Below are 56,882 nucleotides of genomic sequence, written 5' to 3'. Positions count from 1 at the left end.
AAATAATGACAAATATATATAGAAGTTGTAAACTGAAGAAGTATTCATTTTTGAACCGGAAAGAGACAGGGGGGCTAAGCATGACGGCGATTCACCGAATGGAGATTCCTGTACCATTTGCAGTGGAAACTGTGAATGTGTTTTTAGTTGAGGGGGAGACATTAACATTAATTGATACAGGGACGAATACAGAAGAGGCAAGGAATGCGTTAGAAAGTCAATTAGGTGCATTAGGACATACGATAGAAGATATTGAAACAGTAGTCATTACGCATCATCATGCAGATCATTGTGGACTTTTAAATATATTTTCTGAGAAGACGAATATTATTGGACATCCTTGGAATGAGCCTTGGATCACACAAAATCCAGAATTTTTAAAGCGGTATCATGAATTTTTTAGAGAGACGGCCTTACAGTTTGGTGTGCCAGCAGCATTTTTGAAAGACGAGTCGTTATTGACGACGAGGACACTTAAATATTCTTGTAATAGATCGTTAACGCATACTGTGAGAGAAGGAGATCGTATTGATTCTTTGCCTGGATTTATAGTACTTGAAACACCAGGTCATGCTTCTACTCATATTTCTTTATATAGAGAATCTGATGGAATATTAATTGGTGGAGATGCTCTCATCAGTCATATTTCTTCGAATCCAATACTAGAACCACCATATGAAGGGCAAACAGAACGGGCACGCCCATTACTACAATATAATCAAACATTACAGCGTTTAAGCGAAATGAATATTTCACGCATTTTATCAGGGCATGGGGAAGATGTTCTAAATGTGAAACAACTTATTGAAACGAGATTACAAAAGCAAGAAACACGTGCTTTTAAAGTGCTTGAGTTATTAAAGGAAAAACCAATGACAGCATTTGAAGTATGTGTAAAACTATTTCCGGTATTATATAAAGAACAATTACCACTTACTATTTCAGAAACGGTTGGACAATTGGACTATTTAGCATATAATCAACAAGTGATGATTGATAAATCATCGCAACAATTGATTTATTATGCAAAGTAGGTGACAGCAATGACAGGACGTTTACAAAATAAAGTAATCGTCATTACAGGTGCTTCTAGTGGGATTGGTGAGCAAGTTGCAATGCAAGTTGCAGCACAGGGAGCGACTCCCGTATTAATGGCTCGAACAGAAGAGAAACTACAAGCGTTAGTAGACAAAATTAAAGAAACTTATAATACGCCTTGCTATTATTATGTATTAGATGTAAGTGAAGAGATGGAAGTACAGTCTGTTTTTTCAAAGGTATTACAAGAAGTGGGACGTATTGATATATTAGTAAACAATGCGGGATTTGGTATTTTTAAAACGTTTGAAGATGCGTCAATGGATGAAGTGAAAGATATGTTCCAAGTAAATGTATTTGGATTAGTAGCATGTACGAAAGCGGTACTACCTTATATGGTAAACAAGAACGAAGGACATATTATTAATATTGCTTCCCTTGCCGGAAAAATTGCAACTCCGAAATCAAGTGCGTATGCAGCAACGAAACATGCTGTATTAGGATTTACGAATAGTTTACGCATGGAATTAGCGAATACAGATATTTATGTTACAGCAATTAATCCAGGTCCGATAGATACAAACTTTTTTGAAATAGCGGATCAATCTGGTACCTATGTAAAGAATATGGGACATTACATGTTAAAACCAACATACGTAGCAGAACAAATCGTAAAGTCGATGCACACGAAAAAACGTGAAGTAAACTTACCGAAGTGGATGGGAATTGGCCCGAAACTTTATGCTTTATTTCCAGGTTTATTTGAACGTGTAGCAGGTAAATCATTAAGTAAAAAATAGGAGATTTCCACATGGAAATCTCCTATTTTTTATTGTTTTCCAGTCACATAATCATAAACAATATCCTCAATCTCCTCGTATAAATCAATTTCAATATTTGAATGAGTCATCGTTTGAATATGTTTCACTAGCATTTCCTGATCTTCTTTTGATATTGGACTGCATTGATATTGCTGAAAACTTTTTATAATCATTTTCTCAATTAATTTTTCGTTCATATTTTTTCCCGCCTGTATGTACGTATGTATTGTTTTATTGTACTTGAAGTGAAATAAAAAAACTACCATGCACTATTTTTGTATAAAAATTCGGTTGTGTGTAATATTTTTCTAGTAAAATTAAGTTTTTTTACTTTTAAAAATTTATAAATATTTAATTGACTCTATAAATATACAATATTATAATCATACTTAATTTAAAGAATCGATTTGAGGAGGAACTTATGAAAGTCGCAATTATTGGAGCCACTGGATATGGGGGCATTGAGTTAATTCGTTTATTAGAACAACATCCATATTTTTCTATAGCATCTCTTCATTCTTTTTCACAAGTTGGTGAGTGTATAACAAATGTATATCCGCATCTTCGAAATGTCCTCGTTCATACGTTACAAGAAATTGATGTGGAGACAATAGGGAAAGAAGCAGAAATCGTATTTCTAGCAACACCAGCAGGAGTATCGGCGGAGTTAACTCCCAAGTTATTAGCAGAAGGTTTAAAAGTAATTGACCTATCTGGAGACTTTCGTATGATAGATCCTTCGTCATATGAACTGTGGTATAAAAGGCCAGCAGCGAAAGAAGAAATTCTTAGAAAAGCAGTGTATGGGTTAAGTGAATGGAAAAGGACTAAGATTCAAAAGGCAAATTTAATTGCAAACCCAGGATGTTTTGCTACAGCCACATTGCTAGCGATAGCACCGTTAGTACGTAGTAGCAGGATTGAAGAAGATTCGATTATTATTGACGCGAAATCAGGGGTATCAGGAGCAGGTAAAACACCAACAACAATGACTCATTTTCCTGAGCTATACGATAACTTACACATCTATAAAGTAAACCAGCATCAGCACGTTCCAGAGATTGAGCAAATGCTTACAGAATGGAATAGTGAATTACAGCCAATTACATTTAGCACACATTTAATACCGATATCACGAGGAATCATGATTACACTTTATGCAAAAGTAAAACAAAAGATGGAAATAAAGCAACTTCAAAAATTGTATGAAGAAACGTATGAACAATCGCCTTTCATCCGAATTTGTACGCAAGGGAAATTTCCAAGTCCAAAAGAAGTGAGAGGCTCAAATTATTGTGATATTGGCATAGCTTACGATGAAAGAACAGAAAGAGTTACGGTCGTTTCTGTTATAGACAATATGATGAAAGGCGCGGCTGGGCAAGCGATTCAAAATGCAAACATAATAGCGGGACTAGAAGAGACAACAGGTTTACAACATATGCCGCTTTATCTATAAGGGGGACATGATGATTAAAGTAGCGTCTATTACAAAATTAGAAAATGGTTCAATTGTAACGCCGAAAGGCTTTTCGGCAATTGGTACTGCAAATGGTCTGAAAAAGGAGAAAAAGGATTTAGGGGCAATCGTTTGTGACGTACCAGCATCATGTGCCGCTGTGTATACAACGAATCAAATACAAGCAGCCCCTTTGCAAGTAACGAAGGATAGTATAACGGCAGAAGGGAAGTTACAAGCAATTATCGTTAATAGTGGAAATGCAAATGCTTGTACTGGAATGAAAGGATTACAAGACGCATACGAGATGCGCACATTAGGGGCGGAACATTTTGGATTGAAAGAAAATTACGTTGCAGTAGCTTCAACAGGTGTAATTGGTGTTCCGCTGCCGATGGATATAATCCGAAAGGGAGTTGCAACTCTTATACCGACGAAGGAAGAAAGTGAAGCATATTCTTTTTCTGAAGCAATTTTAACGACGGATCTCATAACGAAAGAAACTTGCTATGAAATGATTATTGATGGGAAGAAAGTGACGATTGCGGGTGTTGCAAAAGGTTCAGGGATGATTCATCCGAATATGGCAACGATGCTTAGTTTTATTACGACAGATGCTCATATAGAGCATGACGTATTGCAAACGGCATTATCCCAAATTACGAATCATACATTTAATCAAATTACGGTAGATGGAGATACTTCTACGAATGATATGGTCATCGTTATGGCAAGTGGATTATCAGAAACAAGGCCGATAAATATGGAACATACAGATTGGGAAACTTTCGTATGTGCTTTACAGAAGGTATGTGAAGATTTAGCAAAAAAAATTGCGCAAGATGGTGAAGGCGCTACGAAGTTAATAGAAGTAAATGTGCTAGGAGCTCAAACGAATGAAGAGGCAAAAAAAATTGCAAAGCAAATAGTCGGTTCGAGTCTTGTGAAAACAGCAATACATGGTGAAGACCCAAACTGGGGACGAATTATTAGCAGTATTGGACAAAGTGAAGTAGCTATTAGTCCGAATACAATTGACATTACTCTTCAATCTATATTGGTATTAAAAAATAGTGAGCCTCAAACATTTTCTGAAGAAGAAATGAAAGAGAGATTACAAGTAGATGAAATAGTCATTAATGTGTACTTACACTTAGGAGAAGAGACAGGATCAGCTTGGGGCTGTGACTTAAGCTATGAATATGTGAAAATAAACGCTTGTTATCGTACATAAGGAGAGAGAAGATGAGCGAATATATTGTAGTGAAATGCGGCGGTAGTATGTTGAATCAATTAAAAGCTGTGTTTTTTGAATGTATAAAGAAATTGCAACAGAAGTATAAAGTAGTGATTGTTCATGGTGGTGGGCCAGAAATTGATGCCAAATTAAAAGATTGTAACATCAACGTAGAAAAAAGAGATGGATTACGCGTAACACCAAAAGAAGTTATGGATGTTGTTCAAATGGTGCTATGCGGAAGTACGAATAAAAAACTCGTAATGAATTTACAAAAGCATAATTTACTTGCGGTAGGTTGTTCAGGATGTGACGGCAATTTACTTCAAGTTCAACCTGTCAGTGAAGAGATAGGATATGTGGGGGAAGTAAGTTATGTAGAAACAGCCTTATTAAAAGGATTAATGAATATGGAGTATATTCCTGTTATTGCTCCAATCGGGGTAAATGGTAATGAAGTTTATAACATAAATGCGGACAATGCTGCAGCTGGGATTGCGGCTGCGTTAGGGGCAAAAGAGCTTATTTTTATTACGGATGTAGATGGAATATTACATGAAGGGAATTTGGTAAAGGAAACAGATGAATCTGAAATTGCTACTTTTATAGAAACAGGTGTTATTACAGGTGGGATGATTCCGAAAGTACAGGCAGCACTAGCATCATTAAAAATGGGAGTGCAAAAGATAAGTATTGTGAATGGTACAAAAGATTTTACTGAGGTTACGGGAGAGTGTATTGGAACGACGGTAACGAAAGGTGTGAGTATTGCATGACCAGTCATCTTTTTCAAACGTATGGCAGAAGAACTATTGAGTTTGTAAAGGGAACTGGAACGAAAGTTATTGATAATAACGGTAAGGAATATTTAGATTTCACATCAGGAATTGGCGTATGTAATTTAGGACATTGTCACCCTACTGTTCTCAAAGGTGTACAAGAGCAACTTGATGATATATGGCATATATCTAACCTGTTTACAAACAGCTTGCAAGAAGAAGTTGCGTCATTATTAACAGAAAATAGAGAATTAGATTATGTGTTTTTCTGTAATAGTGGGGCAGAGGCAAATGAAGCGGCTTTAAAGTTAGCACGTAAGCATACTGGAAAATCTCTCGTCGTAACATGCCAGCAGTCTTTTCACGGTAGAACATTTGGAACGATGAGTGCAACGGGCCAAGATAAGGTAAAAGAAGGATTTGGTCCATTACTTCCATCTTTTTTACATATCCCTTTTAACGATATTAAAGCATTAGAGGAAGTAATGAATGAAGAAGTTGCGGCGGTAATGGTAGAAGTTGTTCAAGGAGAGGGAGGAGTAATACCTGCTGATCTATCTTTTTTGAAAGAGATTGAAACATTATGTAATAAGTTCGGTTCCTTATTTATTATAGACGAAGTACAAACGGGGATAGGAAGAACTGGAACACTATTCGCTTATGAACAAGTGGGAATAGAGCCTGATATCGTTACCGTTGCAAAGGCGCTTGGGAATGGGATTCCTGTCGGAGCGATGATTGGCCGGAAAGAGCTCGGAGCGTCGTTTACTGCAGGATCACACGGTTCAACTTTTGGCGGGAATTACATCGCGATGGCTGCAGCGAAAGAAGTATTGCAAGTAAGTGAAAAACCATCGTTTTTAAAAGAAGTACAAGAAAAAGGCGAGTACGTATTAGAGAAGTTGCAAGAGGAATTACAGCATGTCGAATGTATTCAAAATATACGTGGTAAGGGGCTTATGATTGGGATTGAGTGTAAGCATGAAGTTGCAAGTTTTATAGAACAACTAGAAAACGAAGGACTTCTCGTATTACAAGCAGGTCCTAATGTGATAAGACTATTACCGCCACTCATTGTCACGAATGAAGAGTTAGAACAGGCAGTATATATAATAAAAAAAGTAGTTTGTACAAAAAACGTATCAATCATATAAGGGGGAAGTTTCATGTCAACTGTACAAGTACCGAAATTAAATACGAAAGATCTTTTAACACTAGAAGAATTAACGAAAGAAGAAATTATTTCTTTAATTGAGTTCGCTATATATTTAAAAAAGAATAAGCAAGAGCCTTTATTACAAGGCAAAATATTAGGGCTTATTTTTGATAAGCATTCAACTCGTACTCGTGTATCTTTTGAAGCAGGAATGGTACAGCTCGGGGGACATGGTATGTTTTTAAGTGGGAAAGAGATGCAAATGGGAAGAGGAGAAAGCGTTTCAGATACTGCGAAAGTATTATCGCAGTATATTGACGGGATCATGATACGTACATTCTCACACGCGGATGTAGAAGAGCTTGCAAAAGAATCGAGTATTCCTGTTATTAACGGTTTAACGGATGATCATCATCCTTGTCAAGCATTGGCAGACCTTATGACGATATACGAAGAAACAAATACATTTAAAGGAATAAAATTGGCTTACGTAGGTGACGGAAATAATGTATGTCATTCATTGTTGCTAGCGAGTGCAAAAGTCGGAATGCATATGACTGTGGCAACGCCTGTAGGGTATGAACCGAATGAAGAGATTGTAAAAAAAGCGTTAGCAATTGCCAAGGAAACAGGAGCTGAAATTGAAGTTTTGCATGATCCTGAATTAGCGGTGAATGAAGCAGATTTCATTTATACTGACGTTTGGATGAGCATGGGGCAAGAGGGCGAAGAAGAGAAGTATACTTTATTTCAACCTTACCAAATCAATAACGAACTTGTTAAGCATGCGAAGCAAACATATCGTTTCTTACACTGTTTACCTGCCCATCGTGAAGAAGAAGTAACAGGAGAAATTATAGATGGACCGCAGTCTATCGTCTTTGAGCAAGCTGGTAATCGATTGCATGCTCAAAAAGCGTTATTAGTGAGTTTATTTAAAAATGTAGAAGAGCCTTCCTAAAAGGGAGGTTTTTTTATATTAAAATGTCGGATGTATATTTGGTTAACCATTTCGATATCATTTATAATAAAAGAGAAAACTAAATTTGTTTTTCAGAGTGTGTAAGGACATACTACATATAAAAATATAGTTAAAGAGATGATGAGGGTGAAAACAACTAAGAAAACATATTCGTTTTTCCAGCGGATGTGGAGAATATTAAAGTTTCAATATTATAAGTTGCTTCGATCGCCAGAAGGCGCAAAGAAAGTATCGTTAGGGTTTGCTATAGGATTCGGCTTAGAAATGTTAGTCATTTATACGGCATCGCTCGTATATGTAATATTTTATCCAATCGTCAGGTTAGCAAAGGGATCTTTTCCTGCGGCAGTTATTGGCAATATTATTGGGAAAATATCGTTTCTCCCAGTATTTTTATTTCCGCTTGCGTATGCGTTAGGAAAAATGATTTATCCATTTCATGTACAGAAAATTCATCATGAACCATTTACGATATCGGACTTGTTTTCAAGTCACATTTTTACGATATTAAAGAGCTTATTACAAAGTGAAGTGTATGTATTAATTGGAATGACGATTTTAGGAGTTGTGTTTGGTCTCATTTCATATTTCGTTGTGCATTATTTATACGAAAAGAACCGTAAGTTACGTTTGAAGAAACGGAAGAAACGAGTGAGAGAACCACTTGTACAATTATAAACAATGTCACATTCATTTTCTCCTTTGAATATGTTTAAGAAAAAGGAGGAGAGGATAATGTATTATTATTACGTACCTCAAGTATATCCATATGTAAATTATTATCCGGTTTATGATACGAGTAGACAATACGAATTATATCGGCAACAACAATTACAGCAATTATCACAAATACCACAATTACCAACACAACAGCCTACACAGGAAAAAAAACCATATTTAACAACATGGCCATATTCCAATGTATACTATGGTAACTATTACGAATCATAAAGCTGCTTCTATTTAGAAGCAGCTTTATACGTTTGTTTTCAAAATTAAATTTTGAATGGTTTGAAGAGAATGAATGAGCTTTTCGCGCTCTTCCTCAGATAATGTTTGGAAATTTTCTTTTAGTTTGTCTAAAATGAATTGCTGATACTGATTTACTAATAATTTCCCTTCAGCTGTTAGGGAAATTAAAATGACCCGTCGATCTTTTTCGCTATAATGACGCTCTATTAGTTCTTCTTGAATAAGTTTGTTTAATAGAGGTGTCATGTTAGGCCGTGAAATCGCTAGCCGCTTGCCGATTTCGGAAACTGCTAATGTGCCGTTTTCATGCAAAAGCAGTAATACTTGTGTATGTGATGGCGGCATATGTCTTTGAGAAGAAAATTCTCCAGGAAGCATAAATTTGCGATAAAAAAGAGGCACTAGCGAAAGAAGATGATCAACAATACGTTCCCACTCGCGTGATTCCATATAAAGGCCCCCTTCCACTATCATTGTAACAAAAAAGACATGTTATAAAAATAGAATTGTTTCATGGTCGCTTTAATATTTGTAGGATAACACTTGCTTTGTAAATGTATTGGCAATAATTGCATAGCCGTTATCATTTGGGTGTACTTGGTCAAATAATAACTCTTTTTTATCATTCGATATTAATTTGCGAATTGGTAAAACGATAGATGGTTGATTTGCTTTGGAAATGGAATAAACAGATTCATTCCAGCCATCTAAAAACATATCTGCATAACTTGCGATGGAGTCATCGAGTTGTAACGGGTTATAGAGTTCTGAGAGAATGAGTAAAGCGTCCGGATTTTGATCTCGAACTGTCTTTACAATACTTTTTATATCCGCTTCAAAATGGGCTTTTTCTTTATTTAACATTTTTATACCATCTATAACACCAACATCACGATTTAAACGAAATAAATTATTTCCTCCAATATTAATTGTAATTATATTTGCTGCTCTAATTTTTTCCTTTACATCTTCTGATTGAACTTTTTTAGCGAGACGATCTGTTGTAAGACCGTTTACCCCAAGGTTTTCTACTGTAATTGGTTTATGAATTTGTGCTTCTATTTGCTTAGAAGCTAATTCAGCAAATCCACCTTGTGTCGATCCATATCCTTTAGCGAGTGAATCACCTAATACAAGATGATAAAAAGATTCGTTTGTTTGCTTATCAATCCAATTTGGGGCAGATGTTTTTTTTGTTTTTTCTTCAGTTTCATTTTGTTTTGTCTCGTCGTTCTTTTCAAAATAAGAATAAGAAATGATCAGAAGGAGGAGACAAACAATTGTTAAGATGACTTTTTTCATAAATTCATCCTCCTTGTAATTGGTAATTGTATCATATTCAGCAGTATTAGCAATGTAAGGGCATATTATATGTTTATGAAAAGTTTATAATAACTTTACAGAAAATTTGTTGAAGTTTGTCAAAAAATATTGACGATAGGAAAGAACTTTATATATGATAATGTCAGATAAGGTGAAACTTTAATGAGTGGGAGCTTTATTTCCTATTAATTAATAGCCTTCATCAATCGGGCGTTTAAGGGGACTACTCGTTAGCGCAGGGTGAAATGAAAATTGTGTCTCTAATAGAAGAAAAAAGGTATGTGGTTAGAGACAGATAGGGATTCATTTCATTATTTCTGGTAATTGTATAAGGGGGATTTTTTGTGAAAAAGTCAAAAAAAATGCTAGCTGGAGCAACTCTTGCGATTGGTGTTATAGCACCGCAAGTAATGCCAGCAACAGCTCATGCAGATGAGAACACTGGGGAGAGTACAGTTAAATTACGAATTCTAGAAACATCAGATATTCACGTTAACTTAATGAATTACGATTATTATCAAACGAAAACAGATAATAAAGTAGGTCTCGTACAAACGGCAACACTCGTTAATAAAGCACGTGAAGAAGCGAAAAACTCTGTCCTATTTGATGATGGAGATGCATTACAAGGGACACCGCTTGGAGATTATGTAGCGAATAAAATAAAAAATCAGGAGAATTCTGTTGATTCTAACTATGTCCATCCATTATATCGTGTAATGAATTTAATGAAGTATGACGTCATCTCTCTTGGGAATCATGAATTTAACTACGGTTTAGATTATTTAAAGGAAGTGACTAGTAAAACAAAAATTCCGGTTATTAACTCGAATGTCTACATAGATGACCATGATGGTAATGATGAGAATGACGAGCATTACTTTGATAGACCATATCATATTTTAGAGAAAGAAGTAGTGGATGAAGCAGGCAAAAAACAAATAGTGAAAATTGGTGTAATGGGATTTGTTCCACCACAAATTATGAATTGGGATAAAGCGAATTTAGAAGGACAAGTTAAAGCGAAAGATATAGTTGAAACAGCGAAGAAAATGGTACCAAAAATGAAAGCAGAAGGTGCAGATGTTATCGTTGCACTAGCTCATTCCGGTGTTGATAAAAGTGGATACAACGTTGGTATGGAAAACGCGTCGTATTATTTAACAGAGGTTCCTGACGTAGATGCAGTATTAATGGGACATTCACATACTGAAGTGCAGGATATATTTAATGGTGTTCCAGTTGTAATGCCGGGTGTTTTTGGTAGTAACTTAGGTATTATTGATATGCAATTGAAAAAGGTAAACGGAAAATGGGAAGTGCAAAAAGGTCAGTCTAAGCCGCAACTTCGTCCGATTGCTGATAGTAAAGGTAATCCATTAGTAGAATCTGATCAAAAATTAGTTAATGAAATTAAAGATGAACATGAAAAGACAATCGAATATGTAAATACACATGTAGGTGAAACGAAAGCACCAATTAATAGTTATTTTTCATTAGTACAAGATGATCCTTCCGTACAAATTGTGACAAATGCGCAAAAATGGTACGTAGAACAAGAACTTAAAAAACCAGAGTACGAAAAGATTAAAGATATTCCGGTTTTATCTGCAGGCGCACCATTTAAAGCAGGTGGCCGAAACGGTGCTACATATTATACGGATATTCCAGCTGGAACGTTAGCAATTAAAAACGTTGCAGATTTATACGTGTATCCAAATACGTTATATGCTGTAAAAGTAAATGGGGCACAAGTGAAAGAATGGCTTGAAATGTCTGCAGGTCAGTTTAATACAATTGATCCAAAGAAAACAGAAGAACAGCCATTAGTAAATATAGGCTATCCTACATATAACTTCGATATTTTAGATGGCTTAAAATACGAAATTGATGTAACACAACCGGCGAAATACGATAAAGATGGAAAAGTTGTAAATGCAAATACGAATCGTATTGTAAATATGACATATGAAGGTAAGCCAGTAGCTGATGATCAAGAGTTCATCGTCGCTACAAATAACTATCGTGGAAGTAGTCAAACGTTCCCAGGTGTAAGTAAAGGGGAGGTTGTATACCAATCACAAGATGAAACACGTCAAATCATTGTGAAGTATATGCAAAAAATAAAAAATATTGATCCAGCAGCTGATCAAAATTGGACGTTTAAACCGATTGTTGCAGATAAATTACATACAACATTTGATTCTTCACCAAATGCACAAAAGTATATAAAGAAAGATGGGAACATATCATATGTTGGACCATCTGAAAATGAATTTGCTAAATATGCAATTGATATAACGAAGAAAAATGATGATAAAGAAACTGGTGAAGGAAATCCAACGACACCGCCAACAGGTGGGGGAGAAAATCCAACAACACCGCCAACAGGTAATGGAGAAAACCCAACACCACCAACAGAAGAAGGTAATAATGGTAATGAACCAAAACAAGATGGAAACAATACTGGATCTGGACAAACTACAACAGATGATCAAAATACAAAAGAAACAACAACAACTGTAAGTGAAAATAAAGAAGCTGAAAAAGATGAACGTGATTTACCGAAAACAGGTGCAAGTATTGCTTCTACAATTGGAGCGGGTCTTGCGTTTGTTGGAGCGGGATTACTTATGTTATTTAGAAGAAAGAAAGCGAATAGATAGTCGAGAAATATAAAAAGGATTACCCATTTGGTAATCCTTTTTATTATATTATGAAACTGGTACTGCTTTTTCTTTTTTCCATGAAAGGCCGAATCCAGTAAAGCCGACGATAATGGTTACGACTGGACATGCTAAACAGAAGATTGCGTATGGCAGGTAATCGAATGTTGGAACGCTAAGAACGTTTGTTAAGAATACGCCACTTACACCCCATGGTACGAGTGGATTAATTACTGTACCAGCATCTTCTAATACTCGTGATAAATTACGACGTTCTAAACCGACTTCATCGTATTTATTAGCAAATGCTTGTCCTGTTAAAACGATGGATAAGTACTGCTCACCGAGTAAGAAGTTTACACCAATTGCAGTTGAAGCAGTAGAAATAATTAAGCGCGTACTAGTTTTTACGAAGCTAGAGATAATATTCATCAGCTGCGCTATAATACCCATTCCTTGTAATAATCCTCCCATACAAAGAGCTAGGAAAATAAGAGCAATTGACATCATCATACTTTGCAGGCCACCGCGAGATAATAAGCTATCAATATCTTTGATACCAGTTTTAGAAACGTAACCGTCTTGCATAATTTTTATTAAATCAGCTAAAGAAGTGCTAGGTTTAAAAATAAAGAGAATAATAATCCCTACCACAATTCCTGCAAGTAATGTTGGAACTGCGGGTACCTTTTTAAATGCGAATAGGAACAGTAATAAAATAGGAATCAGTGTAACAATAGAAATCGTTGCATTTTTTTCTAATGTGTTAATAAATGCTGAGAAATCAACGTTTCCACCAGATCCGCTTCCTAAAATGAAAAATGCGATAAAAGCAATAATGAAAGCTGGCACTGTTGTCCAAAGCATGTTACGAATATGTTCAAATAAATCTACACCCGTTACAGCAGGCGCTAAGTTTGTTGTATCAGATAAAGGAGACATTTTATCTCCGAAGAATGCCCCAGAAATAATTGCCCCAGCAATAAGAGCTGGATCGTATCCAAGGGCAGTACCCATTCCCATAAAGGCAAGTCCTACAGTTGCAGCAGTTGTAAATGCACTACCGATACTCGTTCCAACAATTGCACAAACAACAAAAACAGTTGGAACGAAAATTTTTGGAGATACAAGTTGGAAGCCGTATACCATTAAAGTTGGAATAGTTCCAGCTGCGATCCAAATGCTAATTAATACGCCTACAAGTAAGAAAATAAATATAGATGGAATACCAGCTGAAATACTACTTATCATTCCTTTTTCCATAGTAGACCAATCAATTTTTTTCATAAATCCAAACGCTAATAAAAGAACGATGCCAAATAAAATCGGGATGTGTGGTGAAACTTCTAATTTGATAACACTAAAGCCAATGCAGAAAAAGATAAAAATTGTTAAAAGAACAGACTCAATTTTTGAAACCATTGTTTTCCCCTCCTAAGTAATATGAAATAGCTCTTTTTTATATAAAATTCGCCAATATTGTATATTTCCTTCTAAAGTTTAGAATTTTGTGACAAATTACCGGTAATTGTTTGTTCTTCTATATGATACGGAAATGATTGGATAAAAAAACGTCCCTGCATATAATTATGCAGGGACGAAGAAATCGCGGTACCACCCTAGCTTGTGAAATGAATGTATCACAAAATAAAGGGTCATATGATATGCGCTTATAAAATAAAAAACGCCCCTGCAATATATGCAGGGACGAAAAATTCGCGGTACCACCCTAAATTGTGAAACAGTGTCGTTTCACCACTCTTTAGACATAACGGTCTATAACCGTCTTTCACTACTCCTCACGTTTCGTAAAAGAAGCTCCAGGGGGTAATTCATAATTCGCTCTGTACTGGTTCGCACCGACCACCAGCTCTCTGAAATCAGAAATCGAAATACTACTAAATCCTATCAACGCCGATTCATATGATGTTAGTTAAATTTTTATCATATTTTCATCTTACATGTCAATAAAAATATTAAATGTTTTTTTAGGGAAATAAAGGATAATTGTTTTTAACGCTGTAAAAATGTACGTTATAATGAATTTGAAAGGGGGAGGAAAGAGTGAAGAAAAAAATAATTCTTTTTACCACTTTATTAGTTATTGGAGGAAGTGCTGGAATTTACACAGCTTTTGCGGCTGAATCAGAGCAGTTGAAACAAAAGCAAATACAACAGTCAGAAGTGAAGAAAGTAAAAGAAATAGAAGAGAAGAAATCAATGGAAAAAGCAGCAGAGAAACTAGGAGTTTCTACAGAGGGAAAAACAAAAGAAGAGGTTACGAAAGAAGTAAATACCGCTAGGTTTGAGAAGCGTCATGATTTATTAATTGAGCACGCTAAGCAACTTGGAATTGATACAGAGGGGAAAAAAGATGAAGAAATTATTTTAGAAATTGGAAAGATACAGCATGGAAAGTAGAACAACTTATCATATGATAAGTTGTTCTTTTTTAAGAACTATTTGATTTTAAAATAATTGACAGTCATTCAGATTTAATGTTAACTATATTTATAAACTAGTTAACATTAGGGGTGACAATTGTGACAATAAATAGTAAAACGATTGAAAAATCATCTTATACATATGAAGAATTAGCAGAGAAAAATAAAGCTTACGTATGGCACCCATTTACACAAATGAAAGATTATTTAGAAGAAGATCCTGTCATTATTGAACGTGGAGAGGGAAGAAAGCTATACGATGTAAATGGTAATGAATATTGGGATGGTGTTTCATCTATATGGTTAAATGTTCACGGACATCAAGTACCGGAATTAGATGAAGCAATTCGTGAGCAATTAAATAAAATTGCTCATTCTACTATGTTAGGACTTGCTAACGTTCCATCTATTTTATTAGCAGAAAAAATTATTGAGGTTGTACCAGATGGATTGAAGAAGGTATTCTATTCTGATTCAGGTTCTACCGCTGTTGAAATTGCAATTAAGATGGCTTTCCAATATTGGCAACATAAAGGGAAACGAAAGAAACAAAGATTCGTTACATTAAAAGAAGCATATCACGGTGATACAATTGGAGCTGTTTCGGTAGGAGCAATAGACTTGTTTCACCAAGTGTATAGTTCGCTCTTATTTGATGCGATTAAAATGCCGTATCCATATACATATCGTTCTCCTTACGGAAATAATAGGGAGGAAATTGTAAAAAGCCATTTAGAAGAAATGGAAGAATTGTTGAAAGAAAAGCATGAAGAAGTAGCTGCCATCATTGTGGAGCCATTAATGCAAGGTGCTGGCGGGATGATTACAATGCCAAAAGGATATTTAAAAGGACTGCGCGATTTATGTACTAAGTACAATGTATTATTTATTACAGATGAGGTAGCGACTGGATTTGGGCGTACAGGGAAAATGTTTGCGTGTGAACATGAAAATGTGACGCCAGACATTTTAACTGCTGGGAAAGGTTTAACAGGTGGATATTTACCAATTGCAGTTACGGTAACGACGGATGAAATATATAATGCCTTCTTAGGAGAATATGAAGAACAAAAAACATTTTTCCATGGACATAGCTACACAGGCAATCCGTTAGGGTGTGCCGTAGCAATCGCGAATTTAGAGCTATATGAAAAAACAAATTTAATAGAAGAAGTGGCACATAAAACGGATTATGTGGCAGCGCAATTAGAAAAGCTCTTTGCGTATAAACATGTAGGTGATATTCGTCAGTGCGGATTAATGGTTGGTATTGAGCTTGTGAAGAATAAGGAAACGAAAGAAGCGTTTGACTGGACAGAAAGAGTCGGTGTTCAAGTATGTAAACGCGCAAGAGAGCTGGGTATGATCTTGCGACCGCTCGGTAATACGATTGTTTTTATGCCACCTCTTGCTTCTACTTTTGAAGAGATTGATGATATGTTACGCATTTTATATAAGGCAATCTCGGATGTTACGGAGGGAGAATAATGAGTGGTTTTTTCATAACAGCAACTGATACTGAAGTTGGAAAAACAGTAGTTGCAGGTGCTATAGCAGGTGTATTTAGACAATTAGGATATAACGTAGGGGTGTATAAACCGTTGCAAAGTGGGCATGTTGCATCAAACCCTGAGGGAGATGCGGCAAGGTTAAAAGCATTATCAGGTGTGCCGACACAAGAAAATGAAATTTGCCCTTATTCTATTGAAGAACCACTTGCTCCGAGACTTGCCATGAAAAGAGCTGGAAGAGTAGTAAAGTTAAAAGAAATTACTGATTACTATAATGAACTATTAAAAGAGTTTAATAGCTTATTTGTAGAAGGGGCAGGTGGGCTTGCTGTCCCATATACAGAAGATGCTTTAGTAATTGATTTTGCAAAAGAATTACAGTTGCCTCTTATTGTAGTAGCTCGTCCTACATTAGGAACAGTAAATCATACAGTGTTAACGATTGCTTATGCAAAGGCGCATGGCTTAACCGTAGCGGGTGTCATTTTATCAGGTTGCAAAGAATGTGAAATGGAAAGAGTGCAAGAAAATAAAGAGATGATTGAAGAGCTGAGCGGGGTACCAGTTTTAGGATTATTACCATTCTTTGAAGGTGAGTTTACGAAAGAAGAAGTATTAGAATCTGCAAAAGAACATATTATGATTTCAAAATTAGAGGAGTTTATCCAAAATGAATCAAACGTGGCGGGCGCACCTTCAATCTAAATTACAGCAATTACATGAGCAAGGGCAGTATCGTGATTTGCATGTAACAGAGAAGGCAGAAGAGACTTGGCTTATTCGAGATAAAAAAAAGATGTTAAATTTAGCGTCAAATAATTATTTAGGGTTAGCTGGAGATGAAAGGTTAAAAGAAGCTGCTATTGCCTGTACAAAAAGATATGGAACTGGAGCGACTGCCTCTCGTCTCGTTGTAGGAAATCATCCATTATATGAAGAGGTTGAGAGAAGCATATGTGACTGGAAAGGTACTGAAAGAGCTTTAATTGTAAATAGTGGGTATACGGCAAATATAGGTGCCATATCTTCTTTGGCCTCTCGGCACGATATTGTTTTTAGTGATAAGTTAAATCATGCAAGTATTGTTGATGGAATCCTATTAAGCGGGGCAGAGCATAAAAGGTATCGTCATAATGATTTGGATCATTTAGAGAAGCTGTTGAAAATGGCTTCGCCTGAAAAAAGGAAATTAATCGTAACAGATACCGTTTTTAGTATGGATGGTGATACTGTGTATTTAAGAGATTTAGTACAGCTGAAAGAGAAATACGGGGCAATCATTATAGTCGATGAAGCACATGCGAGTGGAATATATGGAATCGGCGGAGCTGGGTTATCTCATATAGAAAAAAATCTTGCTCAAAAAATTGATATACATATGGGGACGTTTAGCAAGGCTTTAGGGTGTTATGGTGCGTATTTGACAGGTGATGAAATTTATATAGAGTATTTACAAAATATGATGAGAAGCTTTATTTTTACTACAGCTTTACCACCAAGTACGTTAGGAGCAGTGCAAAAAGCAATTGAAATTGTAAAAGAAGATAACGAAAGAAGAGAGAACCTTATAGCAAACGGAGAATACTTCAGAACTAAATTAAGGGATGCTGGTTTTGATATTGGGAATAGTTCAACTCATATTGTACCGATTGTAGTCGGTTCAAATGAACATGCTTTACGATTTAGTAAAAGGTTGCAAGAGGCAGGGATTGCGGCCATTGCAATTCGTCCGCCAACTGTGCCGGTTCATAGTTCTCGAATTCGCTTTGCAGTTACATCGCAACATACAATAGCTGATTTAAAATGGGCTATTGATCGAATTATTCACATTGCGAAAGAAGAGGAGATTTTCGTATGAACGAGCTAAAGATTATTTTTATCCCCGGATGGGGAATGGAAGAGAATATTTGGGATTTAGTACTTCCGTATTTTAAAGGATATCCTGTTGAATGCATAGATTGGTATAATGTGAAAGAACGAAGTGAATTTGCGGAACGAATTATAGATGTAGCGCATAACGACAACGTAATTTTAGTTGGATGGTCACTAGGAGCGTTAGCAGCAGTTGAAGCTTATAAAAAGATTCAGGCAAAAGGCATCGTATTAATTGGTGGGACCGCTAAATTTACAAATACGAGTGACTATAGTAATGGATGGAATGCTTTGCATGTAGAACGGCTGAAAAGGAATTTGGTGAGAAGGAAAGAAGATACGCTCAAGCGGTTTTATGAAAATATGTTTACGAAAGATGAGCTAAAAGAGAACAAAAATTTTGAAGACATTGTAGACCATTTTAAAGGTGATTCTATTCAGTCTTTACAACTAGGTTTGGATTATTTAATAGAAACAGATATGAGAGAAGAACTAAAAGAAATTAAAGTACCTATACTACTTATCCACGGAGAACAGGATGTAATATGCCCATTGTCTGCGGCACGTAGTATGACGGAGAATAGCAGCAGCGAGCTGAAAGTAGTAAGTAAAGCAGGGCATGCATTATGTGTAACGAATTTTGAATATTGCGCAAATGAGATAATTCAATTTGTAGAGGGGATACGACATGATCAACAAAACGTTACTACAAAAACGGTTTAATGGGGCAGCCGTATCTTACGATCGATATGCAAATGTACAAAAAAAGATGGCACATTCATTACTTTCAATCTTAAAGGAACGATATAGTGAAACGGCATCAATACGTATTTTAGAACTGGGATGCGGGACGGGGTATGTAACAGAACAATTATCAAAGTTATTTCCGAAAGCACATATTACAGCAGTTGATTTTGCTGAAAGTATGATTGCGATTGCGCAAACTAGACAAAATGTAAAAAATGTAACGTTTCACTGTGAAGATATTGAGCAATTACGATTAGAAGAATCATATGATGTCATTATTTCAAATGCTACATTTCAATGGTTAAATAATTTACAACAAGTGTTAAGAAATTTATTTCAACATTTGTCTATAGATGGGATATTACTCTTTTCAACGTTTGGACATGAAACATTTCAAGAATTGCATGCTTCGTTCCAACGTGCGAAAGAAGAAAGAAATATAAAAAATGAAATATCGATTGGTCAACGTTTTTATTCAAAAGATCAGTTGCTTCATATATGTAAGATAGAAACAGGGGATGTGCATGTTTCTGAAACATGTTACATAGAGAGTTTTACAGAAGTTAAGGAGTTTCTGCATTCTATTCGAAAAGTAGGAGCAACTAATAGCAATGAAGGATCATATTGTCAAAGTCCCTCACTCTTTCGTGCGATGCTACGCATATACGAAAGAGACTTCACGGGAAATGAAGGGATAATGGCAACGTATCATGCTTTATTTATACATATAACAAAAGAGGGGAAGAGATGAAATGAAACAAGTACAAACAAAAAGGGATTGGAAAAAACTTGCATACGACGTAGTGGAAGAGAAAATGATTACGAAAGAAGATGCAATAGCGATATTAGAAGCTGATGATACAGAAGTTTTAGAAATTATGAATGCAGCTTACATTATTCGCCATCATCACTTTGGTAAGAAAGTAAAATTGAATATGATTATTAATACGAAATCTGGATTATGTCCTGAAGATTGTGGATATTGCTCACAGTCTATTATTTCAGAAGCACCGATTGATAAATATGCATGGTTAACGCAGGAGAAGATTGTAGAAGGGGCACATGAAGCAATACGCCGTAAAGCAGGTACATATTGTATTGTAGCGTCTGGTCGTCGTCCGACGGATAAAGAGGTAAATCACGTAATTGGAGCAGTTAAGGAAATTCGTGAAACGACAGACTTGAAGATTTGTTGTTGTTTAGGTTTCTTAAATGAAGATCAAGCAGGACGTTTAGCGGAAGCAGGCGTGCACCGTTATAATCACAACTTAAATACACATGCAAATAATTACGATAGTATTTGTTCAACTCATAAGTATGATGATCGTGTTGATACAGTTCAAAAAGCAAAACAAGCTGGTATTTCACCATGCTCTGGAGCGATTTTTGGCATGGGAGAAACAATTGAAGAGCGTGCTGAAATTGCATTTGAATTACAACGTATAGATGCGGATTCTATCCCTTGTAATTTCCTTGTTGCTGTAAAGGGGACACCTCTTGAAGGGCAAAAAGAGTTAACGCCAGTAGAATGTTTAAAAGTACTTGCAATGATGCGTTTTGTAAACCCAACAAAAGAAATTCGTATTTCAGGAGGACGTGAAATCAATTTACGTTCTGTACAGCCAATCGGTTTATTTGCAGCAAATTCTATTTTTGTCGGGGACTACTTAACGACAGCTGGACAAGAGCCGACTGCGGACTGGGGTATGATTGCAGATTTAGGATTTGAGATTGAAGAATGTGCATTATAAGATAGATGAAAAAGCAAACTTGTAAAAGAGTTTGCTTTTTTGTAAATAAAATGTAATAAATAGTTGTGAACGCTTGATACTATTGGTTTTTGAACGAAAAAAAGAATTTTTGTGGACGAATTTTCCAAGCCCTAGTTGTACATAGTAAATATGTAATTTATATTGGGTTGGAGGATTTTACATGTACAAATACATATTAGCGATTATGACTTGTTTAATTTTAATAAAAGCAATAAGTTCTGATCCAGTTAAGGCTACCGAAAATCCTGAACAAAAAGAGATGCAACAAAGAATCGAACAACACTTTCGAACGAAAGCTGAACATTTTGGATTGAAAACGGAAGGAAAAGATTTAAAGGAAGTTAGAAAAGAAATTACTATTATAGAAGAAGCGAAAAAAAGAGAGAATGTATGGAGAACAGCACAAGCTCTTCATATAAAAACAGAAGGAAAAACGATGAATGAATTAATAAAAGATGTACAAAAAAAGGTGAAAAAATAAAAAGAGGCCGCAGCCTCTTTTTTTATGCCCATTGTTTTGATAAGTGAGCCATTTCAATTGCAGCAACAGCTGATTCATATCCTTTATTACCAGCTTTCGTACCTGCGCGTTCAATCGCTTGTTCAATTGTTTCTGTCGTTAATACGCCGAAAATAACTGGGATGTCCATTTGTAGTGATAAAGACGCAACACCTTTTGCTACCTCATTACAAACGTAATCGTAGTGAGTTGTAGCACCTCGGATTACAGTACCTAATGTAATAACAGCATCATACTTTCCGCTACTAGCCATCTTTTTAGCGATTAAAGGAATTTCAAATGCACCAGGAACCCAAGCAACATCAATATCACTTTCTTCTACACCGTGACGCTTTAATCCGTCTAAAGCGCCGCCAAGTAACTTACTTGTAATAAATTCGTTAAAACGTCCAACAACAACTCCAACTTTTAATCCTGTACCAACTAAATGACCTTCGAATACCATAATAAATCTCTCCTTTAATTATAAGTTTAGTAAGTGTCCTAATTTATTTACTTTCGTTTGTAAATACGATTTATTCTCTTCTTTTGCCGGCATTTGCAACGGTACACGCTCGACTACTTCTAAATCGTAACCTTGTAAGCCAGCAATTTTTCTTGGGTTATTCGTTAATAATCGTAAGCTTTGTAAACCTAAATCTTTTAATATTTGAGCACCGATACCGTAATCACGAAGATCAGCAGGGAAGCCGAGTTTTTCATTTGCTTCTACAGTATCGAATCCTTCTTCTTGTAATTTATAAGCGCGAAGCTTATTAAGAAGCCCAATGCCTCTTCCTTCTTGTCTCATATAAAGAAGAACACCTTTTCCTTCACGCTCAATTTGAGCAAGTGCTGCATGGAGTTGTGGTCCGCAATCGCAGCGATGTGAACCGAATACATCTCCTGTTAAGCATTCAGAATGAACACGTACAAGTACCGGTTCACCTGTTGAAATATCACCTTTTACAAGTGCGATATGTTCTTTCGTATCTAATGAGTTAGAATAGCCAATTGCGTGGAAAGTACCGAAATCTGTAGGTAATGTAATTTCCACTTCTCTCGTCACAAGTGTTTCATGATGGCGGCGATAAGCAATTAAATCTTCTATTGTAATCATTTTTATATCAAATTGTTTTGCACATTCTATTAAATCAGGTACACGTGCCATCGTGCCGTCCTCATTTATAATTTCGCAAATAACTCCAGCTGGTTCGGCACCGCATAGCTTTGCTAAATCAACAGCAGCTTCTGTATGACCTGCACGACGCAGGACACCGCCTTCTTTCGCAATTAATGGAAAGATATGTCCAGGTCGATTGAAATCAGCGCCTTTTGATGCGGGGTTTAACAATTCTTGTATCGTAGTTGCACGTTCGTGAGCGCTAATCCCTGTTGTTGTAGAAACATGGTCAATGCTCACTGTAAACGCAGTATGATGTGAATCTGTATTATGAGATACCATTGGTTCTAATTGTAGACGTTCTGCGTACCCTGCTGTAATCGGTACACAAACGAGACCACGGCCATGTGTAATCATAAAATTAATTGTTTCTGGTGTAATGTACTCTGCTAAAGCAATAAAATCGCCTTCATTTTCTCGGTTTTCATCATCACATACGATAACGACTTTACCTTGTTTTAAATCTTCTAGAGCTTCTTCAATACGATGAAACATTGTGCTTCCCCCTTATAGAAATCCGTTTTCTTGTAAAAAGCTTTCAGTCATTGAACCTACTCGTTTTGTAGGTTTAGTAATAAAGCGTTCGATATATTTACCAATCATGTCACACTCAATGTTTACGATATCTCCGGCATTTTTTTCCCCAATGACAGATTCGCTTACTGTGTGCGGGATGAGTGAAATCGTTATGGAAGATTCGTCTATAGCAAATATCGTTAAACTCGTTCCATCAACAGCAATGGACCCTTTCTGCAAACAATAGCGCAGCAGTTCATCAGAAATTGCTATTTTGTAATAGACGGCATTGTAATGTTGTTTTTTATTTAAAATCGTTCCGGTGCCATCAATATGTCCTGAAACGAAATGTCCACCGAATCGTCCGTTTGCAGCCATTGCTCGCTCTAAATTTACTTTAGAGTGCGGTTTAAGCATGCGAAGTGATGTCGACTGCATCGTTTCAGGCATTGCATCAACTGTAAATGAAGTAGTTGTAAAGCTCGTTACAGTTAAGCAAATACCGTTAACCGCGATACTATCACCTAAGTGAACATCTGATAAAATTTTCTTTGCATGAATCGTTAATTTCATCGCTTCTCCGCTTTGTTGCATGTTTGCTATCGTTCCTAATTCTTCTACAATTCCTGTAAACATTTCGTCACCTCGTTTCGGGCATTCGCAACGATTTTTATATCATCACCAATTTGTTTCATCTCTTGAATTTTCAAGGAAAGCGCATCTTGTAATTTTGAAAAACCATTTCCTCCAAATAAAGTAGGAGCATCTTTCCCACCAATTAATTTCGGGCTTATATAGGTTACAATTTCATTAAAATTGTTTGTTTTTAAGAAACTTGCATGAATCGATTGGCCACCTTCAACGAATAGAGAAAGAATTCGTTTCTCTCCAAGAAAGGAAAGAAGGTCCTCGATTTCTATATGCTTCGTTTCCATTTGGAATATAGCTATATTTTTAGATTCATAAGAAGATATTTTCTCTTTCTTTACATCCTTACCGACAATAATCCATGTCGGTGCTAAACCATCTGTTATAACATGAGAAGATGGTGGCGTTCGTAAATGGGTATCTAAAACAACGCGAATAGGATGTTTCCCACCATTTGGAATTCTTGTTGTTAAATGAGGATTATCAGCTATAACTGTATTCACTCCAACAAGAATTGCATCATGTGTATGGCGATATTGGTGAACATCAGCACGTGCTTCTTCACCTGTAATCCACTTACTTTCACCAGTTACAGTTGCTGTTTTTCCATCTAAGCTCATCGCTGTTTTGATTGTTACAAAAGGGCGTTTCGTTTTCATGTAGTGAAAAAAGTAGCGATTTAATAAAACTGCTTCTGCTTCAAGAACACCAGTAGTTACTTCAATTCTAGCTTCCTCTAATCTTCTTTTTCCGTTACCAGAAACGAGCGGATTACAATCGAGAGTAGCAATTACAACACGCTTAACTCCTTTTTCGATGAGCAATTCACAGCAAGGTGGTGTTTTTCCAAAGTGGCTACACGGTTCCAGTGTTACATAAACGGTAGCGTCTTTGGCGTTCTGACCAGCCATTTGAAGGGCATGAACTTCTGCGTGTTCTTCACCAGCTCGTAAATGAGCGCCCATACCAACGATGTTTCCATCTTTTACAACAACAGCACCAACCATAGGATTTGGACTTGTTTGTCCTGATGTTCCTTCTGCTAACTGCAGGGCAATCCTCATATATTCTTGATCTGTCATTTTCTTCACCTCTCCAAAAAAAATCAAAAAACCCCAAGGATTTAATATCCTTGGGGTTTGGGAGACGTGATTTCTAGAAATATAGTTTGAATACGAAAGCATAGGAAAGAAACCTAACGATAATTGATATTTCTGCATAAGGAAAAAACCTAGCAAAATATCGAATTTTTAAACGCTAGTTGTCTCTTTTTATTTCAGTATAAAAAATAAGTATAGAAAATTAAACATATATAAAGAATCAAAATGAATCTTTAAAAATATGCATACTGAAATAAAAGTGTATTCACTATATAAAAAACTAGAAACATATCCTTCTCCCATCCAGACTATACTGTCGGCCCTAGAGTTTCACTAGATCCACCGTTTTCGAGTTGAAAACGGGTCACGGACTTAGAAGTTTTCACTTCATCACCGCCGGTTGGGAATTTCACCCGACCCCGAAGGATGCTGTTTGCTCAAATTATAGCACAAAAAAAATAAAAGGCTAGTAAAAAATATTCGAATGTGAAGAATTGTGTGAAAATATATGCAGGCTGGAATGGAAATAAAAGTATTAGAAATGTTGTAAAGAGAAGGGATATAACGGAGTTGCTAAAAAGAAAAAACATGCACAAAAAAATGTGCATGTCACATGTAAAATTATTCTGCCTCTGGTGCTCTAACAACGGACTCGAATTTACCTTTATGCGAAGCGTCGCAATAAGGCATATTTTTTGATAAACCACAACGGCATAAAGAAAATGCCGGTTTTGCTGGGAATGCATTCCCTTGTGAGTCGACTAATTCCACGTCCCCTGTAACGCGAAAAGAGCCATTATCATTTACTTTAATTTGTACTTTTGCCAACGTTATCCCTCCTTCCCAAACGCTTAATTTCATCATATAATCAAGGGAAGTGCTTGGCAATATAAAGTGAAACTTTAATTAGTGGGGGAGGCATCCCCCACTAATTATTAGTTGAACCAATCGGGCTTTTAGGGGCAGTTAATCTCCTACCTAACTTCTTTGTTTCAGCCGAATTTTGAGGTGGGAGTTTTACTGCCCGCAAATAGCGGAGAAAAAAGAGCACTTTGTTTGAGAAAGAAGAGAGTGTTATAATAGTTTTCATAACTGACTAGAGTAAGGTGACGAGAGATGGATAAACAATTACATACATTACGAAACATTGCAAATGAGCGCACGTGGGCATCATTTTTGAATGATAATCATCCATATAGTTTGTTACATTGGTCCATTGCAGGTGTAGGGCAAGAGGCAAAGGATGTTTGGTTACTTCAAGATGAAGTAACATTTCAAACGACAGAATTCCCAACGTTAGATGATGCAATGCAATGGATTTCTGAAAATATGGAACAAGTTACAGACGTTTTAGCGCAATAAAAAACAGGCTTATGCAAGCCTGTTTTTTGTTTCTTTCACATATGTGTTTAAAAATTGATCGACGGCTGCTTCGTACTCTTCTTTATTTTCGTTATAAGAGCAAGCGTGTGCACCGTGTTCTGCAATATAAAGCTGCTTATTATTTTCTTTCGCTTCATATAACGCTTTTGTCATATCAGCTAAAATATAGTCGTCATCTTTACTATGAATAAAGAGAACGGGATTGTTAATGTTTTTTATACAGTCGATTGGTGAAACTTCACGAATTGTATAACCGTCACGAACTTTCAAAAATGCGTTTGCTAAAGGTAATAAAGGCCATTTTGGTAAATGGAATTCAACCTTTAAACGGTGCTGTAATTGTCCGTGAAAATCAGAGAAAGGACAATCTGCAATATAGAAATCAGCACCATCTTCTACAAGTCCTGCGTATTGAAGAAGTGTTGCAGCTCCCATAGATTCACCATGAATACCAAGTGTAATATTGGTGCCAAAACGGTTTTTTAGCCAGTCAACTACGGATTTTAAATCATGTTTTTCATAGTATCCATAGCTTGTTGTTTTTCCGCCAGTTTTACCATGACGACGATGATCGTAAATGAGGACGTTATATCCCCTTTTTAAGAATAAGTTTGCATATTTTACAGAGTTTATTTTATTTACAGTTACACCGTGGCAAAAAACCATAAACTTATTGGTGGAATGACCAGCAGGAATGTAATATCCGTGAAGGTCGTATCCGAATTGTGAAGGGATATGAATTTCTTCTTTATGAAGAGCATCAAAATCCTCTATACGAAAATGTTTTTTCGTTTCTCTTTCGAGTACTTCTTCCTCTGTTTTTTTCTTTAAGTACATCACTTTATTTGTAAAGAAAATCCCAAGGGCAGTTATTGCACCTAGTATAGTAAACAATGCTGCAAAAAAACGTTTCATACTTTACCTCATCCTCCAAATACCGTTACATGTGATACACTTATATTGTATCACAATGATATAAAAGGGGAGAAATAGGAAATGCTGCATATACAAAAAATTACGCCAGCGATGAAAGAAACAATCCGAATGTTCATGTGTGGGAATTGGGGAAGTTCATTGATGGTTTCACGTGGTAAGGGACATCAGTTAGAAGAGTTGCCAGGATTTGTTGCGCTCTCAGATGACAGAATAATCGGAATTATAACGTATGAAGTGACCGGAAATATGTGCGAAATTGTATCGCTAGATAGCTTTGAAGAAAGAAAAGGAATAGGGACGAAACTTGTGGATTGTGTATTACAAGTTGCAGAAGAAGAACGGTGCAGACAGGTTTGGCTTATTACAACAAATGATAATATGAATGCGTTACGATTTTACCAAAAACGTAATTTTGTAATGACTAATTTATATGTGAATGCGGTAGAGGAGGCACGAAAAATAAAGAAAGAAATTCCACGTATTGGATATGATAATATCCCAATTTTACATGAAATTCAGTTGGAATATCGTTTGGTGAAATGATGTAACAATTTTCAGAAATGTGAGTTATTAATCTTGACGGATAGTGTAATTTAGGTTACCGTGAAATTGTAATCTATTACCATATTAAGGGGTGACGATGTGGCAACTATACGTGATGTTGCAAAATTGGCAGGTGTTTCAGTCGCAACCGTTTCACGAGTTATTAATGAAAAAGGATACGTTCATGAGGACACAGTAAAACAAGTAAAGGAAGCAATTGAAGAATTACGTTATAGGCCAAACAGTGCAGCGAAGCCACTATTTAAAGAGGATTCAACGATAATTGCATTACTTGTAGATAATTTATGTAACCAATCAAACATCACTTTGCTACATTGTATTGAGGAAATAGCATATAAAGAAGGTTATCAAATCATTATTTGTAATATAGAGAATAAAGATAGATACATACATATGCTGAAGCAAAATAACATTGCAGGTGTTATTTTGACAAGAGCAGTTTTTAAAAGTGTAGGAAAAATTCCATTTCCGTTTGTTGTGATCGATGAGCAACAATCACATGGAAATTATTATGAAAGTGGACAGAGAGCTGTTTCTGTATTAAAAGAGAAAGGGTGTCACTTTCTTGCATATTTCGGTGAGGGAGAAGAAAGTGCAGAAATGGAAGATCATATAGCAGGGTTTTTAGACGCTGTTTGGGATGAAGGAATCTCTTATCGAGAAGAATGTGTACAAGGGTATACAAATAAACAATTTATTACATTATTGCAAAACAATCCGTATGTAGATGGAATTGTAGCCTCAAGTGATCAGATTGCTATTGAGTTAATTCGGTCAGCGAGATTTCTAAATATACATATACCAGATAAATTAAAAATTGTTGGACCGAATGGGAGTATAGAGTGTGAATGGATAGGTTCATCACTACCGACAATTGAAAACTATGTCAAAGATAACGGAAAAGTAGCTTTTCAACAATTAAAAGGAAAAATAAAAAAGTAAAAGGTGCGTTTTATACGCACCTTTTTATAATGTAATTGCGGCAATAAAGCCAAATATAAGTAACGGTATATTGTAATGTAGAAAAGTGGGTACACATGTATCCCATATATGATGGTGCTGACCATCAGCATTTAAACCGGATGTTGGTCCAAGGGTACTATCCGATGCTGGAGATCCTGCGTCACCTAGTGCTCCGGCTGTACCGATAATTGCAATTGTGGCCATTGGACTAAATCCAAGCTGAATGCAAAGAGGTACAAAAATGGTTGTTAAGATAGGGATGGTTGAAAAGGATGAACCAATTCCCATCGTAACGAGAAGTCCAATAACGAGCATAAGAAATGCAGCGAGTGGTTTGTTATTTCCGATTATATGTGCACTCGTTTGCACTAGAGATTCAACATGTCCTGTTTTTCGAAGAACAGCGCCGAATCCAGCGGCAGCAATCATAACAAAGCCAATAAAGGACATCATACGCATTCCGCTTGTTAATATCGCATCTGCTTCTTTAAGTGGTAGACTGCCACTAACTGATAAGACGATAATACCTGCTAAAGCACCGAAAATCATTGATTCTGTTGTTAATTGAACAGTTAATGTAGCAATGATAGATAATAACCCGAAAGTAATGCTACGTTTTGTATAGGGAACGATTTCATTTTCGGTAGTATGAATTTGTTCTGTTTCATACGTACGAGGTTTTCGGTACGTAATGAATACCGCTACACATAATCCAATAATCATACCGATTGCTGGAATAGTCATTGCTTTTGGAATAAGTGCGACATCAAATGTAAGACCGCTTTGCGCAGCGTTGGTTTGCAATACGTCATGATAAATTTTTCCGAACCCTGCAGGGATCCACATATAAGGAGTAATCAATCCAAATGTAATAATACATGTGACAAGTCTGCGATCCACTTTCAGCTCAGTTAATACTTTTAAAAGTGCTGGAATTAAGATGGGGATGAAAGCAATGTGAACAGGAATCACATTTTGTGAGAAACAAGCCATCATTAAAATAATGAATAAAATAAGTACCTTAGAATAAACTTGTTTTTTCGTGTCTTGTTCATTGCCAATCCATTTTAATGCAGTTTGAATCATAGCATCTGGAAGTCCTGTTTTGGAAAGGGAAATAGCGAAACCACCAAGCATTGCATAACTTAAAGCGATTGGAGCACTGTTTCCAAGACCAGTTGTAAAAGTGTTAATCGTTTCTGAAATACCGAGTCCGCCGATAAGTCCGCCTGTTAAAGCTCCAACAATGATGGCGACAATGACCTGGACACGTAACAAACTAAGCAATAGCATAATTGCTACTGCGACGAGTACAGCGTTCATAATAAATGTAATCTCCCTAAATTTTTATTCTGTTAAGACAAGTACATATGAAACATTTTGCTATGTTTATACATACTTGCGACATATTATTATAAAATGTTTTCTATGAAATGTAAAAGAGCCTTTTGTGACTAATGCTGAAAAGCTAGCTCTTGTTTAATTGATTGCAAAGAATTGGCGAATAATTCTGGTTCTTCTAGATCAGGAGAATGTGCTGAGTTTGGGAACCAAATCATCTTTTTTATAGGCGCTTCAATAATATCGCAATATTCCTGAACGAGTGCATAAGGAGTTTGATAATCATAGCGACCAGAACAAAAATAAACTGGAATAGATAAACTTGAGATAGAAGAAAAGAAATCGATTGTCAGCATTTCTTCCCATAAAACGCCAGATTTTAAATTTCCTGCGAGAAACTTGAACCAATCTAATAGCGTGTACTCAGGAGAAAAGAAACCTTTTCGTATGAAAGAAAAGGAAGATCCATTTTGGATTGCGCCTCCGAATGTGCCAAGCCACTTTCTTTGAATAATGAGACGTCTCGTATCTAAAAATGGTGGCTTTCCTAATTTTAAAAGGGAAGCTAATGCTTTTTTATGATTATGTTTTTTTGCAGAACGAATTAAATGTTGATATAGCAATTCTTCATTTTGTTTCATATGTACAATTTGCCCAATACCGATGTAAGCCTCAATATACTTTGGATATTGATGTGCTATGTTAAGCCCAATGATACTTCCCCAAGAATGACCAGCGAGAAATAGTTTTTGTTTGTTGAACCTTTTAAGTACATATTGAATCACTTCTTTTGCATCGGAAACGAATTGTTCGATTGTGAAATTTGCTCCGAAATCTTTTATTGAAAAGGATTTACCAGCCCCGCGCTGATCCCAATTAATAACAATAAATTGCTTCTCTAATTCTTTTTGAAAATGGCGAATAAATCCGATTTGTGCCATCCCAGGTCCGCCGTGACAGCATAATAAAATAGGTTGCTCTACGTTTTGTCCACGCATAAGGAGAGTTTGTTTTCGATTATTAATCATAACGCTTTCTATCGTAGCGATACTGTTAGGAATGAGTTGTTTGTTTTCATTATAGAACTGAGGGGTGTAGCTACGAAAAAGCATATTGAAAACCTCCTTTTGTGAAATCGTATGAATCGCACAGGCTATTCATTTTGCATATACTGTTAGAAAATCATTGTAACATACCATACTAGTGTCATTTCAACACGGGAGGAGGGAAATTGTGACGATTGGAGAAATTATAGATGGTTTAAATAGACGTGAACCCATCGCTATTATAGCAAAACGTCTTGAAATAAGCCCGTATACATTATCGAAGAAATTAAGATTGATTGGATACGAATATGATGGAGAGCAGAAGAAACGTATTTTTGTAGGAGATGGAGAAGAACCACGTCACTTACAACTCCAAGAAGCGACCGCCCTTCAATATGAGAAAACAGATTATCAATTGTTAATTTATGAGCAATTACAAAGCATTTATGAATTATTAAGAAAAAGAGAAGAAGTAATTGTACCAATTATGAGTAAAAGTACAGAGAAGAAGAGACGAACCTTTTCTATTAATACAGAAATATTATCACAATTGGACCTTATATCAGAATCGAAAGGAATTCAAAAATCTAAACTTGTAGAAGAGGCGTTGCACCAATTTTTACAGCAATATGAAGTTGACAAAACATCACATTTTGATAACTAAAGAAAAGGATACTATGTTCATTGGAAGAACGAGTATCCTTTTTATGATGTATATTACGTATAAAATAGAGGATCAGTATAAATCCTTTATGGCGTGAAAAATGAAATTTATTATTAGAGAAACACTTAATTTACTTTTTGAATTCTTCCATCAATAACTGGCTGAATTGGTTCTTTTAATTGTTTTACGTAATCGACTAACGCTTCAAAGTCGTTTGGACCAGTTTCTGCATTTTTACCATTTTTAAATGATACGAATCCGTCACCGCCAGAAGCTAAGAAGGCATTTGCAACTACGCTATACATTTTAGATGGAGATAATTCTTCTCCGTTTGTTAAACGTATATTTGTAACTTTTTCACCGTTTGGTTTATTTGCATCCCACGTATATTGAATACCTGAAATTTGAAGCATTCTTGTTGTTCCTTTTTGCCATTGCTGATTTAAAATATCGCGAATGTCTTGACCTGTTAAATCTACTTTAATTAATTGATTTCCAAAAGGTTGAATGCCGTATAACTCACCCCACGTAATATCACCAGCATCTAAGTCATTACGAATGCCACCAGGATTCATGAGGGCGATTTGAGTTTGCATCGTTTGACGCTGAGCATCGGCAACTAAATTTCCAAGAGTGGACTCACCAGCATCATTTTGTTTACGGTCGATAGGTGCTGTAGATTTTCCGACTACTTCATTTACAAGTGGTGCAATTTTTTCTTTATATTGATCTAGTTTTTTCTTTACTTGTTTATCAGGTTCTACACCTTCATGATACGTTGTAACAACTTCAGCTTTTTTCTTTACAATATCCTTTGTTTTACGATCAATTGTTACATCCACGTCTGAGAAAGCCGTTCCGTATGAATTTGCTTGGACAATTAGTTTATTATTTACTGTACCATTTACATACGTATGACTATGTCCACCGAAAATAACATCAACTTCTGGGTCTGTTTCATTTGCAATTCGAGTAAGATCGCCATTTGTTACCCCAGACTCATCGGTTGTTCCACCGACATGAGCAAGAACGACGATAGATTTAACGCCGAGACGTTTTAATTGTTGTGTTGATTTATTAATTGCTTCTACTTCATCAGTAATTTGTACATTGTTAAGCATCGTAGGCATAACGACATTTGGTGTATCAGTTGTAACAACCCCAATGAATCCTACAGGAACACCATCTACCATTTTTACAGTAAACGGTGGTAAAAATAAGCGGCCAGTTGATTTGTTGTAGAAGTTAGCAGCTACATAGGGGAAGTTAGCCCCTTTGAAATTCCCTGTTTTTTCATGATATCCACCGTAAATGAGGCGTTGCATTTCATCAATACCTTCATCAAATTCATGGTTTCCGATTGTACCAACATCAAATTTTAAGTCATTTAAAAATTCAATTGTCGGTTCATCTTGTAATAATGCTGAAACTGGTGGACTAGCTCCGACGATATCACCAGCATGTACGAGAAGTGTATTAGGGTTTTGTTTTTTACGTTCTTTTAAATAAGTAGCTAAGTAATCAGCGCCACCAGCTTCTTTATTATTGATTTTTTTAACAGTATCTAGTTGTCCATGGAAATCATTAATACCAAGCATTTGTACGTCTATGTAGCGGTTTTGTTCAGTTGGATTCTGAGATGGGGGAGCGGCAAATACGCTTGAAAAAGTAATGGTGCTTAAAACAGCAACGGCAGGAATAATTTTTTTCCACATAATATAATTCTCCTTTTTTTATAATCTGACATCATACGACATAATTTTAATAGATTCATAGGATTATAGCTACATAAAAATTTAGTCTTTTCGAAAAATTAACACATTTACAAAAAGTGAATAATAGAGTGAAGACCTTTTTTTATTGTCGATTTCATCGTGTATCTACTATAATGGAGAAAAAAGTAAAAGGTGAGTAGCATGAAGAAAAAGAAACAAAGACAAATACAAAGACAATCACAAGTGAATCAACCGAAGAAAGAAACACTTACATTAGGCGATCAATTAAATGATTCACTCATGCAACAATTAAAGAGTAAGAAGAAAGAGTTGCAAGTGAGGGAAGAGGAAAAAGAGGCAGCTGAACTGGAAAGAAAGCGCCAAGAACAAAAAGAACGTGAAAAGAATAAATCATTTGAAGAACTGCTAAGTGAAAGTAACCTTACTTGGAAAGACTTTAAATAATAAAAAATGATCAGTGGTATTTCACTGATCATTTTTTGACGAGCTTGTAAGAAAAGGGGAGTTAGAATGAGAAAAATTATCGTTGTTCCACATGAAAACCATTGGAGTGAAAAATTTCAAATGGAGGCTGAAAGATTAAAAACAGCGATGCCAGAAACGGTGAAAATTCATCATATTGGAAGTACGTCAGTGCCCGGACTGGCAGCTAAACCTATTATTGATATGATCATGGAAGTAGAAAATATCGAAAGAGTAGATGGGTGGAATGAACGATTTATAGAGCTTGGTTACATCGTAAAAGGGGAAAATGGTATTTCAAGACGCCGATATTTTATTCATGGAACTGAAGAAAAACGTTCGTATCATTTACACGTGTTTGAAAAAGGAAATCCAGAGATTGTAAGGCATTTAGCGTTTCGTGATTATATGATGGCTCATTGTGAAGAAGCAGAGGCATATGCAACCTTAAAGAGAGAATTAGCCGAAAAGTATACATATGATGGCACGTTATATACGGAAGGGAAAAATGAGTTTGTGCGCAATGTGGATGAAAAAGCGAAAGAATGGAGAGAAAATAACTTAAATGAATGAGTTCACGTTATTTTTTAGCTATATAAAAGTGTTATGTAAACTGTACGTATGTTTTGACTTTTGGGATGAATCTTGTTGAAATAAAGTTGTGGCTTATAAAAAATGTAACAATGAAAGGGAGACGACTGTGCATATTCCAACAACTACACTTCATAATGGCGTGAAAATGCCGATGATTGGTCTAGGCGTATATAAAGCGAAAGAAGGAGACGAAGTAAAGCAAGCAGTAAAAACAGCGTTAGAAGTTGGATACCGTTCGATTGATACAGCAACTGTATATGAAAATGAAAGCGGTGTCGGAGAGGCGATACGTGAATCAGGAATTCCAAGAGAAGATATATTTATAACAACAAAAGTATGGAACGACGATCAAGGATATGAGGAGACACTCGAGGCGTTTGAAAAGAGTTTGAAAAAATTACAAATGGACTATGTAGATTTATATTTAATACATTGGCCGGTAAGAGGGAAGTATGTTGATACGTACCGAGCTTTGGAGAAATTGTATGAAGAAGGTAAAGTGCGCGCGATTGGTGTTTCTAATTTTCATAAACATCATTTAGAACTATTATTACCAAATTGCAAAGTGAAGCCGATGGTAAACCAAGTGGAACTTCATCCGATGTTGACGCAATTTGAGTTGCGCAATTATTGTCAAGATGAGCAAATTCAAATGGAAGCATGGAGTCCGTTAATGAGGGGCGGAGAAGTATTCCAGCATCCAATCATTCAGGCTATTGCTAACAAATATGAAAAAACACCTGCACAAGTTATATTAAGGTGGGATATTCAAAGCGGAATTGTTATAATTCCTAAATCTGTTACACCATCTCGTATTGAAGAAAACTTTACTATTTTTGATTTTGCACTAACTGAAGAAGAGATACGTCAAATTAACACGTTGAATCGTGATTTACATGTAGGAACGAATCCTGATAAATATGATACGTTATAAAAAAGACTGTCTCCTAATACTGGAGACAGTCTTCTGTTTATCGGTAATTCGATATTTTTAACGATGCAAAGCATATGTGTCATATTTAACAATCTTTTGAAGTTGTATATATTCTTCTTTCGTTAAAGGTAACTGTTGGCTAGCTCGTATATTTTCCTGTAATTGTTGAAGCGAGCTTGCACCAGGTATAACAGCTGCAACAGTCTTATTATGTAAGCAATATTGAATAGCTGTTCCTGTTAAAGAGCGTTCTCCAATCGTTTCTTTTACACTCGCTAGAGTTGTATGTAATTCATCGTAAGAATAAGAGAGATAATCCTTTTCCTTTACTCTTTCTATTTTTATTGCATTGTTGTCAGTTAAAATTCCTTTTGCAAGTGGCCCGCGGGCAATGACGCTAATTTGGTGTTCATTCAGAAGGGGGAACCATTCTTCTGGACGACGATTTAAAAGGCTATATTCCATTAGTACACTAACGATGTTTGAGCGTTTTGCATACTCACGAACGACATTTGGGCGTATAGAAGAAATACCGTAATGGCGAATAATACCTTCCTTTTTCAATTCTTCAAAAGCTTCAATTGTTTCATCTATTGGATCTTCAATCGTTCCGCCATGAAGTTGGTAAAGGTCAATATAATCAGTTTGAAGTCTACGTAAACTTTCCTTTACTTCAGTCTTTATGTAAGCTTTAGAAGGATCCCAAGACCAGCCATTTTTTTCTTCTGTCCAACGATTTCCAACCTTCGTTGTAAGTACAATTTGGTCTCTTCTTCCCTTCAAGGCTTTTCCAACAAATTCTTCATTTAATCCGTAATCATATAAATCTGCTGTATCAAAAAAATTAATTCCTAAATCGATCGCTTCATCGATAATATGCATAGCTTCTGTTTCAGATGTACCGAGAGACATACAGCCAAGGCCTATTTCTGTAACAAACAAATCTGAGTTTCCTAATTGACGTTTTTTCATAGGTCAACCTCCTTACCTTTATTGTACGAGAGGGAAAAGAGGTTGACAAACGTTTACTTTTCGCTGTGCATTAACTGCCCGTAAAAGCATGATTAATGTTTCACTTTATTTGCTGTAATCCACTCTTGTACAGTTGTATACTCTTTGCTATATTGCTTTAGCTTATGGCGAATTTGCCATGCTTTTCCGACTAAAGTGACGCGATTTGGTAAAATATAAACTTTCATTTCTATCACGCTCCTTTCAATGTGGTAAAATGTATGAGGAAAGAATAGGAAATAGAACAGGGAGATGAAGTAGTATGAGTAATCTTGCAGAGAGAACAGTAAAAACTGAGCCGATTTTTGATGGTAGAGTTATAAAAGTTCGTGTTGATGATGTAGTATTACCAAATGGAGCAATGAGTAAACGTGAAATTGTAAATCACCCTGGTGCAGTTGCTATTATTGCTATTACTGATGAGGGGAAAATTGTGCTTGTTGAGCAGTATCGTAAAGCGCTTGAAAAGGCGATTATAGAAATTCCGGCTGGTAAGTTAGAACCTGGTGAAAAACCTGAGGTAACAGCAGTTCGTGAATTAGAAGAGGAAACAGGATATGTATGTGAAAATATGGAGCTCATTACTTCTTTCTATACATCTCCAGGATTCGCAGATGAAATTTTATATGTATATAAAGCGACAGGTTTGACAAAAAAAGAAAATAAAGCTGAGTTAGATGAAGATGAGTTTGTGGAATTAATGGAAGTATCGTTAGAAGAAGCGATTACTCTTATGAAAGATCTTCGTATTCATGATGCGAAGACGATGTTTGCAGTACAATATTTACAACTACAAAAATAAACACTCGCCAAAGGCGAGTGTTTTTTAATTGATTTTTGCATATACACGTGCATCACGTAAGCTACCATCTGGTGCTAGGAAATCATTTTCCATTGTACCTTCTAGAATGAATTCTAGACGTTCTGCTAAGCTACATGCATTTATATTTGTTGCATCAGTACGAATTTCAATTCTTCTAGCGCCTAGTTTATCAAAGGCGAACTGAATTGCACCTTTAACAGCTTCGGTCATATAGCCTTGTTTTGTATAGGCACTATGTAGCCAGAAGTGAAGTGAAAACTTTGGAATATCCCAGTTTTCAGGCTTTAGTGTAATTGCTCCGATGAATGTACCAGATACTTTATCGTATAAGTGAAAATCAAGTGTTTCACGAAGTAAAAACTGTCCGTGAGCTTCGCGAACAATTTCTTCAGCACTCTCTTCTGTTTCAGCGTTAATTGGTATCCACGGTACTAAGTCTTCTAGAGAAGCTTGGATTGCTTCATATACTTCTGCACCATCACCTGGAAATGGTTTACGAACTTGCAAGCGTTCAGTTTGAAATAATGTTGGAAAATCTAATAATAATGGTTTCAAGAGAAATCCCTCCTATTCTCTACTTTTTAGTTTAGCAAAGTAGAGCGGAATTTCAATGTTAATTCGTCATACTTTTTTCTTTCTTTCATACATTTTTAATAAGAGTGTGAACGGAGGGAAGAAAAATGTGGCGAAAAAATTGGCAAGACCGTGTAATGTCTCACATACAGGAAAACTCTTCATTATATATATTTAACGCCGTTTTATTATTGATGGGAGTAATATTCGGAGCTATTCTGGTGAATAGTTTACAAATCAATCAAAAACAAGATTTATCATTTTATTTACAACGTTTTTTTGGACAAGTCTCTAAAGGAGAATTTGCCATTGCGGGCGAAATGTTTCGAGAAAGTTACTTTTCGCAATTAAAATACATCGGATTTATTTGGATTTTAGGGATTTCAATTATTGGATTACCACTTATTTTTATTTTATTATTTGTAAAAGGAGTTGTCGTTGGATTTACAGTTGGTTTTTTAGTAAGTCAGCATGGATGGAATGGATTATTATTAGCATTTGTATCTGTTTTGCCACAAAATTTAATTATCATTCCAGTCTTTCTCGTTATGACAACTATTGCTGCAAGTTTTTCTTTACGGATGATTAGGCATCAATTTATTAGAAAAATAACCGAGCCACTATTACCATTATTAATCCGTTATACATGCTTCTTTCTCGTAATTGGAGTGGTGTTAGCACTTGCTTCTAGTGTGGAGGCTTACGCATCACCAGTTTTAATGAAAGAAGTCGTTGAGGCTATTAATAAAAAATAAATACTTTTTGAGAATAATTATCAATTTGTTTTTATTGTTTTTTTCTTTTGACAGAAGCCCTTCTTCTGATATAATGGTGTAAGAGTGGCGAGGAGGGAGTAGTACCGAATGGAAGAAAGAATTGAACGAATTAAGAAGCAATTACATGCAGCGAGCTACAAATTAACACCGCAACGTGAAGCAACAGTTCGTGTGCTGCTAGAAAATGAAGAAGATCATTTAAGCGCAGAAGATGTTTACCTCCTTGTAAAAGAAAAGTCGCCAGAGATCGGATTAGCAACCGTCTATCGAACTTTAGAACTATTATCTGAGTTAAAAGTTGTCGATAAGATTAACTTCGGAGACGGTGTTTCACGCTATGACTTACGCCAAGAAGGTGCGCAGCGTTTCCACCATCATTTGATTTGTACACAATGTGGTGCTGTACAAGAAATACAAGAAGATTTACTTGGTGAAGTGGAAAGGAAAGTAGAACGAGACTGGAGCTTTAAGGTGAAAGATCATCGTTTAACATTCCATGGGATTTGTAAAAATTGTCAAGAAAATGAAACGGATGAAAAATAACCTTTTCCTATTTATCTAGGAAGAGGTTTTTTATTTGAATAAGGTATAAATTGGTGAAAGCTTGGCATATGTTGTAATAACTTATATTTTGGAGGAATTTACAATGCGCCGAGCTTTAAAATTAACTTTTGATGGAATAAAAGTATTTTTATTATTTACAAGTTGTACGATTTTGTTTTATTTCGCTATACTATGGATAAATGAAGAATATGAAAGCTATCATCGTTATGAAAAACCTAAAGAAGAGACTGTAGAAAAAGTATCAGGGAATGAAGAACTGGCAAAGGATGCTTTCGTAAATAGAATGATGTTTTTCTATGAAAATGGGGAGTAGTGTAGAGTGGAAGATCAATTAAAAGATTTTATTCATTATATGGTTGTCGAAAAAGGATTAGCAAAGAATACAGTAGTATCTTATGAACGGGATTTAAAAAGCTACGTAAAGTATTTGCAAAATGTGGAACAGACGAAAACTTTTCATGAAGTGACCCGTTTACACATTGTTAATTTTTTGCAGTATTTAAAAGAGAACGGAAAATCTTCGAAAACATTGGCGCGTCATATCGCATCAATTCGTTCGTTCCACCAATTTTTACTTCGTGAACGAGCGGTAGAACACGACCCATCCGTACATATTGAAACGCCACAAGGGGAACGGAAATTACCAAAAGTATTATCAGTTGATGAAGTAGAGGCGTTACTTCAAACACCAAAAATGACAAGTGCTTTTGGGATTCGTGATAAGGCGATGCTAGAGTTACTGTATGCGACAGGACTTCGTGTTTCAGAATTGATTGCACTCAATTTAGAAGATGTACATTTAACGATGGGATTTGTTCGTTGCATAGGGAAAGGGAATAAAGAAAGAATTATTCCACTAGGAAGTTTAGCAACGGAAGCAATTCAAAAGTATATTGAAAAAGGAAGAAGAGAATTAATGGGGAAAAAAGTAGTAGATGCACTCTTTTTAAACCATCATGGTAATCGTTTATCAAGACAAGGATTTTGGAAAATATTAAAACGATTAGCGAAAGAAGCAAATATTGAAAAAGAGCTTACACCTCATACGTTGCGTCACTCGTTTGCTACGCACTTATTAGAAAATGGAGCAGATTTACGTGCTGTACAAGAAATGCTTGGACATGCAGATATTTCAACGACTCAAATCTATACGCACGTTTCAAAAACTAGATTAAAAGATGTATATAAACAGTTTCATCCGAGAGCATAGTTACTATGCTCTTTTTTCATAGATTAAGAGGGGAAGACCGCTTCACAGAAACTTCACAAACATTTCGTATATTGTTTTCAGCAGAAGACTGGAATATTACAATGTATTTCCTCTATACTAAATAGAGTATAAAGGAGGAAATGATGATGAAAAAACTGATTATAACTTTATTTATCGCGATGCTAGCGTTGGCTGGCTGTAATACAAACAAAGAAGAACCGAAAAAAGAAAAGAAACTTGAAAGTGTAAACGTAGCAATTCAAACGAATCCGAAAGAAATTAAACCTGGTGAAAAAACAGAAGTACAAGCACTTGTTACACAAGGAAAAGAAAGAGTAACGGATGCCGATGATGTAAAGTTTGAAATTTGGAAAGATGGCGACGAGAAGCACGAGATGTTAGATGGTAAGCATAAAGGAAAAGGTGTTTATGCAGTAGAGAAAACATTTGAAACTGACGGAGTATATCATATTATTCCTCATACAAATGCACGTGATATGCACGTTATGCCAGAACATAAAGTTGCTGTAGGAAATGCGAAAGTAGAAGATGCAAAAAAAGAAAATAGTGATCACAGTGCAGGACATGGAGATCATAAAAGTGACACAATGATCCATCTTATGGCTGGAGACATAAAGGCAAATGCTGAATCTACAATGAAAGTTCATTTAAAGCAAAAAGAAGAAGCATTAACTGGTGCTGAAGTACAACTAGAGATTTGGAAAGATGGTGTTGAAAAACACGAATTTATTCCAGCGAAAGAAGGAAATAAAGGAGAGTATGAAACGAAACATACTTTCAAAGAGAACGGTGCTTACAAAGTGAAAGTACATGTAAGAAAAGGCGAATTGCATGAACATAAAGAAGAAACAATAGAAGTAAAATAAAAAGTAGCTCTTTAGAGCTACTTTTTATTTTTAATATGAAGAAATAAATCATAAAAAAATTAGCACTTCGTTGCAGAATGGATTACAATAGAAGTGTGAAGAAAATGAGAAATTCTACGAAAATGTATTAAAAAGAAAGCGTAAACATGTTATGATATCAGTATCAGATGTCTGACATCTGACTTAGAAAAAACTAGAAATGTTTTTGAATCGTTTCAAGTAAACGAAATAGGTTAGAAAATGATTTAAAGAAGTACTGTTTGACAATGAGAATTCTTTTTGATAACAGTTTCACTTTATAGCGTTTTGAACATACTACAAGAAGTAGAACTGAACTTATAGGAGGGCGCAGTTATGAATAAATATAAACGTATATTCCTAGTCGTAATGGACTCTGTGGGAATCGGTGAAGCACCAGATGCTGAGCAATTTGGTGATTTAGGATCTGACACAATTGGTCACATTGCTGAACATATGAATGGGTTACAAATGCCTAACATGGTGAATTTAGGTCTTGGTAACATTCGAGAAATGAAAGGTATCTCTAAAGTAGAGAAACCACTTGGATATTACACAAAAATGCAAGAGAAATCTACTGGTAAAGATACAATGACAGGTCACTGGGAAATCATGGGCCTTTACATTGATACACCATTCCAAGTGTTCCCGGAAGGATTCCCGAAAGAATTACTTGATGAATTAGAAGAAAAAACAGGCCGTAAAATTATCGGTAATAAGCCAGCTTCTGGAACTGAGATTCTTGATGAACTTGGTCAAGAGCAAATGGAAACAGGCTCTTTAATCGTTTATACTTCTGCTGATAGCGTATTGCAAATTGCAGCACACGAAGAAGTAGTGCCACTTGATGAGTTATATAAAATCTGTAAAATTGCACGTGAATTAACATTAGATGAGAAATACATGGTAGGTCGTGTTATTGCTCGTCCATTCGTTGGTGAACCTGGAAACTTTACACGTACACCAAACCGTCATGACTATGCACTAAAACCATTCGGCCGTACAGTAATGAATGAATTAAAAGATAGTGACTACGATGTAATTGCTATCGGTAAAATCTCTGATATTTATGATGGCGAAGGGGTAACGGAATCACTTCGTACGAAGTCTAACATGGATGGAATGGATAAGCTTGTAGATACATTAAATATGGACTTTACAGGTCTTAGCTTCTTAAACTTAGTTGACTTTGATGCATTATTCGGCCACCGCCGTGATCCACAAGGATACGGAGAAGCTCTGCAAGAATATGATGCACGTCTTCCAGAAGTATTCGCAAAACTAAAAGAAGATGATTTATTATTAATTACAGCAGACCACGGTAATGATCCAATTCACCCTGGTACTGACCATACGCGTGAATATGTACCATTATTAGCATATAGCCCAAGCATGAAAGAAGGCGGACAAGAGTTACCACTTCGTCAAACATTTGCTGATATTGGTGCAACAGTAGCAGAAAACTTCGGTGTGAAAATGCCAGAATACGGAACAAGCTTCTTAAACGAGCTAAAGAAATAGGGGGATAAACAAATGAATCGTGAACTTATTACAAAATCAGCTTCATACTTAAAAGAGAGATTTCAAGAGACACCACAAGTAGGACTAATCCTTGGATCAGGACTAGGTGTATTAGCAGACGAAATTGAGAACGCAGTAACAGTACCTTACAGTGAAATCCCTGAGTTCCCAGTATCAACTGTAGAAGGCCATGCAGGTCAACTAGTATTCGGTACACTTCAAGGTGTAACAGTAGTAGCAATGCAAGGACGTTTCCACTTCTATGAAGGATACGACATGCAAAAAGTAACATTCCCAGTTCGTGTTATGAAAGAACTAGGTGTAGAAACAGTTGTTGTAACAAACGCAGCTGGTGGTGTAAATACATCATTTGAGCCAGGCGATCTTATGTTAATTTCAGACCACATTAACTTCATGGGTACGAATCCATTAATCGGACCAAATGATTCTGAAATGGGCGTACGTTTCCCTGATATGTCTACGTCATATACGGTAGAACTTCGCGAAATGGCGAAACAAGTTGCAGCAGACTTAAATATTAAAGTACAAGAAGGTGTATACGTAGGAATGACAGGTCCTGTATATGAAACACCTGCTGAAATTCGTATGCTTCGTACACTTGGCGGAGATGCAGTTGGTATGTCAACAGTACCTGAAGTAATTGTAGCGCGTCATGCTGGTATGAAAGTGTTAGGTATTTCTTGTATTTCAAATATGGCAGCTGGTATTTTAGATCAACCACTTCACCACGATGAAGTAATTGAAACGACAGAACGTGTTAAAGCTAACTTCTTAGCATTAGTAAAAGCAATCGTAAAACAAATGAAGGGGTGACTTCACAATGAGAATGGTGGACCTAATTGCAAAAAAACGTGACGGACATGCATTAACGACAGAAGAAATTAACTTTATTGTTGAAGGATATACGAATGGTGATATTCCTGATTATCAAGTAAGTTCACTTGCAATGGCAATTTTCTTCCAAGATATGAACGATCAAGAGCGTGCCGATTTAACGATGGCAATGGTAAATAGCGGTGATACAATCGACTTATCAGCTATTGAAGGTGTAAAAGTAGATAAGCATTCAACAGGTGGTGTTGGTGATACAACGACACTTGTATTAGGTCCATTAGTAGCCGCTTTAGATGTACCAGTAGCGAAAATGTCTGGACGCGGTTTAGGACATACTGGTGGTACAATTGATAAATTAGAAGCAGTTCCAGGATTCCATGTGGAAATTGAAAACGATGAATTCATGCGTCTTGTAAATGAAAACAAAATCGCTGTTATCGGTCAAAGTGGTAACTTAACACCTGCTGATAAAAAGCTATATGCACTTCGTGATGTGACAGCAACAGTAAACTCAATTCCGCTTATTGCAAGTTCGATTATGAGTAAAAAAATTGCTGCTGGTGCAGATGCAATTGTTCTTGATGTAAAAACTGGAGCAGGTGCATTTATGAAAACGGATGAAGATGCAAAACGTTTAGCAGAAGCAATGGTACGTATCGGTAATAACGTTGGTCGTAACACGATGGCAGTTATTTCTGATATGAGTCAACCACTCGGTGAAGCTATCGGTAACGCATTAGAAGTTCAAGAAGCAATTGATACATTACAAGGTAAAGGGCCGAAAGATTTAGAAGAGCTATGTTTAACACTTGGAAGTCAAATGGTGTACCTTGCTGGACAAGCTTCATCTTTAGAAGATGCACGTGAAAAGCTAATTGAAGTAATGAACAACGGAAAAGCGCTAGAATCATTTAAAACGTTCTTATCAGCGCAAGGCGGCGACGCATCTGTTGTTGATGACCCTTCTAAATTGCCACAAGCACAATTTAAAATTGAAGTGGAAGCGAAAGAAGACGGATATGTATCAGAAATCGTTGCAGACGAAATCGGAACAGCAGCAATGCTTTTAGGAGCAGGACGTGCAACGAAAGAGTCTGAAATTGATTTAGCAGTTGGTCTAATGCTGCGCAAAAAAGTAGGCGATAGCGTGAAGCAAGGTGAATCTCTCGTTACAATTTACGCAAACCGCGAAAATGTTGAAGATGTAAAAGCGAAAATTTATGAGAACATGAAGATCTCTAAAGAACACGTAGATGCACCAACTTTAGTACACGGTATCGTAACGAAGTAATAAAAAAAAGCTGAGGAGATTTCTCCTTGGCTTTTTTTACTATTTTTTGTTTATAATAATAATGGGTGAAATTATGATTAGAATTTGTGCAGTAACAAAAACAGATGAAGTATTATATGATGTTTCTCTAGAAGAAACAAAGAAAGACCATATTGTATGGTATTGGCTAGATTTATATAAGCCAACGAAAGAAGAGTATACATATATTCTGCAAGACCATTTTAAGTTCCATCCCCTTGCAATTGAAGACTGTATAGAATATGTACAGAGGCCAAAAGTTGATTTTTATGATGGATATAACTTTTTAGTACTTCACGCATTTGGGGAAGATGGACTAGAACCGCACGAAATCGATTTATTTATTAGTGATCGTTATATTGTTTCTTTCCACTTTTCTCATAACAATGCAATCGAAAGAGTATGGAAAACACTTGGAGAAAAGAAGCGTATTAAAAATAGTCCTTTACACGTAGCTCATACAATTATCGACCAAATTGTAGATGACTATTTTGCGCCTGTATATTACATTGAGGATCATTTAAATGCAATTGATGATAATTTAACGGGGGAGACAGCAGGAAGTGTATTAGAAGAGGTATTTGATATACGTACAGATTTATCAAAGCTAAGGCGTACAATCATTCCGATGCGTGATTTATTATATCGTATTTTAAATTCGACTCGTTTTTACGGTATAAGCGATCATGAAATTTACTTTAAAGATATACATGATCATTTGCTTAAACTAACAGAAATGATTGAGGCAAGCCGAGAGTTAACAGCAGATATTCGGGATAGTTATTTTTCATTAAACTCACATCATATGAATAACATTATGAAAACATTAACTGTATTCTCGACTATTTTCATGCCATTAACATTTATTGCGGGAGTATATGGAATGAACTTTACGCATATGCCAGAGCTTGGTGGACAATATAGTTATTTTATTTGTCTACTTATTATGGCACTAATTGGCGGCGGAATGATGGCCTGGTTTTATAAAAAAGGATGGTTTAAGTAAAAAAACACCGAGGATTTCCTCGGTGTTTTTTTTAACCAATAGCATGTAATACAAACATAGCTAAGAATAAGCATGTAATGATATACATAGATGGTGCGACTTCTTTACGCTTTCCAAGAGCAACTTTTAAGATAGGGTAAGCAATAAATCCGAACGCAATGCCATCAGCGATACTATATGTGAGCGGGATCATAACGATAATTAAGAATGCTGGAAATCCTTCTGAAAAGTCATTCAGAGGAATTTGTTGAATGCTTGTAATCATCAGACCGCCAATAATAATTAAGATTGGTGCAATGGCACTATCAGGAATTAATTTGACAAATGGAAGAGCAAACAGTGATGCAAAGAATAGCAACCCAGTAACGATAGACGTCAGACCTGTCTTGCCACCTGCAGTAATACCTGCGGCACTTTCTACTGTTGAAACGGTAGGACTTGTGCCAAATAGACCACATGTCATTGCTGAAATTGCATTGGCTTGGTAAGCACGTGGGAATTTACGATCATCTTCTAATAAACCGTGCAGAAGTCCCATGTTCTCAAAGATAAGCACCATGCTTAAAGAGAATGTTGCAATCCAAAATGGTAAGGAAGAAAGTTTCCCAAATGACATAGCTCCAAACACATCACCGTAATTAGCGAATGAGAATGAACTACTTCCCACTTGACTCGTATCCACAAGACCAAATAGCCAGGCGATACCAGTTCCTATTGCAATCGTCCATAAAAAGTTTCCACGTACGTTACGAATAAATAATACAAGTGCAATGATAAGAGTAAGTAATGTCGCAAGAACGACAGGATTACTTAATTTCCCCATTGCCACAGCAGTATTTGGGTTCGAAACGACTAAACCACCTTTTTGCAATCCGATAAACGCTAAAAATAATCCGATGCCGACAGTAATCGCTTCCTTTAATGACTTTGGAATTGATACTGATAGCACGCGAGCGATTGGTGTAAAAGCGGCAATTGCAAAAATAATACCAGAGATAAAGACAGCAGCCAATGCTTCTTGCCAAGTTAGTCCAAGCGTATGCACAGCTGTGTACGTGAAGAATGCATTTACACCCATACCCGGGACAAGAATAGCAGGTGCATTTGCCCAAAGTGCCATGAGTAGACATCCGACAAATGAACTAAAAACAGTTGCTAAAATTCCAGCTTCAAGAGGAATACCAGCATCTGATAAGATTGACGCATTTACAATCATAATATATACGATTGTGAAAAATGACGTAACTCCAGCTAAAACTTCTTGTTTTGGTGATGTTTCGTGTAAATCTAATTTAAATGTTCTTTCAAGTATTCCTTTCATGTTAAACCTTCTTTTTCATATCCCTCTCCCACCCGTGATATCTCTTTTGTAAGAGCTCACCGTTCTTTATTATATCAGAACATCATGTTTTTACAACAAGTAAAATGATAACGTTTACTTGTAAAGAGAATTCGTTATAAATACGTAAAAATAGCCCGTATGGATGAAATGATTTCTAATTCACCCGATTGAATGGGCGGGGCTGCTTGCGCATGTAAAGTAGCATAAGACGTAACCTCCCGTGGTAATTGGGCAGATTCTTCAACGAATGAGAGGGGAACAGGATTAATATTTAAATTATATGTACTCGCAATAGCACGAGCTTTTTCTACTGCTTGGTGCAGAGCTTGAATGAGAGCTTGCTCATAATATTTATTTGGATGAGATACTCGGAAACGTAAACCTTTTGCTACATTTGCGCCATTTGAAACGGCTATATCATATACTTCCCCAGCTTTTTGTACATTTAAAACGGTAATTTCATACAAATGCTCCACGCGGTATCCTTGTAGCAATGCTTTATCATTTACATATTCGTATTGAGGAGTGATCGTATAAGAAATCGTTTCTATATCTTTATCGGCAATACCAAGCTGTTTAAGTGCATCCAGCAACTGTTTGGATTGCACTGCATTTTCTTCTTGAGCCTGTTTTACATTTTTATCATCTGTTCGAATGCCAAGCGTTAATATAACAACATTCGGTTTTGCTTTAACGACGCCTTCGCCTTGTACAGTAATAGTAGCTTCTTTACCAGTATTAGCTGTGCGTACGTTGTGTAAATAAGGATTCATTCCACCCTGCATTTTCCATCACCATCCTTTTTATATGTATATGTGTGAACAAAAAAGAAATTTATATGAAAAAAGTTACATAAATGAGAATGTTGAGGAAAGAAAGCATGTACAACATAGGTATTTATAGATTATAATATGTGTAAATATGATAAAAAAGGGACGAGGCTATTGAACGAAAAAAGAGAAACGCTGATTTTAGATTTATCTGCATCATTTCGAAAAATGATACGTTTATTACAAAATGATATTAATACACGTTTTGCAGAACATATGCCATATAATGAATTTTCTGTATTACGTGCGTTATTTTTAAAGAGTCCACAGATGGCTTCGCAAATTGCGAGTGAAGTAAACGTAACCTCCAGTCATATTACAGCTGTTACAGATCGTCTCGTACGAAAAGGATTAGTAGAAAGAAAACGTTCTAATTCAGATCGTCGAATCGTGTATTTAGAAATTACAGAGCACGGAAGAGAAGTAACTGAAAAACTTGAAGCTGTGCGTAAAGAATATTATAAAGAGAGATTTAAAGGTTGGAGCGACCAAGAAATAGAAATGGTCTTAGAACTATTTGGCCGCGTATTATAATAAATGAGGATAGGAAGCGAAAGCATTCCTATCCTTTTTCTTTTGAATAAAAATATTTTGAAACTCCGATACTTTAATTAAAAGATCGGAGGAAAGATTATGAAATATATTGCTGCACTTACCATTTTATTTGGTGGTTTTTTCTATTTTCAAACATTTACGTACGCAGATACGCCTATCCAAGTGGTGCGAAAAGAAGTGAAGTACATTGAAACCGATAATACAGTCTTATATTCGAAATTATGGGTTCGTTCTATGCAAAACGCAGTATTATTCCACCATAGCGATAATATTCGTAATCAGGACACATTACGTAATGTAACAAGTTCATCGCTTGTTAAAGCGAAGCAACTATCTTTTCAGAAAGCGGCCCTCTATATACCGAGATTATCGCAATACGTATCAAAAACAGGAAAAGAAAACATTCAAGTGTACTACATTGCGATTCACTATAATGTGAAAAAAGAAAATGCATATCAACTAGATGGCATGAACTATTTTCTACAAGTATTTGTGAAAGAGCGTGGGGAATGGAAAATTGCTGAAAGTGTAGTTGCACCGACAGAGCAAATTGTGCAAAATGGTGATGGATTTGGGATGAAAGAAGAGATGGTGTATGGGGATAGGAGAGAGAATGTGAAATAACCTCCTTTAAAAGGAGGTTATTTCACACGCCAAGAAAATTTGAATTTTAATAAGCGAGATAATAGTAGATAGACTATCGTACTGGTCCCTATAAAACCAATATAATAATTTACGATAGAATGACTTCCGCCCGCTGCCATTCCTCCAAACATTCCAATAAAGGTTACACAACATATCATACATAGTGTTTTAAGCTTCGGATATAATAGAAAGTTTCCGTTTTGTTCATTAGGTGATCTTGTATATAAGTACATTCCTAAAGGTAATAGAATAAGTATATTTACGATTGGACCGATAAGTTTTGTTGCTGAAGGAATATACGTAAAATTAGGTTCATCATGACGTACGCCTTGTTGATCAGTATAAGCACGTTGAGGATCGTAATTAAAATTAATATTGAATCCGCGAACTGGCGCTAAAATACTCACTTTTTCTATTACTGAACCGTAACGATCTACATTTTCCTCCGTATAGACGGGATGATTGGAAATAAGTCCAACCGTATGAATAGAAATAGCCCCGGCAATTAGAGTCGGCAAAATAAAAGGGAATCCAAGTATAGCAACACTGAAAAATCCTTGTGAAATCATATTACCAGCAATTGTTCCTATGCATAATGCAAGTGTATATATAGCAATTAAGATAATAACCATGTATAAGAAGTAAGTATGAAATGGTGAAAATATTTGATACTTATTATGAAAGGTTGTCTTTTTCATAATAGCAAAAAGTCCCCAATTTAGTATAACGATAGCTACAATATTACACACACCAAAAAGCCATTTCGTTATGAAGAGATGTGTTCGTTTAAATGGCATAGACCATAAAATGTCACTTGATTGATTTTGACGTTCCCATCCAATAAGAATACAGGCTAATATAATAAGGAGTCCTCCTTGAACCATAATAGCATCGGGAAGTGAAAGTTGATAATTATATCGGTATATATATTTCCATTCATTATGTTCATGAAAATATTTTAATTGCTCGGCAGCTGCTAAATAGTATTTATATGATAGTACATAAAAACTTACTAACCAAAATAGCCAAACAATATATTTACTTTGTTTGTAGGTATGCACCCATAATGCTTTTTGAAACATAGGATCTCTCCTTTAAAAAACTTTATAGTTTGTAAGACGTGATAATATAAAATAAGTGACGATTCCAAATAAAAAGAATCCAACATAGTAACTAAATAATAAATCAAAACGTTTTAACATTTGCCCACCTATTAATGCAAAATAAAAGGTAGTACCCCACATCCAGAGTGAGTTGTATTTTGGAAAAAGGAAAATTTTCTTATTATGTTCATTAGGTGATCGTGCATAAAGAAACATACCAATTAGTAAGCTGGAAATAGTATAGAAGATAGGAACAAGTATTACTTTTGCAGAGTAGTAACTATGAAAAGTGGGTCCCCTTTGTATTACTTTTCCATGATCTTCATCTGATTGGACAGTAGGGTGGTAATTATAACTAATTGAAAAGTCTAATATAGCGCTTGAAATGTTGGTCTTTTTATTGAATTTATAAATGTTTTCGAAATTCGTATAACTTTTATTCCCCTGTATTGCCTCAGCGTGAGCTGTAAAGAAAAGGAGTAAGAGTGAAAAGATTCCCATTCCCATTATGCAAAAAGTAATGCTGAAGATGCTTTGTGAAATAATACTGCCAGTAAATGTACCTATACATAAAGAGACAGTATAGATAGCGATATATGTGAAAATTGCGTACAGGAAATATCGGTGAAATGGTTCGAAAGATTGATATTCAAAGTGAATCGTAGATTTATAAATAAAATACATAAGACCCCAATTGATTAGAAATGATAGTACAATGAAAAATCCACCGAAAACCCATTTCGATAAGAACATATCACGTCTTTTAAATGGAAATGTCATAAGTGAATCTCCATTTTGATTACTTCGCTCCCAGCCAATTAATATACAGGATAGGATAATTGTAATAATACCTAACCAAAAGCTATTAGAAGAATAAAAAGAATAATGATAGTAGAACTTTTCTTCACCTATTTTTTCTGGATGGAGAAAGAGAGACTGTTGAGTTTCTGCTTCTTGATAGTATTCGAAAGATAAAAAATAAAGTGAACTGAAGAGAAAAAGTAACGCAGCATATTTCCCACGCTTCCAATTCCACATCCACAACGCTTTATGAAACATACCCATCCTCCTCCAGTGTCGTAACGAAGACATCTTCAAGTGACATTGTTAATTCTTCAATAAGTATAGGTTGCTCTTTGTAAAACTTCTCCAGTGTTGTAGCCACATTTCCTTCGATTAAGATTGTATATACTTTTCCTGTTTGATTTAATATTTTAATATTGCTTAAGTTTTCTAGTTTTTGAGGTAGTGAACGTTCATAAGCAACTTGTATTTTAGCAAATCGTGATTTTGCATCGTCTAGTGATGTAATAGACGAGATGGTATGGCCTTTTAATATAATAATTGTATCTGCAATTTGTTCTACTTCATCTAAATGGTGAGTGGAGATGAAAATGGTAATCTCTTTTTCTGCAACTTCTCCAACGAGAAACTGTAAAATTTTCCTTTTCACGATAGGATCAAGTCCATTTGTCGGTTCATCTAAAATGATATATTCTGCCTTTGTAGAAACGGCTAAAATGATGGCGAGCAGTGCTTTCATTCCTTTTGAATAACTAAGAATTCGTTTATTTGGTAAGTTGAAATGTTCTAGTAGTTCATAGAAATATGGTTCATCAAATGCTGTATAAACTGATTTATAAAACTTCACGATTTCTTTTACTGTATAACCGTTCAGCATGTTAGTAGAATCCGGAACATATACGATTTTTTGTTTCGTTTCAGGATTTTTATGGATGTCGATATCCTCATATGTAACAGTTCCCTCGTCTGGGTCCAAAATACCGACCATCGTTCGCAATAAAGTTGTTTTTCCCGCGCCATTTCTTCCGAGTAATCCGATGATACTCCCTCTTTGCAATGTGAAAGAAACATCGTCTAAAATTGTTTGATTATCAATTGTTTTCTTCAAGTTTGTCACTTTCAACATCCGTATTCCCTCCAATCTCTTTATAGTATGAATCTATCCAATCATGAATTTTATCTTTCGTAATACCAAGATAAGAGGCTTCTAATAGTAATTGATGAAATTGCTTTTCAACCATAGCGATTTTCCTTTCGTCTAATGTTGGGGTAATCGATTGGGATACAAATGTTCCTTTTCCTCGTAACGTTTCAATAATTCCTTGTCGCTCTAACTCTTGATACGCTTTACTCACTGTATTTGGATTTATAACGAGTAAAGAAGCGAGTTCGCGTACAGAAGGGAGTTTATCACTTGGAGCCAACATGTTTTTCAATACGAGTTCTTTTATATTTTGAACAATTTGTTCCCATATCGGAGTGTTGCTTCTTGGGTCAAGTTGAATATGCAAGAGCAATGTCTCCTTCCTCATATGTATTAAGTGTACTACTGTATGTAATACACTTAATACAATATAGGGGACGAATGTATTTGTCAACTGAAAATGTTAGAAAAATTTGGTATTAAAAAAAGGTAAATTGGAAAAAATAGGTCTGATATAGAATGGAGGGTTAGTCATGAAGCGAGTTTTTGGAATACTTGTTTGTTTCATGTTATTGCTTTCTGGAACTTCAGTAAGTTTCGCACAATCTGAGAAAACGAAGCAGGAGAAAACAGAAGAAACAACACCGAAGTTAGCGGAACAAGCGTCGTCAGCAATCGTAATTGAGCAAGATACAGGTAAAGTTTTATTTGATAAAAACCCAAATGAAAAATTACCACCTGCTAGTATGACAAAGATTATGACAATGCTTTTAATTATGGAACAAGTTGAAAAAGGAAAACTAAAACTGACCGATAAAGTTAGAGCGAGCGAACATGCAGCTTCAATGGGTGGATCGCAAATCTTTTTAGAACCTGGGGAAGAGATGACTGTAAATGAGATGTTAAAGGGTATTGCAATTGCATCTGGAAATGACGCATCTGTTGCAGTAGCCGAGCATATCGCAGGTTCAGAAGAAGGATTTGTAAATATGATGAACAAAAAGGCGAAAGATCTAGGGCTGAAAAATACACATTTTCAAAACCCAACAGGTCTTCCGGCCAAAGACCATTATTCGACAGCAAATGATATGGCTATAATGGCGAGAGAATTGATGAAGTATCCACTTATTCGTAAATACACAGGTAAGTACGAAGATTATTTACGTGAAGATACGGATAAAAAGTTTTGGCTTGTTAATACGAATAAGCTAGTACGTTTTTATCCTGGCGTAGATGGAGTAAAAACAGGTTTTACGACAGAAGCGAAATATTGTTTAACAGCATCGGCTGAAAAAAATGGCATGCGTATCATTTCAGTTGTCATGGGAGCACCAACATCAAAAGAACGGAACAACCAAGTGACGAAGCTTCTTGACTACGCATTTGGTCAATATATGACAAAGAAATTGTATACGCGCGGCGAAAAAATTAAGACAGTTCAAGTAGGGAAAGGGAAAAAAGAAAAAGTAGATTTAGTTGCATCAGATAATGTTTCTCTTCTTATGAAGAAGGGCGAGAATATGGACAAGGTAAAACAAGAAGTAATTGCTGAAAAGAAAGTAAAAGCACCGATTAAAAAAGGTGACGCGCTTGGTACACTTGTTATTAAAAAAGATAAAGATGTTTTATTAAAACAAACAATTGTAGCAAAAGAAGATGTTGCTGCAGCGAGCTGGTGGGAGTTATTTAAAAGAAGTTTTGGGATGTTTTCAACATCAAAATAGCGGCAAATATTTTGCCGCTTTTCTATTCGTATGTAAGTGAATAATGCTGAAAGGTTTCACTTTATGACGAAATAGTTCTTCTTTTGTCAGCAGGAAGGATTCTTATTTTGTATCACGAAAATCTTTATGTATGTGAATAAGTAAAGTTTGAGCATAAGGAGGAAATCGTGTGAGTCTTTCCATGCAATTAGAAGTAAAACGTGACGTCCTATGTGTGAGACTAGAGGGTGAATTAGATCATCATACGGCTGAAGAGTTGCGAACGAAAGTAACAGATATGATTGAGACACATGGTGTTCATCATATTGTTTTGAGCCTAGAGAACTTATCTTTTATGGATAGTTCTGGTCTAGGTGTTATATTAGGCCGATATAAACACGTAAAGGGATTAGGTGGAGAAATGGTTGTTTGTGCAATTTCACCGCCTGTTAAGCGTTTATTTGAAATGTCGGGCTTATTCAAAATCGTTCGCTTAGAAGAAAGTGAAGCGCACGCGCTCGCGACGTTGGGGGTGGCATAGATGAGAAATGAAATGAACCTTCAATTTTCAGCATTAAGTCAAAATGAATCGTTCGCTCGCGTTACAGTAGCGGCTTTCATTGCACAACTAGATCCAACGATGGAAGAATTAACGGAGATTAAAACAGTTGTGTCAGAAGCGGTTACAAATGCAATTATTCATGGATACGAAGGAAATGCAGAAGGTATTGTTTATATTTCTGTAATTTTGGAAGAAGCAATGGTGAAACTCACGATTCGAGATGAAGGGATTGGAATCTTTAACTTAGATGAAGCGAGACAACCCCTTTTTACAACTAAACCTGAATTAGAGCGTTCCGGAATGGGATTTACTATCATGGAAAATTTTATGGATGAAGTAGAAGTTATTTCAAACGAATCTTTCGGGACAACAATCCATTTGACAAAATACTTATCAAATAGTAACGCTCTATGCAATTAAGGAGAATAGCCTATGGACATAGAGGTCAAAAATGAGAAGAAGAAACCTCAGTTAAAGGACCACGAGCTAAAAGCGTTAATTCAAAAAAGTCAAGATGGAGATCAACAAGCGAGAGATACAATCGTTCAAAGTAATATGCGCCTCGTTTGGTCGGTTGTACAGCGGTTTCTTAATCGAGGATACGAACCAGACGACCTATTTCAAATTGGATGTATTGGGCTCTTGAAATCGGTAGATAAATTTGATTTATCTTTCGACGTGAAATTTTCAACATATGCAGTTCCAATGATTATTGGTGAAATACAACGTTTCTTACGTGATGATGGATCAGTGAAAGTTAGTAGGTCTTTAAAAGAAACAGGAAACAAAATTCGAAAGATGAGAGATGAGCTTTCGAAAGAATTCGGAAGGGCTCCAACGATTAATGAAGTGGCAGAGGCACTAGAACTAACGCCAGAGGAAGTTGTTCTAGCACAAGAAGCGAGCCGGGCCCCTTCGTCTATACATGAAACTGTATATGAAAACGATGGAGATCCAATCACTATTTTAGATCAAATTGCAGATCAATCTGAAACGAAATGGTTCGATAAAATTGCTTTAAAAGAAGCGATTAGAGAACTAGATGAACGAGAGCGCTTAATTGTATACTTGCGTTACTATAAAGATCAAACACAGTCAGAAGTAGCAGAGCGCATAGGCATTTCGCAAGTACAAGTTTCAAGACTTGAAAAGAAAATATTAAAACAGATGAAAGATCGGATAGACGAATAATTGTCTATTCGATTTTTTTATGCCGTTAATAGGAGAGAGATGCTAATTTTTGTAAAAATTAACAGAATTTATTGAAAATTTAGTTAATTTGAAATATAATCCAAGTATGAACTTGTCATAAAGGGGGAAGGAAACATGGAAACGAGGCAACAATGGGGAACGAGAGCTGGATTTATTTTTGCAGCGGTCGGATCTGCCGTTGGATTAGGAAACATATGGCGTTTTCCTTATACAGCGTATGAAAATGGAGGAGGAGCATTCTTTTTACCGTACTTATTTGCATTATTAACGACTGGTATTTCATTGTTAGCGTTTGAGTTTGCCCTTGGTCATCGTCATCGTGGTTCAGCACCACTTACATTTTTCCGTATTAGCCCGCGTGCCGAATTTATTGGATGGTGGCAAATGTGCGTAACATTTATCGTTTCAACATATTATGCAGTGATTATTGCTTGGTCTATATCGTATACATACTTTGCAATTACTGGAGCATGGGGAAAAGACACGCAATCATTTTTATTTAAAGAGTACTTACATGTTGCAGATAAGCCAGGGCAATTTGGAGGACTTGTACCGGAAGTATTAATTCCGTTAGCTCTCGTTTGGATTATTGTGCTTGGCGTTGCATTTAAAGGAGTTAAAAAAGGAATCGAAGTTGTTAACCGTATATTTATTCCTTTATTAGTTGTTATGTTCCTTATTATCGTCGTTCGTGCAGTGACGATGGAAGGTGCTATGCAAGGACTAGATGCATTCTTTAAACCAGATTGGAGTCGTATTTTTGATGGGAAAGTATGGCTTGCTGCTTATGGTCAAATATTCTTTAGTTTATCTTTAGCATTTGGAATTATGATTACGTATTCTAGTTATTTACCGAAAACCTCGGATACAACAAATAATGCCTTTATTACTGGATTTGCAAATTCAGGATTTGAATTATTAGCAGGTATTGGGGTCTTTGCACACATCCATCAACTTAAGGTATATTTTCAAACAAAATGCGGTCTTTCCATATAGTTTTTTATTATCTTTTGTAGATTTTATAAAAGCGGGCATATCAAATAAACCCTGACGGGTTTCAATTTTTTACTATGCTACCTGA

The 56,882-nt window shown here is 35.9% G+C and carries 63 protein-coding genes, 1 pseudogene, 1 riboswitch and 1 other annotated feature; of the genes and pseudogenes, 42 read left to right on the top strand and 22 right to left on the bottom strand.

Annotation, left to right across the window (positions count from 1 at the left end; genetic code table 11):
- The first annotated feature begins 80 nt into the window (after window positions 1-80).
- Together ACS2CR_RS18765 and ACS2CR_RS18760 are read left to right on the top strand one after the other, a co-directional pair.
- Window positions 81-1,034: an MBL fold metallo-hydrolase gene (locus ACS2CR_RS18765; protein ID WP_053512785.1), complete on the top strand. Its 954-nt coding sequence runs from the start codon at window positions 81-83 to the stop codon at window positions 1,032-1,034.
- 9 nt (window positions 1,035-1,043) lie between these two features.
- A complete protein-coding gene (locus ACS2CR_RS18760) occupies window positions 1,044-1,838 on the top strand; it encodes an SDR family NAD(P)-dependent oxidoreductase (RefSeq protein WP_053512786.1) in 795 nt (264 codons plus the stop codon).
- A gap of 29 nt (window positions 1,839-1,867) precedes the next feature.
- On the opposite strand, the gene ACS2CR_RS18755 is transcribed toward ACS2CR_RS18760, so the two are convergent.
- Window positions 1,868-2,056, bottom strand: coding sequence for a YqzH family protein (locus ACS2CR_RS18755; RefSeq protein ID WP_001003220.1), 189 nt, complete (start codon window positions 2,054-2,056; stop codon window positions 1,868-1,870).
- A gap of 224 nt (window positions 2,057-2,280) precedes the next feature.
- Here ACS2CR_RS18755 and argC point away from each other — a divergent pair, with 224 nt between their 5' ends.
- The 7 genes from argC (at window position 2,281) to ACS2CR_RS18720 (ending at window position 8,423) form a co-directional block, all read left to right on the top strand.
- Window positions 2,281-3,318 carry an N-acetyl-gamma-glutamyl-phosphate reductase gene (gene argC / locus ACS2CR_RS18750; RefSeq protein ID WP_000861254.1) on the top strand — a complete coding sequence of 346 codons (1,038 nt, stop codon included), beginning with the start codon at window positions 2,281-2,283 and terminating at the stop codon, window positions 3,316-3,318.
- A gap of 10 nt (window positions 3,319-3,328) precedes the next feature.
- Window positions 3,329-4,552 carry a bifunctional glutamate N-acetyltransferase/amino-acid acetyltransferase ArgJ gene (argJ, locus tag ACS2CR_RS18745; RefSeq protein ID WP_000598390.1) on the top strand — a complete coding sequence of 408 codons (1,224 nt, stop codon included), beginning with the start codon at window positions 3,329-3,331 and terminating at the stop codon, window positions 4,550-4,552.
- Window positions 4,553-4,563: 11 nt separating this feature from the next.
- Window positions 4,564-5,331, top strand: coding sequence for an acetylglutamate kinase (argB, locus tag ACS2CR_RS18740; protein ID WP_000006080.1), 768 nt, complete (start codon window positions 4,564-4,566; stop codon window positions 5,329-5,331).
- Window positions 5,328-6,488 carry an acetylornithine transaminase gene (locus tag ACS2CR_RS18735; protein ID WP_000200560.1) on the top strand — a complete coding sequence of 387 codons (1,161 nt, stop codon included), beginning with the start codon at window positions 5,328-5,330 and terminating at the stop codon, window positions 6,486-6,488. Before argB ends, ACS2CR_RS18735 begins: the two co-directional genes overlap by 4 nt.
- 12 nt (window positions 6,489-6,500) lie before the next feature.
- Window positions 6,501-7,451 carry an ornithine carbamoyltransferase gene (gene argF / locus ACS2CR_RS18730; protein WP_000108852.1) on the top strand — a complete coding sequence of 317 codons (951 nt, stop codon included), beginning with the start codon at window positions 6,501-6,503 and terminating at the stop codon, window positions 7,449-7,451.
- 138 nt (window positions 7,452-7,589) lie between these two features.
- Window positions 7,590-8,150 carry a DUF2062 domain-containing protein gene (locus tag ACS2CR_RS18725; protein ID WP_002005691.1) on the top strand — a complete coding sequence of 187 codons (561 nt, stop codon included), beginning with the start codon at window positions 7,590-7,592 and terminating at the stop codon, window positions 8,148-8,150.
- Window positions 8,151-8,207: 57 nt separating this feature from the next.
- Window positions 8,208-8,423 (top strand): hypothetical protein, encoded by a 216-nt coding sequence (locus ACS2CR_RS18720; RefSeq protein ID WP_000291957.1) that lies wholly within the window; start codon window positions 8,208-8,210, stop codon window positions 8,421-8,423.
- A gap of 24 nt (window positions 8,424-8,447) precedes the next feature.
- On the opposite strand, the gene ACS2CR_RS18715 is transcribed toward ACS2CR_RS18720, so the two are convergent.
- Window positions 8,448-8,894 (bottom strand): MarR family winged helix-turn-helix transcriptional regulator, encoded by a 447-nt coding sequence (locus ACS2CR_RS18715; protein ID WP_000445819.1) that lies wholly within the window; start codon window positions 8,892-8,894, stop codon window positions 8,448-8,450.
- Window positions 8,895-8,966: 72 nt separating this feature from the next.
- The gene (locus ACS2CR_RS18710; protein WP_053512787.1) at window positions 8,967-9,746 is read right to left on the bottom strand and encodes a GDSL-type esterase/lipase family protein; all 780 of its coding nucleotides are present in this window, start codon (window positions 9,744-9,746) and stop codon (window positions 8,967-8,969) included.
- A gap of 365 nt (window positions 9,747-10,111) precedes the next feature.
- Between ACS2CR_RS18710 and cpdB the strand changes: the two genes are divergently transcribed.
- Entirely contained in the window at window positions 10,112-12,433 is a 2,322-nt protein-coding gene (cpdB, locus tag ACS2CR_RS18705) for a bifunctional 2',3'-cyclic-nucleotide 2'-phosphodiesterase/3'-nucleotidase (protein WP_053512788.1), read from the top strand.
- A gap of 48 nt (window positions 12,434-12,481) precedes the next feature.
- Here cpdB and nhaC read toward each other — a convergent pair whose 3' ends face one another.
- Window positions 12,482-13,855, bottom strand: a complete 1,374-nt coding sequence (gene nhaC / locus ACS2CR_RS18700) for a Na+/H+ antiporter NhaC (RefSeq protein WP_000253716.1) — start codon at window positions 13,853-13,855, stop codon at window positions 12,482-12,484.
- Window positions 13,856-14,133: 278 nt separating this feature from the next.
- Window positions 14,134-14,354 (bottom strand) — a binding site (T-box leader).
- A 143-nt stretch (window positions 14,355-14,497) separates the two neighbouring features.
- Here nhaC and ACS2CR_RS18695 point away from each other — a divergent pair.
- From ACS2CR_RS18695 to ACS2CR_RS18660, 8 genes are all read left to right on the top strand, one after another.
- Window positions 14,498-14,854, top strand: a complete 357-nt coding sequence (locus tag ACS2CR_RS18695) for a hypothetical protein (protein ID WP_000726902.1) — start codon at window positions 14,498-14,500, stop codon at window positions 14,852-14,854.
- A 122-nt stretch (window positions 14,855-14,976) separates the two neighbouring features.
- Window positions 14,977-16,365, top strand: a complete 1,389-nt coding sequence (gene bioA / locus ACS2CR_RS18690) for an adenosylmethionine--8-amino-7-oxononanoate transaminase (protein WP_053512789.1) — start codon at window positions 14,977-14,979, stop codon at window positions 16,363-16,365.
- Window positions 16,365-17,093, top strand: coding sequence for a dethiobiotin synthase (gene bioD, locus ACS2CR_RS18685; protein ID WP_053512790.1), 729 nt, complete (start codon window positions 16,365-16,367; stop codon window positions 17,091-17,093). Before bioA ends, bioD begins: the two co-directional genes overlap by 1 nt.
- Complete coding sequence (bioF, locus tag ACS2CR_RS18680; RefSeq protein ID WP_001077292.1) at window positions 17,059-18,246, top strand: 8-amino-7-oxononanoate synthase; 1,188 nt, start codon at window positions 17,059-17,061, stop codon at window positions 18,244-18,246. Before bioD ends, bioF begins: the two co-directional genes overlap by 35 nt.
- On the top strand, window positions 18,243-18,983 hold the full coding sequence (locus tag ACS2CR_RS18675; protein WP_053512791.1) for an alpha/beta fold hydrolase: 741 nt from the start codon (window positions 18,243-18,245) through the stop codon (window positions 18,981-18,983). The genes bioF and ACS2CR_RS18675 overlap by 4 nt, the downstream gene beginning before the upstream one ends.
- Entirely contained in the window at window positions 18,949-19,758 is an 810-nt protein-coding gene (gene bioC / locus ACS2CR_RS18670) for a malonyl-ACP O-methyltransferase BioC (RefSeq protein ID WP_000608906.1), read from the top strand. The genes ACS2CR_RS18675 and bioC overlap by 35 nt, the downstream gene beginning before the upstream one ends.
- A 1-nt stretch (window position 19,759) precedes the next feature.
- Complete coding sequence (gene bioB / locus ACS2CR_RS18665; protein ID WP_053512792.1) at window positions 19,760-20,758, top strand: biotin synthase; 999 nt, start codon at window positions 19,760-19,762, stop codon at window positions 20,756-20,758.
- A gap of 181 nt (window positions 20,759-20,939) precedes the next feature.
- Complete coding sequence (locus tag ACS2CR_RS18660; RefSeq protein ID WP_000280033.1) at window positions 20,940-21,260, top strand: hypothetical protein; 321 nt, start codon at window positions 20,940-20,942, stop codon at window positions 21,258-21,260.
- A gap of 22 nt (window positions 21,261-21,282) precedes the next feature.
- Here ACS2CR_RS18660 and ribH read toward each other — a convergent pair whose 3' ends face one another.
- The 5 genes from ribH to ACS2CR_RS18635 all read right to left on the bottom strand — a co-directional run bounded on the left by ribH (window position 21,283) and on the right by ACS2CR_RS18635 (window position 25,553).
- On the bottom strand, window positions 21,283-21,744 hold the full coding sequence (ribH, locus tag ACS2CR_RS18655; RefSeq protein WP_000230899.1) for a 6,7-dimethyl-8-ribityllumazine synthase: 462 nt from the start codon (window positions 21,742-21,744) through the stop codon (window positions 21,283-21,285).
- Between the two features lie 18 nt (window positions 21,745-21,762).
- The gene (gene ribBA / locus ACS2CR_RS18650; protein WP_000468983.1) at window positions 21,763-22,956 is read right to left on the bottom strand and encodes a bifunctional 3,4-dihydroxy-2-butanone 4-phosphate synthase/GTP cyclohydrolase II; all 1,194 of its coding nucleotides are present in this window, start codon (window positions 22,954-22,956) and stop codon (window positions 21,763-21,765) included.
- Between the two features lie 12 nt (window positions 22,957-22,968).
- The gene (gene ribE / locus ACS2CR_RS18645; RefSeq protein WP_016111642.1) at window positions 22,969-23,613 is read right to left on the bottom strand and encodes a riboflavin synthase subunit alpha; all 645 of its coding nucleotides are present in this window, start codon (window positions 23,611-23,613) and stop codon (window positions 22,969-22,971) included.
- Window positions 23,595-24,707, bottom strand: a complete 1,113-nt coding sequence (gene ribD, locus ACS2CR_RS18640) for a bifunctional diaminohydroxyphosphoribosylaminopyrimidine deaminase/5-amino-6-(5-phosphoribosylamino)uracil reductase RibD (RefSeq protein WP_153602588.1) — start codon at window positions 24,705-24,707, stop codon at window positions 23,595-23,597. Before ribD ends, ribE begins: the two co-directional genes overlap by 19 nt.
- A gap of 305 nt (window positions 24,708-25,012) precedes the next feature.
- A riboswitch (FMN riboswitch) is annotated at window positions 25,013-25,156 on the bottom strand.
- A 190-nt stretch (window positions 25,157-25,346) separates the two neighbouring features.
- Window positions 25,347-25,553, bottom strand: a complete 207-nt coding sequence (locus tag ACS2CR_RS18635) for a CDGSH iron-sulfur domain-containing protein (protein ID WP_001151579.1) — start codon at window positions 25,551-25,553, stop codon at window positions 25,347-25,349.
- Window positions 25,554-25,841: 288 nt separating this feature from the next.
- Between ACS2CR_RS18635 and ACS2CR_RS18630 the strand changes: the two genes are divergently transcribed.
- A complete protein-coding gene (locus ACS2CR_RS18630; protein ID WP_000360793.1) occupies window positions 25,842-26,087 on the top strand; it encodes a DUF2552 family protein in 246 nt (81 codons plus the stop codon).
- Between the two features lie 9 nt (window positions 26,088-26,096).
- On the opposite strand, the gene ACS2CR_RS18625 is transcribed toward ACS2CR_RS18630, so the two are convergent.
- The gene (locus tag ACS2CR_RS18625; RefSeq protein ID WP_000819234.1) at window positions 26,097-27,023 is read right to left on the bottom strand and encodes an alpha/beta hydrolase; all 927 of its coding nucleotides are present in this window, start codon (window positions 27,021-27,023) and stop codon (window positions 26,097-26,099) included.
- An 81-nt stretch (window positions 27,024-27,104) separates the two neighbouring features.
- Here ACS2CR_RS18625 and ACS2CR_RS18620 point away from each other — a divergent pair, with 81 nt between their 5' ends.
- Entirely contained in the window at window positions 27,105-27,587 is a 483-nt protein-coding gene (locus ACS2CR_RS18620; protein ID WP_053512793.1) for a GNAT family N-acetyltransferase, read from the top strand.
- 99 nt (window positions 27,588-27,686) lie between these two features.
- Window positions 27,687-28,550 carry a LacI family DNA-binding transcriptional regulator gene (locus ACS2CR_RS18615; RefSeq protein ID WP_000201341.1) on the top strand — a complete coding sequence of 288 codons (864 nt, stop codon included), beginning with the start codon at window positions 27,687-27,689 and terminating at the stop codon, window positions 28,548-28,550.
- 24 nt (window positions 28,551-28,574) lie between these two features.
- Here ACS2CR_RS18615 and ACS2CR_RS18610 read toward each other — a convergent pair whose 3' ends face one another.
- Complete coding sequence (locus ACS2CR_RS18610) at window positions 28,575-29,894, bottom strand: Na+/H+ antiporter family protein (RefSeq protein WP_000994819.1); 1,320 nt, start codon at window positions 29,892-29,894, stop codon at window positions 28,575-28,577.
- A 131-nt stretch (window positions 29,895-30,025) separates the two neighbouring features.
- Window positions 30,026-31,024 (bottom strand): alpha/beta fold hydrolase, encoded by a 999-nt coding sequence (locus ACS2CR_RS18605; RefSeq protein WP_000898965.1) that lies wholly within the window; start codon window positions 31,022-31,024, stop codon window positions 30,026-30,028.
- A gap of 121 nt (window positions 31,025-31,145) precedes the next feature.
- Here ACS2CR_RS18605 and ACS2CR_RS18600 point away from each other — a divergent pair, with 121 nt between their 5' ends.
- A complete protein-coding gene (locus tag ACS2CR_RS18600) occupies window positions 31,146-31,622 on the top strand; it encodes a ribbon-helix-helix domain-containing protein (RefSeq protein WP_000151926.1) in 477 nt (158 codons plus the stop codon).
- Window positions 31,623-31,747: 125 nt separating this feature from the next.
- On the opposite strand, the gene ACS2CR_RS18595 is transcribed toward ACS2CR_RS18600, so the two are convergent.
- Entirely contained in the window at window positions 31,748-33,337 is a 1,590-nt protein-coding gene (locus ACS2CR_RS18595) for a bifunctional metallophosphatase/5'-nucleotidase (RefSeq protein ID WP_000265560.1), read from the bottom strand.
- A gap of 201 nt (window positions 33,338-33,538) precedes the next feature.
- Between ACS2CR_RS18595 and ACS2CR_RS18590 the strand changes: the two genes are divergently transcribed.
- The 3 genes from ACS2CR_RS18590 to ACS2CR_RS18580 all read left to right on the top strand — a co-directional run bounded on the left by ACS2CR_RS18590 (window position 33,539) and on the right by ACS2CR_RS18580 (window position 35,348).
- A complete protein-coding gene (locus tag ACS2CR_RS18590; RefSeq protein ID WP_000727548.1) occupies window positions 33,539-33,802 on the top strand; it encodes a YqkE family protein in 264 nt (87 codons plus the stop codon).
- 66 nt (window positions 33,803-33,868) lie between these two features.
- Complete coding sequence (locus ACS2CR_RS18585) at window positions 33,869-34,393, top strand: GrpB family protein (protein ID WP_001226445.1); 525 nt, start codon at window positions 33,869-33,871, stop codon at window positions 34,391-34,393.
- A 127-nt stretch (window positions 34,394-34,520) separates the two neighbouring features.
- Window positions 34,521-35,348 (top strand): aldo/keto reductase, encoded by an 828-nt coding sequence (locus tag ACS2CR_RS18580; protein ID WP_053512794.1) that lies wholly within the window; start codon window positions 34,521-34,523, stop codon window positions 35,346-35,348.
- Window positions 35,349-35,405: 57 nt separating this feature from the next.
- Here ACS2CR_RS18580 and ACS2CR_RS18575 read toward each other — a convergent pair whose 3' ends face one another.
- Window positions 35,406-36,320 carry an aldo/keto reductase gene (locus tag ACS2CR_RS18575; protein ID WP_098619351.1) on the bottom strand — a complete coding sequence of 305 codons (915 nt, stop codon included), beginning with the start codon at window positions 36,318-36,320 and terminating at the stop codon, window positions 35,406-35,408.
- Between the two features lie 92 nt (window positions 36,321-36,412).
- A complete protein-coding gene (gene mciZ / locus ACS2CR_RS18570) occupies window positions 36,413-36,547 on the bottom strand; it encodes a Z-ring formation inhibitor MciZ (protein ID WP_000870302.1) in 135 nt (44 codons plus the stop codon).
- Window positions 36,548-36,621: 74 nt separating this feature from the next.
- On the opposite strand from mciZ, the gene ACS2CR_RS18565 reads away from it, so the two are divergent.
- A complete protein-coding gene (locus ACS2CR_RS18565) occupies window positions 36,622-37,161 on the top strand; it encodes an NUDIX hydrolase (protein ID WP_000067041.1) in 540 nt (179 codons plus the stop codon).
- 24 nt (window positions 37,162-37,185) lie between these two features.
- Here the strand turns inward: ACS2CR_RS18565 and ACS2CR_RS18560 are convergent, their stop codons facing one another.
- Window positions 37,186-37,737: a GNAT family N-acetyltransferase gene (locus ACS2CR_RS18560; protein WP_000803479.1), complete on the bottom strand. Its 552-nt coding sequence runs from the start codon at window positions 37,735-37,737 to the stop codon at window positions 37,186-37,188.
- Between the two features lie 155 nt (window positions 37,738-37,892).
- Here ACS2CR_RS18560 and spoIIM point away from each other — a divergent pair, with 155 nt between their 5' ends.
- The 9 genes from spoIIM to corA all read left to right on the top strand — a co-directional run bounded on the left by spoIIM (window position 37,893) and on the right by corA (window position 45,901).
- The gene (spoIIM, locus tag ACS2CR_RS18555) at window positions 37,893-38,510 is read left to right on the top strand and encodes a stage II sporulation protein M (RefSeq protein ID WP_013142149.1); all 618 of its coding nucleotides are present in this window, start codon (window positions 37,893-37,895) and stop codon (window positions 38,508-38,510) included.
- Between the two features lie 108 nt (window positions 38,511-38,618).
- Window positions 38,619-39,074, top strand: coding sequence for a ferric iron uptake transcriptional regulator (fur, locus tag ACS2CR_RS18550; protein WP_000392657.1), 456 nt, complete (start codon window positions 38,619-38,621; stop codon window positions 39,072-39,074).
- Between the two features lie 103 nt (window positions 39,075-39,177).
- Window positions 39,178-39,408, top strand: coding sequence for a YqzK family protein (locus ACS2CR_RS18545; RefSeq protein WP_053512796.1), 231 nt, complete (start codon window positions 39,178-39,180; stop codon window positions 39,406-39,408).
- A 6-nt stretch (window positions 39,409-39,414) separates the two neighbouring features.
- On the top strand, window positions 39,415-40,305 hold the full coding sequence (gene xerD, locus ACS2CR_RS18540) for a site-specific tyrosine recombinase XerD (RefSeq protein WP_000390088.1): 891 nt from the start codon (window positions 39,415-39,417) through the stop codon (window positions 40,303-40,305).
- 143 nt (window positions 40,306-40,448) lie between these two features.
- The gene (locus ACS2CR_RS18535) at window positions 40,449-41,192 is read left to right on the top strand and encodes a FixH family protein (RefSeq protein ID WP_002101286.1); all 744 of its coding nucleotides are present in this window, start codon (window positions 40,449-40,451) and stop codon (window positions 41,190-41,192) included.
- Window positions 41,193-41,546: 354 nt separating this feature from the next.
- Window positions 41,547-42,731: a phosphopentomutase gene (gene deoB, locus ACS2CR_RS18530; RefSeq protein WP_098619353.1), complete on the top strand. Its 1,185-nt coding sequence runs from the start codon at window positions 41,547-41,549 to the stop codon at window positions 42,729-42,731.
- A gap of 12 nt (window positions 42,732-42,743) precedes the next feature.
- Window positions 42,744-43,565: a purine-nucleoside phosphorylase gene (locus ACS2CR_RS18525; protein WP_053512797.1), complete on the top strand. Its 822-nt coding sequence runs from the start codon at window positions 42,744-42,746 to the stop codon at window positions 43,563-43,565.
- A gap of 7 nt (window positions 43,566-43,572) precedes the next feature.
- A complete protein-coding gene (locus ACS2CR_RS18520) occupies window positions 43,573-44,877 on the top strand; it encodes a pyrimidine-nucleoside phosphorylase (RefSeq protein WP_001243069.1) in 1,305 nt (434 codons plus the stop codon).
- 61 nt (window positions 44,878-44,938) lie between these two features.
- Entirely contained in the window at window positions 44,939-45,901 is a 963-nt protein-coding gene (gene corA / locus ACS2CR_RS18515; protein ID WP_002005674.1) for a magnesium/cobalt transporter CorA, read from the top strand.
- A 31-nt stretch (window positions 45,902-45,932) separates the two neighbouring features.
- On the opposite strand, the gene ACS2CR_RS18510 is transcribed toward corA, so the two are convergent.
- Window positions 45,933-47,222 (bottom strand): NCS2 family permease, encoded by a 1,290-nt coding sequence (locus ACS2CR_RS18510; RefSeq protein ID WP_153602589.1) that lies wholly within the window; start codon window positions 47,220-47,222, stop codon window positions 45,933-45,935.
- Between the two features lie 134 nt (window positions 47,223-47,356).
- Entirely contained in the window at window positions 47,357-48,028 is a 672-nt protein-coding gene (locus ACS2CR_RS18505) for an SIMPL domain-containing protein (RefSeq protein WP_001161448.1), read from the bottom strand.
- A 159-nt stretch (window positions 48,029-48,187) separates the two neighbouring features.
- On the opposite strand from ACS2CR_RS18505, the gene ACS2CR_RS18500 reads away from it, so the two are divergent.
- Both ACS2CR_RS18500 and ACS2CR_RS18495 read left to right on the top strand, forming a co-directional pair.
- The gene (locus ACS2CR_RS18500) at window positions 48,188-48,607 is read left to right on the top strand and encodes a MarR family winged helix-turn-helix transcriptional regulator (protein WP_001003305.1); all 420 of its coding nucleotides are present in this window, start codon (window positions 48,188-48,190) and stop codon (window positions 48,605-48,607) included.
- A 99-nt stretch (window positions 48,608-48,706) separates the two neighbouring features.
- Window positions 48,707-49,252, top strand: a complete 546-nt coding sequence (locus tag ACS2CR_RS18495) for a hypothetical protein (RefSeq protein WP_000873786.1) — start codon at window positions 48,707-48,709, stop codon at window positions 49,250-49,252.
- Window positions 49,253-49,269: 17 nt separating this feature from the next.
- Here the strand turns inward: ACS2CR_RS18495 and ACS2CR_RS18490 are convergent, their stop codons facing one another.
- Genes ACS2CR_RS18490 through ACS2CR_RS18475 form a run of 4 tightly spaced genes read right to left on the bottom strand, consistent with a single transcriptional unit; the run spans window position 49,270 to window position 52,691 of the window.
- Window positions 49,270-50,355, bottom strand: a complete 1,086-nt coding sequence (locus tag ACS2CR_RS18490) for a hypothetical protein (protein ID WP_000486561.1) — start codon at window positions 50,353-50,355, stop codon at window positions 49,270-49,272.
- A 12-nt stretch (window positions 50,356-50,367) separates the two neighbouring features.
- Window positions 50,368-51,435 (bottom strand): ABC transporter permease, encoded by a 1,068-nt coding sequence (locus ACS2CR_RS18485; RefSeq protein WP_000468528.1) that lies wholly within the window; start codon window positions 51,433-51,435, stop codon window positions 50,368-50,370.
- Complete coding sequence (locus ACS2CR_RS18480) at window positions 51,425-52,306, bottom strand: ABC transporter ATP-binding protein (RefSeq protein WP_053512799.1); 882 nt, start codon at window positions 52,304-52,306, stop codon at window positions 51,425-51,427. Before ACS2CR_RS18480 ends, ACS2CR_RS18485 begins: the two co-directional genes overlap by 11 nt.
- Entirely contained in the window at window positions 52,272-52,691 is a 420-nt protein-coding gene (locus tag ACS2CR_RS18475; RefSeq protein ID WP_000548027.1) for a GntR family transcriptional regulator, read from the bottom strand. Before ACS2CR_RS18475 ends, ACS2CR_RS18480 begins: the two co-directional genes overlap by 35 nt.
- Window positions 52,692-52,857: 166 nt before the next feature.
- On the opposite strand from ACS2CR_RS18475, the gene dacF reads away from it, so the two are divergent.
- From dacF to ACS2CR_RS18450, 5 genes and pseudogenes are all read left to right on the top strand, one after another.
- Window positions 52,858-54,048, top strand: coding sequence for a serine-type D-Ala-D-Ala carboxypeptidase DacF (gene dacF, locus ACS2CR_RS18470; RefSeq protein WP_000831995.1), 1,191 nt, complete (start codon window positions 52,858-52,860; stop codon window positions 54,046-54,048).
- A gap of 169 nt (window positions 54,049-54,217) precedes the next feature.
- Window positions 54,218-54,568: an anti-sigma F factor antagonist gene (gene spoIIAA, locus ACS2CR_RS18465; RefSeq protein WP_000059135.1), complete on the top strand. Its 351-nt coding sequence runs from the start codon at window positions 54,218-54,220 to the stop codon at window positions 54,566-54,568.
- Entirely contained in the window at window positions 54,569-55,009 is a 441-nt protein-coding gene (gene spoIIAB, locus ACS2CR_RS18460) for an anti-sigma F factor (RefSeq protein ID WP_001243398.1), read from the top strand.
- 12 nt (window positions 55,010-55,021) lie between these two features.
- Window positions 55,022-55,780 (top strand): RNA polymerase sporulation sigma factor SigF, encoded by a 759-nt coding sequence (gene sigF, locus ACS2CR_RS18455; protein WP_000350729.1) that lies wholly within the window; start codon window positions 55,022-55,024, stop codon window positions 55,778-55,780.
- A gap of 135 nt (window positions 55,781-55,915) precedes the next feature.
- A pseudogene (locus ACS2CR_RS18450) lies at window positions 55,916-56,743 on the top strand (sodium-dependent transporter); the annotation flags it as partial.
- Window positions 56,744-56,882: the final 139 nt, after the last annotated feature.

Origin of the sequence: Bacillus cereus group sp. BceL291, assembly GCF_051776705.1 — a bacterium.
Taxonomy (GTDB): Bacteria; Bacillota; Bacilli; order Bacillales; family Bacillaceae_G; genus Bacillus_A; species Bacillus_A cereus.
The sequence above is the reverse complement of the archived record's forward strand: the minus strand, read 5'-3'. Positions and strand labels throughout refer to the sequence as shown.

What these genes read in the sequence shown, in the direction of transcription:
- ACS2CR_RS18765 (WP_053512785.1), top strand. Translation starts at nt 81, where the DNA reads ATGACGGCGATTCACCGAATGGAGATTCCTGTACCATTTGCAGTGGAA.
- ACS2CR_RS18760 (WP_053512786.1), top strand. Translation starts at nt 1,044, where the DNA reads ATGACAGGACGTTTACAAAATAAAGTAATCGTCATTACAGGTGCTTCT.
- ACS2CR_RS18755 (WP_001003220.1), bottom strand. Translation starts at nt 2,056, where the DNA reads ATGAACGAAAAATTAATTGAGAAAATGATTATAAAAAGTTTTCAGCAA.
- argC (WP_000861254.1), top strand. Translation starts at nt 2,281, where the DNA reads ATGAAAGTCGCAATTATTGGAGCCACTGGATATGGGGGCATTGAGTTA.
- argJ (WP_000598390.1), top strand. Translation starts at nt 3,329, where the DNA reads ATGATTAAAGTAGCGTCTATTACAAAATTAGAAAATGGTTCAATTGTA.
- argB (WP_000006080.1), top strand. Translation starts at nt 4,564, where the DNA reads ATGAGCGAATATATTGTAGTGAAATGCGGCGGTAGTATGTTGAATCAA.
- ACS2CR_RS18735 (WP_000200560.1), top strand. Translation starts at nt 5,328, where the DNA reads ATGACCAGTCATCTTTTTCAAACGTATGGCAGAAGAACTATTGAGTTT.
- argF (WP_000108852.1), top strand. Translation starts at nt 6,501, where the DNA reads ATGTCAACTGTACAAGTACCGAAATTAAATACGAAAGATCTTTTAACA.
- ACS2CR_RS18725 (WP_002005691.1), top strand. Translation starts at nt 7,590, where the DNA reads ATGATGAGGGTGAAAACAACTAAGAAAACATATTCGTTTTTCCAGCGG.
- ACS2CR_RS18720 (WP_000291957.1), top strand. Translation starts at nt 8,208, where the DNA reads ATGTATTATTATTACGTACCTCAAGTATATCCATATGTAAATTATTAT.
- ACS2CR_RS18715 (WP_000445819.1), bottom strand. Translation starts at nt 8,894, where the DNA reads ATGGAATCACGCGAGTGGGAACGTATTGTTGATCATCTTCTTTCGCTA.
- ACS2CR_RS18710 (WP_053512787.1), bottom strand. Translation starts at nt 9,746, where the DNA reads ATGAAAAAAGTCATCTTAACAATTGTTTGTCTCCTCCTTCTGATCATT.
- nhaC (WP_000253716.1), bottom strand. Translation starts at nt 13,855, where the DNA reads ATGGTTTCAAAAATTGAGTCTGTTCTTTTAACAATTTTTATCTTTTTC.
- bioD (WP_053512790.1), top strand. Translation starts at nt 16,365, where the DNA reads ATGAGTGGTTTTTTCATAACAGCAACTGATACTGAAGTTGGAAAAACA.
- bioF (WP_001077292.1), top strand. Translation starts at nt 17,059, where the DNA reads ATGAATCAAACGTGGCGGGCGCACCTTCAATCTAAATTACAGCAATTA.
- ACS2CR_RS18675 (WP_053512791.1), top strand. Translation starts at nt 18,243, where the DNA reads ATGAACGAGCTAAAGATTATTTTTATCCCCGGATGGGGAATGGAAGAG.
- bioC (WP_000608906.1), top strand. Translation starts at nt 18,949, where the DNA reads ATGATCAACAAAACGTTACTACAAAAACGGTTTAATGGGGCAGCCGTA.
- bioB (WP_053512792.1), top strand. Translation starts at nt 19,760, where the DNA reads ATGAAACAAGTACAAACAAAAAGGGATTGGAAAAAACTTGCATACGAC.
- ACS2CR_RS18660 (WP_000280033.1), top strand. Translation starts at nt 20,940, where the DNA reads ATGTACAAATACATATTAGCGATTATGACTTGTTTAATTTTAATAAAA.
- ribH (WP_000230899.1), bottom strand. Translation starts at nt 21,744, where the DNA reads ATGGTATTCGAAGGTCATTTAGTTGGTACAGGATTAAAAGTTGGAGTT.
- ribBA (WP_000468983.1), bottom strand. Translation starts at nt 22,956, where the DNA reads ATGTTTCATCGTATTGAAGAAGCTCTAGAAGATTTAAAACAAGGTAAA.
- ribE (WP_016111642.1), bottom strand. Translation starts at nt 23,613, where the DNA reads ATGTTTACAGGAATTGTAGAAGAATTAGGAACGATAGCAAACATGCAA.
- ribD (WP_153602588.1), bottom strand. Translation starts at nt 24,707, where the DNA reads ATGACAGATCAAGAATATATGAGGATTGCCCTGCAGTTAGCAGAAGGA.
- ACS2CR_RS18630 (WP_000360793.1), top strand. Translation starts at nt 25,842, where the DNA reads ATGGATAAACAATTACATACATTACGAAACATTGCAAATGAGCGCACG.
- ACS2CR_RS18625 (WP_000819234.1), bottom strand. Translation starts at nt 27,023, where the DNA reads ATGAAACGTTTTTTTGCAGCATTGTTTACTATACTAGGTGCAATAACT.
- ACS2CR_RS18620 (WP_053512793.1), top strand. Translation starts at nt 27,105, where the DNA reads ATGCTGCATATACAAAAAATTACGCCAGCGATGAAAGAAACAATCCGA.
- ACS2CR_RS18610 (WP_000994819.1), bottom strand. Translation starts at nt 29,894, where the DNA reads ATGAACGCTGTACTCGTCGCAGTAGCAATTATGCTATTGCTTAGTTTG.
- ACS2CR_RS18605 (WP_000898965.1), bottom strand. Translation starts at nt 31,024, where the DNA reads ATGCTTTTTCGTAGCTACACCCCTCAGTTCTATAATGAAAACAAACAA.
- ACS2CR_RS18595 (WP_000265560.1), bottom strand. Translation starts at nt 33,337, where the DNA reads ATGTGGAAAAAAATTATTCCTGCCGTTGCTGTTTTAAGCACCATTACT.
- ACS2CR_RS18590 (WP_000727548.1), top strand. Translation starts at nt 33,539, where the DNA reads ATGAAGAAAAAGAAACAAAGACAAATACAAAGACAATCACAAGTGAAT.
- ACS2CR_RS18585 (WP_001226445.1), top strand. Translation starts at nt 33,869, where the DNA reads ATGAGAAAAATTATCGTTGTTCCACATGAAAACCATTGGAGTGAAAAA.
- ACS2CR_RS18575 (WP_098619351.1), bottom strand. Translation starts at nt 36,320, where the DNA reads ATGAAAAAACGTCAATTAGGAAACTCAGATTTGTTTGTTACAGAAATA.
- mciZ (WP_000870302.1), bottom strand. Translation starts at nt 36,547, where the DNA reads ATGAAAGTTTATATTTTACCAAATCGCGTCACTTTAGTCGGAAAAGCA.
- ACS2CR_RS18565 (WP_000067041.1), top strand. Translation starts at nt 36,622, where the DNA reads ATGAGTAATCTTGCAGAGAGAACAGTAAAAACTGAGCCGATTTTTGAT.
- spoIIM (WP_013142149.1), top strand. Translation starts at nt 37,893, where the DNA reads ATGTCTCACATACAGGAAAACTCTTCATTATATATATTTAACGCCGTT.
- fur (WP_000392657.1), top strand. Translation starts at nt 38,619, where the DNA reads ATGGAAGAAAGAATTGAACGAATTAAGAAGCAATTACATGCAGCGAGC.
- ACS2CR_RS18545 (WP_053512796.1), top strand. Translation starts at nt 39,178, where the DNA reads ATGCGCCGAGCTTTAAAATTAACTTTTGATGGAATAAAAGTATTTTTA.
- ACS2CR_RS18535 (WP_002101286.1), top strand. Translation starts at nt 40,449, where the DNA reads ATGATGAAAAAACTGATTATAACTTTATTTATCGCGATGCTAGCGTTG.
- deoB (WP_098619353.1), top strand. Translation starts at nt 41,547, where the DNA reads ATGAATAAATATAAACGTATATTCCTAGTCGTAATGGACTCTGTGGGA.
- ACS2CR_RS18525 (WP_053512797.1), top strand. Translation starts at nt 42,744, where the DNA reads ATGAATCGTGAACTTATTACAAAATCAGCTTCATACTTAAAAGAGAGA.
- ACS2CR_RS18520 (WP_001243069.1), top strand. Translation starts at nt 43,573, where the DNA reads ATGAGAATGGTGGACCTAATTGCAAAAAAACGTGACGGACATGCATTA.
- corA (WP_002005674.1), top strand. Translation starts at nt 44,939, where the DNA reads ATGGGTGAAATTATGATTAGAATTTGTGCAGTAACAAAAACAGATGAA.
- ACS2CR_RS18510 (WP_153602589.1), bottom strand. Translation starts at nt 47,222, where the DNA reads ATGAAAGGAATACTTGAAAGAACATTTAAATTAGATTTACACGAAACA.
- ACS2CR_RS18505 (WP_001161448.1), bottom strand. Translation starts at nt 48,028, where the DNA reads ATGCAGGGTGGAATGAATCCTTATTTACACAACGTACGCACAGCTAAT.
- ACS2CR_RS18495 (WP_000873786.1), top strand. Translation starts at nt 48,707, where the DNA reads ATGAAATATATTGCTGCACTTACCATTTTATTTGGTGGTTTTTTCTAT.
- ACS2CR_RS18490 (WP_000486561.1), bottom strand. Translation starts at nt 50,355, where the DNA reads ATGTTTCAAAAAGCATTATGGGTGCATACCTACAAACAAAGTAAATAT.
- ACS2CR_RS18485 (WP_000468528.1), bottom strand. Translation starts at nt 51,435, where the DNA reads ATGTTTCATAAAGCGTTGTGGATGTGGAATTGGAAGCGTGGGAAATAT.
- ACS2CR_RS18480 (WP_053512799.1), bottom strand. Translation starts at nt 52,306, where the DNA reads ATGTTGAAAGTGACAAACTTGAAGAAAACAATTGATAATCAAACAATT.
- dacF (WP_000831995.1), top strand. Translation starts at nt 52,858, where the DNA reads ATGAAGCGAGTTTTTGGAATACTTGTTTGTTTCATGTTATTGCTTTCT.
- spoIIAB (WP_001243398.1), top strand. Translation starts at nt 54,569, where the DNA reads ATGAGAAATGAAATGAACCTTCAATTTTCAGCATTAAGTCAAAATGAA.
- sigF (WP_000350729.1), top strand. Translation starts at nt 55,022, where the DNA reads ATGGACATAGAGGTCAAAAATGAGAAGAAGAAACCTCAGTTAAAGGAC.